The sequence below is a fragment of the Candidatus Brachybacter algidus genome, assembly GCF_016707225.1.
In the GTDB taxonomy this organism is placed as follows: Bacteria; Bacteroidota; Bacteroidia; order Chitinophagales; family Saprospiraceae; genus Parvibacillus; species Parvibacillus algidus.
Map to the genome: position 1 here is coordinate 535,001 of NZ_JADJID010000001.1, position 57,671 is coordinate 592,671.

Genomic DNA, 57,671 nt, shown 5'->3' on the forward strand with positions numbered 1-57,671 from the left:
GAGGCCCAGGCGACTGTTTAACAAAAACACAGGACTCTGCAAAATCGTAAGATGAAGTATAGGGTCTGACACCTGCCCGGTGCTGGAAGGTTAAGGAAGGGGTTAGTGCGTAAGTGCGAAGCTCTTAACTGAAGCCCCAGTAAACGGCGGCCGTAACTATAACGGTCCTAAGGTAGCGAAATTCCTTGTCGGGTAAGTTCCGACCTGCACGAATGGTGTAACGATCTGGGCGCTGTCTCAGCCACGAGCTCGGTGAAATTGAAGTATCGGTGAAGATGCCGATTACCCGCAACGGGACGGAAAGACCCCGTGAACCTTTACTACAACTTCACATTGAGCTTGAATACAGGATGTGTAGGATAGGTGGGAGGCTACGAAGCTGTGACGCTAGTCATGGTGGAGCCAACGTTGAAATACCACCCTTCCTGTATTTAGGTTCTAATCCCTAAAAGGGAAACAGTGTGTGGTGGGTAGTTTGACTGGGGTGGTCGCCTCCAAAAAAGTAACGGAGGCTCGCAAAGGTACACTCAGCATGGTCGGTAATCATGCGAAGAGCGTATTAGTATAAGTGTGCTTGACTGAGAGACCGACGGGTCGATCAGGAACGAAAGTTGGCTAAAGTGATCCGGTGTTTCCGCATGGAAGGGACATCGCTCAAAGGATAAAAGGTACTCCGGGGATAACAGGCTGATCCTACCCAAGAGCTCATATCGACGGTAGGGTTTGGCACCTCGATGTCGGCTCGTCACATCCTGGGGCTGGAGAAGGTCCCAAGGGTTGGGCTGTTCGCCCATTAAAGTGGCACGCGAGCTGGGTTCAGAACGTCGCAAGACAGTTCGGTCCCTATCTGTTGTGGGCGCAGGAATATTGAAGGGAGCTGATTCTAGTACGAGAGGACCGAATTGGACGTACCGCTAGTGTACCGGTTGTGGCGCCAGCTGCACCGCCGGGTAGCTATGTACGGCAAGGATAAGCGCTGAAAGCATCTAAGCGCGAAGCCATCCCTAAGATGAGTATTCCAGCACGTAAGTGTAAAGGACCCCAGAAGACTACTGGGTTGATAGGTTATAGGTGGAAGTGCAGTAATGTGCGTAGCCGAGTAATACTAATTGTCCGACAGCTTCCTTTTTTTAATTACTCTTTAATCATTCATATGTAAGCTCAATGAGCTCGAACAGAACGAAAAAATTACTTCCCATCTATGTCATTTAGCTTTTAGTCTTTAGCTGTTGGTCTTTGGCCAAACCAACTAAAGACCAAAGACTAAAGACCAAAGACTTTATAAAAGAACAACATCAAACGAACGCGTTTGAGATAAGAATTTCCGGTGATTATAGCGTAAGGGTTCCACCTTTTACCATTCCGAACAGAGAAGTTAAGCCTTACTGCGCCGATGGTACTGCACTTCGTGTGTGGGAGAGTAGGTCGTTGCCGGATCAACATAACTAGCCTTGTAGTCGTAAGATTGCAAGGCTTTTTTGTTTTTTACACTTAGTGGCCCTTTGAACCTTATCGTTCAGACAGCTTGCAAGCTGTCTCATTCTACAAAACAGTCATCAAATTACCGTTTAATTTTTCTTATTCCTCAACCCAATTATTTCCCCCGCTATACTCACAGCGATTTCCCTCGTAGTTTTACTGGATATATCTAATCCTATTGGGGCATTTATTTCTGCCAGAACATCATCTGAAAAATCATTTGATAAACTAGATATTAAAGTTTCGATCTTTTTTTTACTTCCTAGGACTCCTATATATCTATAACCAACACCAAGTAATTGACGTAAAACAATATCGTCTTGCCGATAACCGATAGTCATGACCACTAAATAACTATTTTGATCAGGAATTAACGGTATAATATCTTCATAAGTATCTACTATATTGACATCGTGAGCAAATATATTCGAAGTTAATGTATTGATATGCTTTCTGGTTTCGATTATCTTTACCCTAAAGTCAAGCCAGTTTAACAGCTCAGATAACGCTAGTGAACAATGACCACCACCAATAATGACTACAGTTTCCTTTTGTCCAATGACTTCGTTGAATAGGTAACTTTCCTGAGAATATTGAGTGAAGGATGTTAATTGTTGCGCTTCGTTTATAGCTTTTAGTTTCGTTTCATTTTTAGAATATTGGATAAACAATGAAACGATATTATTTTTAATAAGGGAGTCTTTTATGGTGGTGATTGCTGTGAGATATTCTGGCATTAACGGGAGAATCAAAATTGTTTGAAAACCCGAACAGATCATTCCACTTTGATTGACCGGACTATCTTTATTATGTTGCTGTCTTATCAGATGGGTTTTTAGTTTGCTGTCCTGTAAAGCTTTATATACTTTTTCTACAATTTTGACTTCCATGATGCCTCCGCCAATACTGCCTGACATTTCTTTTTTATCATTTACAGCCATCTTAAATCCTACTCTTCCGGGACTACTGCCTTCACTTTCCACAACTATAAGCAGGGCAGTTGGAACAAAATTATGGACTTGTTCTTCCAAAAACTCCCAAAACTTGAGACTGGAATTTTTCATAAGTCCTTAGATCCATATAGAGCCAGCAAAACTTTTTCAGGAGTATACGGAGCATTCATCCGACGTGGCACTGTAGGGTTAAAAGACTGAATTGCATTTTCAATTGCAAAATATGTTCCAAGTCCATACATCAATGGTGGTTCTCCGACAGCTTTGGATTGCAGAATAGCTAGATTTTCTTTATCTGTTATTAATGGAATAATATCTATTTCCTTTGGAGCAGCATAAATATCCGGGATCTTATATGTCGAAAGTGCATTGGAACGAAGTTTCCCTTTTTCATCATAAAATACATCTTCACAAGTCATCCATCCAATACCTTGGACTATACCACCTTCTATCTGACCCAAATCTATCATAGGATTCATAGATTGTCCATAGTCATGTACAACTTTTACAAAATCAATTTCATAATTTCCTCTAATACAATCGACAGTAACTTGAGTCACTGATGTCCCATATACATGGTAAGAAAATGGATGACCCTTACCTTTACTCCAATCAAAGTGTACATCCGGAGTGGCATAATGCGCATGTTCACTCAAACTGACTCTTTGTTCAAAAGCTTTTGAAATAAGTTCTTGCCATGTTATTTTAGTTTCAAGGCTATCAAGAAATACTAATCCATCTCTAATTTCAATGTCAGAATTTTGTTCTTTAGTGTCAGCAATGCTTATAACTACTTTTTTTAATCTTTCCTTAATTGCCTCACAAGCCATAAGTGTTGCTTTACCATTCAAGTCAGCCGTAGCAGAAGCAGCTGAAGGAGAGGTATTTGCAATCCGTGTCGTATTGGTGGAATAAATCCTGATTTTATCTATTGGTAAAGAAAAAATATGAGCTGCAACCTGAGCGATTTTTGTATTCACACCTTGACCCATCTCTACTGCTCCTGTAGTTATACCTACAGAACCATCCGTATAAATATGGACAAGAGATCTGGCTTGATTCATGAGTGTTTTCGTAAATGAAATGCCAAAACAAATGGGCTGCACAGCAAGTCCCTTTTTTAAATGTATATTTTCTTTATTGAATTGATCTACATCTTGCTGCATTTTTTTCAGATCAAAACGGTCTTCAAACTGTTGCCAAGAAGTTTCTGCCTCGCTTTCTGCGAGTTGCCCATATGGAAATACATCTCCTGTTGTGATGAGATTTGCTTTTTGAATATCTGATGCTTTGCAATTCAATTTGGGTGCTGCTATTGCTATAGCACATTCTATGACAAACATACCCTGAGGTCCACCAAAACCCCTAAAAGCTGTGTTGGGGGGTAGATTGGTTTTGCAACAATGAGCTATTGCGTTGACATTAGGTATAAAATAAGCATTAGTGCAGTGGAATAAAGTGCGCTCAAGTACAGCCGGTGAAAGGTCAGCCGCAGCTCCTGCATTCTGAAAAAACGTAACTTCATAGGCTAGGATCTTCAGTTTGTTGTCAAAACCTATTTTAAAATCCGCACTATATGGATGCCGCTTTCCTGTCATGTAAATATCTTCCTCACGACTTAAAGAGTATTTTACAGGTCTTCCTGTGATGTGAGTACCTAATGCGCAAAGTGCAGCCCACGCATTTGCCTGGTCTTCTTTGCCACCAAAACCACCGCCAATTCGAGTTACATCAACCTCGATACTATGCATTTCCATTCCAGTCACTTTAGCTACAGCGCGCTGGACTGCGGTGGGACCTTGAGTCGAAGAGTATACCTTTATTTTACCTCCTTCCACAGGCTGCGCGTATGCGCCCTGCGTTTCAATATAAAGATGCTCCTGACCATTGATATCTGCTTTACCTTCGAAAATATGGCTACAAGAGGACCAGGTTGATTCGGTATCGCCTAGAATAAATTTTTTAGAAGGTATGATGAGTGCTCCCTTTTCATAAGCGATGCGAGGGTCAGTAATTTCTTCAAATGCTTCTATTTTGCAATCAATAAGTTTACATGCTTTTCGTGCAATACTTTCAGAATCTGCCAATACAAGGGCGATGGGCATCCCAATGAAATCCACAATGTTCTCTGCCATCAATGGTTCATCATCGATGATACCACCTATTTGATTAATGCCGGTAATATCAGATGAGATCAATACCTTATGAACCCCTTCCAAATCGCGCGCTTTGGATATATCAAGTTTTATGATCCTTCCATGCGCAACATTTGAAGTAAAAACTCTGGCAAATAAAGTACCCTGAATCAGTGGAATATCGTCCAGATAAATGGAGCGTCCTTTAACATGATCGTGTATATCAATGCTGCGCATATTTCTTTTGGATTTCGATAAAATGAGCTTTAATAAGCTGAAAAGCTAGCAAACGTTTGTATTTTTCCGAACCTCTGATATCTGAAATGGGTTTAATCTCATCCTGCAGCACATCATTAAGCACTTTGTATTGCTCATCTCCTAAGGGCAGTACAAAACCATTGATAAATGAAGACGTGTTTCTCAGAAACATAGGTATAGGACCTACTCCTCCCATAGATAGCACAGCTTGTACAATTTTATTATTTTCAAAAGTTAAAATACAAGCAGATGTAACAGAAGCGATGTCAAGGTGAGTTCGTTTGCTTACCTTTTCGAAATTGAAGAAGGAAGATGCACTAGGTTTTCTGAAGCGAATGGATAGAAGTAGTTCGTTTTTATCTTTCCTTAAGGACTTATAGCCAAGATATAATTCACTTAAGGGCATCCAGTTTTCTCCAGCATTTTCAAGTAATATTTCAGCTTGTAGTGCAATAAAAAAAATCGTCATATCACCAATAGGTGAGGCATTTATAAAATTGCCTGCTAAGGTTGCCATATTGCGTATTGGTGTAGAAGAGACAAGTTTAATATGTTTATCCAGATCAGGAAATATAGACCTGATAATAGAATTATTTAGAAATTGACTTACAGTAGTACCCCCGTCCAATAAAATGAAATCATTCTCTTGCATTATCTCAAATGTCGAATTATCTAATCCTTTGAAATTTGCTTTTGTCTCTAATAATTCATGTCTTTCATGCACATAGAGATCAGTGCCTCCTCCTATAGTCGGAAGATTGATGTCAACATGGTCTGTTATTGCTTTTTGTGACAATTCTTCCAATCTTTGAAAGATAGAACTGAAATAAGATGGTACAACATTTAATGAATAAATAGCATTCTTTTTAGAATTATAATTCATTGAAAGAGAAGCTGATAGTTGATTGGCAGCTCTCTCTATTGATTTATAACCAGTGCATCTGCATATGTTACCATCCATACTTTTCACCGCGTTTAACAAAGATTTTTCTTCCTTTGAAATTGCAAAGCAAGTTAATGACATAATAAAACCGGGAGTGCAGAAGCCACATTGGCTTCCATTATTGTCTGCCATACAACTTTGAACAAGACTTAATTCCTGGCTTTTTTGGGAGATGCCTTCTATGGTGACAATATGTTTGTTTGTTACATTGCCCATGGGCATTAAACAGGAAGTCGCTGTAGAATATTCCATCTTTCCTGATTTTTTAGTACCCACCATGACCGTGCAAGCACCGCAATCACCTTCTCTGCAACCTATCTTGGTACCTTTTAAATGTTTTTGGTACCTGATAAAATCAAGTACTGTTTCTTCAGGCGCGCATTCCGCACTGATAAGTTCGTCATTAAGTATAAAATTAATCATATGATAAATTACGACAAGTTACATAAAATCAATTATATCAAAACGGAGAATTCTGCCTAAAAAAATTGGATTGTATTTCTTTTCGCTTGAATTAAACATTTACGGTTATGATTAGGACTGCCTGGTGATCTTTCTACTCAAAATATACTGGTTGAATCTTTTCAATCATTAAATTATTTTCTTATTATTTCACTATTCATTCCCCATTTTTTCTTTCAGTATTAATCATCTGCACCTTTAAATCCGCCCTCTTGCAAACGTAATTTTCTTTATGCCATTTATTTTTAATATACTGAATGGCATTATTTTCGTATTTTTGATGACAGCTGTATATTAATTCCATCTTAGGTGGGTAGAGAGATTAATTTTTTACCTTATAATCTAAATGAGTTAGTTATAATATTATTAAGATATCTATATGATATCTAATATGTTAAGTTTAATCTTGAAGCTACCCCAGATTTCTTCATGTAACTCAGCTATTTTTTTTTGATTATTAACACATTTACTTACTATCCTTAATTTCATTGTAATGAAACAAGTTCTACCTTTCTTTTTAAATTATTCTACCTTAAACTCTAAACGATTTGCATTAATTTTTGCAATGGTTTTGTGCTCATTTATCGGTTTATTCGCTCAAACTTCTTGGACTGGAAACGCCGGTACTTCATGGACAGATCCGGGCAACTGGAGTGCGGGTGTTCCAGACGCTATGGACACTGTTGCAATTTTTGACGTGGCAAATGACCCAACGATTAGTTCAGCAGATGCTGTAGCCAAGCTGATAACTGTTTATTCAGGGGCTGTTTTAACCATTTCTTCAGGTGCTACCTTAGCTGTTAATGGCTCTTCCACACATGGTATTCTTAATTATGGTACTGTTACTAATAGCGGTGTTGTAAACATTGGGTCCATTTCTTCTTCTGGTTTGTATGGTATTCGTAATCATGGTATTTTTAATAATAATACTGGTGGACAGATCAATATAAATCAAACAAATTTTAGGGGAATTTTAATACTTGCCGGAACATTCACCAACCAAGCTACAATAAACATAGGCTCAACTCACAATATTGGAGCTTATGGTATATATACAATGGGAACATTCAATAATAATACCGGAGGTATGATTAATATAGATAGGTCTTTTGGGTTCGGTGTATATTGCGATACAGGTGGTTCTTTTGACAACAATGCCAGTTTAATAATCGGAGCTATATCACCAATTTCAAACTTAGTATCCGGCGTTGGAATTTTTAATAATAATACAGGAGCTGTCCTAAAAGGAACAGGTTCTATTTCAGCAGCAGTTTATAATACAGCAGGAGGAACTTTAATAACTGGATTTCCGATAGGTAAATTAAATTTTGACGGTAAGGAAAACTTCAATAATGGCACACTGAATCTTGATATTAATGGTAAAAGCTTGGCTGGAGGAGACTTTGACCAGATCGCAGTTGCCGATACAACTACATATGGTGGTACTTTAGCCTTAAATATTAATTTTCCCGGGGCTACGATCGGAGATGAAATTCCTATTATTGCAACTAGTGGCTTCAAAGATACTTTTGATGTGATCACAGGGTTGACTGCCAATTGGTTTATCAATTATCGATCCAGTGGTATCGTATTGAGATATGGTGCATTGACGGAAACTGCCTGGATTGGGGATAGTAGCACAGTATGGTCTGATGTAGATAACTGGTCTGCAGGTATTCCAACTGCTCTTTCAGATGTGTATATTAATGATACTAGTGTTTATTATCCGGTTTTGACGGGTGTAGGTATTGCAAAGTCGGTACATGTAAGAGCAGGTGGCACTCTTACGATTGCTGCTACCGGAACACTGAATATTGAAGGATCAAATGATTTGGGGCTTATTAATGCTGGAACTGTAGACAATAGTGGTGTTATTAATATTGGGGCTAGTATTAGTCCTGGTTTTATTGGTATTTCGAACGGATCAACTTTTAATAATAAACCAGGAGGCCAAATCAAGATCGACCGAACTAGTTTCTTCGGATTGTATAATGAGGCGGGTACTTTTAACAATGAATCAATCATTACCATAGGAGCATTAGCGAGTCCAGGAGGCAATGGATTGTGGAATGTTGGTACTTTCAATAATATGACTGGTGGGCAGATTAATATCGATCGTTCGACAGATGGTGGATTTCTCAATGATTCACTTTCTACATTTACCAACTATGCAAATATTACCATAGGATCTAATTTTAATGTGGGTGGTTATGGATTTAGAAATAAGGGCACATTTACAAATAATAGTAGTGGCTTAATCAAAATAGATCGCTCAGCTAATTTCGGTCTTTATCATACATTCAGCACTTTTGTAAATAATGGAAGCATCCTAATCGGCTCTTTGGATTCAGTAGGTAGTTATGGAATTAATGCAATTGCTTCCTTTGATAATAATGCTGGAGCAATTATCAATATAGACAGGTGTAGGGTCTCAGGTATTTTTAATGCTAAAGGGACGTTTACTAATAAATCTTCAATAACAATTAAATGCCTTGGTCCTTTACCTAAGCTCATATCAGGTCCTACTGGAACATTTGTCAACAATACTACAGGTATTTTAAATGGTTCAGGTAGCATCGCAGCCAAAATCTTTACAAACTCAGGTGGAACACTTTCCCCGGGATATTCTCCCGGTATAATGACGTTTACATCAAGCGAAAATTTCAGCAATAGCACCATCGCTATTGAAGTTAATGCAAACGGTACGCCGGGAGTTAATTTTGATAAAATAGAAGTAGTCGATACAGCTACTCTAGGTGGTACTTTGGCCTTGACATTTCCATATGCTGGAAACCCAGGAGATCAAATAGTTATTCTTTCTGCTTCACTTATCTCTGGTACTTTTGCCACAGTGACAGGTCTTCCTGTAGGATGGACTTTGGATTATTCTCCCACTAGTGTTACCTTAACATATATCACTGCAGGTAGCACTACATGGACAGGAAGTGTAAGTGTAGGTTGGACCACACCTGGAAATTGGTCTGCCGGTGTGCCTATCTCAGGATCTGTCGTCATAATACCAGATGTCCCTAACTTTGACCCTACTATAAGTACAACAGTTTCTGTAAAATCATTAACTATTGATGCATCAGCATCACTTACTATAATACCCGGAGGTACATTGAATATAGATGGTGCCGCAGCTCAGGGCTTACTTAACAATGGAACTATTGCAAATGGCGGTACGATTAACATAGGTAGTACTCTAAATGTTGGTGCTTATGGGCTTAGAAATAATTCTATATTTAACAATAACAGTGGAGGCCAACTCAACATAAATAAGTCAACAAATACAGGACTTGAAAATACAGGTACCTTTACAAATTTGGCAACAATCAACATCGGTAATATTGCTGGTGTAGGTTTGAATGGAATTTTAAATACCTCCATTTTCAATAATAATGTCGGTGGACAAATCAATATCGATCGTTCTGCAGATGCCGGTCTTTATAATAATACTGGTGGCACCTTTACTAATCTTGCAATCTTATCAATAGGTGCAGGATTTGGCGTAGGCGAATATGGTATTTGGAATAAAGCTACCTTCAATAGTAACGGAGGTTCTCAATTGACTATCAATAGGTCTACTGACGCTGCTATTGAGAATTTAGGAACATTTACCAATCTCACAACGATCAACTTAGGCACGATTGCTAGTATTGGAACTTATGGTGTGAGAAATTATCTGACTTTCAATAATAATGCAGGAAGTGCTATTAATGTCGACCGTTCTACTGATGCAGCAATAAACAATGAAGTAGGTGGCACTTTTAATAATCTTACATCAATCGTGGTGGGTGCCAATCAAAACATTGGACAATATGGTGTTTGGAATTCTGCAATTTTTAATAATTCAGGAAGTATTACAGTGAATCGTTCTTCAGTATACGGACTGTGGAACTACCTAGGTACGTTTACAAACACTTCAGCTATTAACATAGGAAATGCTCAAACAGTAGGTCAATTCGGACTTTACAACAATGCTATTTTTAACAACAATGCAGGAGGCGCTATTACAATAGACCGCTCATCTGAGGCAGGGCTATATAATTATGGAACAGGTAATTTCATAAATCTTGCTACAGTCAATATTGGTGGAACAATAGGTGTTGGAAATTACGGAATTCGAAACCTCTCTATGTTTAATAACAATGCAGGAACAATGACTGTCAATGGTTCAGCAAATTCCGGAATATACAATGACAACGGCACATTTACAAATATAGCTGCCATTAATATTGGTTCTACATCTGGCGTAGGTTCATATGGGCTTAGAAACAGAAATGTATTTAATAATACAGGAGGTCTGATCACGATCAACAGATCGACTGTGTCAGGTATATTAATTGAAGCCGGTGATATAAGTAATACAGCAGGTGTCACAGTAGGCAATTTAGTCGCCATGACGGACCTAATCACGGGTGTCAGTGGTAATTTTGCGAATAATACAGGAGGAGTATTTAAAGGAACCGGTAAAGTACAGACAGTCTATTTCTCTTTTGGGGGTGGTACGATCGCTCCGGGATATTCTCCGGGAATCATGACCTTTACAGGAAATACAAATTTTGGTAATAATATTATGAATATCGAGGTGAATGGCAAAACTACAGCAGGTACGGATTTCGATAGGGTAGTAGTAGTTGGTACAGCCACTTTAGGAGGTACGCTTAAGGTCATCAACAATTTCCCGGGAGCCTTAGTCGGTGACCAGGTGACCATACTTACAGCAACTGCAGTATCAGGGACTTTCCCAACGATCATAGGCTTGCCTGCCAATTGGTCAATAAGCTATACTGCTACAAGTGTCATTCTTACACTTGGGCCTACACTTCCTGTGGAACTTTTGACATTCAAAGCCAGACTGCAGAATGATAAGGTATTCTTGGATTGGAAGACTGCTTCTGAGACCAATAACAAAGGATTTAATATAGAACGAAGTGCTGATGGCAAGACCTGGAACACAATAGGTTTTGTTGCAGGCAATGGCACTACCACTAAAGTTCAAACGTATGCTTTTACAGATTTGACATTGATTCAATCAGGGCTTCTGTCTATTGGAGTGGCTTATTATCGCCTCCGTCAGATTGACTTCAATGGTAAGGAGGACTTGTCTAAAGTAGAAAGTGTTGACATCACAAGTCTTAATCGACTATCCAATATGGTGCATATTTTTCCAAATCCTGTGAGTGGTAAGCTTATGAATATTGTCATGAATACTAGCTTGATAGAAGAGGTTACGATCCAGCTATATAGTCCTGCAGGAGCATTAATCGGAAGCAAGGTACTGGTGCCTGGAAAGAATGAAATGGACGTCACAGGTTTGAGCGCAGGGCTTTACATTGTAAAGATCTCCGATAAGCAAAGCAGTATTATGGAAAAGGTCATGATAGTGGATTAAGGTAGCCCATTACATCCATTCTAAATGATTAATACATAAAAAAAGGGAGGAATTGATAAATTGCTCCCTTTTTTTGTAATTTCTTAACCTAAATTAATAATTGAGTGATTAATTCCTGTAATTATGGATTTAACTAATAATTATTTGGAATAAATAAATATTAGAATTATATTTGAAATATTATTAAACACCTTTACAATTAAAAACTTTATATGGATAAACTTAAACACTTCTTCTCTTAATTATTTCATAGATATAATTATCTATTGAATCATTTACTTGACAATCCAAGTTCGGGTTAAATTATCTTAATGTGTATATTATTGAAAATGAGCACTAATGCTCTGGCAATTGCATTGCCTTTTTTAAAATTTTGAAAAATATCAATTAGAAAATTATCTCCAAAAGTTATCTCTATTATTAATTGTGTTGGGAATGTTTGCGGTTACTTAAACTTAAACACCATGAAAATTTTATTTAATTGCCTTGTTATTATTTTAAAGTCAGTATCTTTTACAATGCATATTGAACAAGAAAACGAGACCTTTAACAATCGCAGGAAGCACATTTCAATTTACCTAGATAGTAATTTTGGCGCTAATTATAGTTATTACAATTCTTCAGGAAGTTCAATTATATTTTCCCTTGCCCTTATAATCGTCCTGAAAACAACCAGGGAGAATGACAGATTTCACCAATTAAATATTCTATAATTAAAAATTAATTATATGAAAACTATATTATTATTTGTGTTACTGTTTACCTCCTTTTGGATAAAGGGGCAAATTCCAATCGCAGTTAACCCAGCACTTTCTTGTCCGGAATTTTCAATTCTTTCATTTGGTCAATTTGTTTCAAACTGCGCTCCCACAGGACAAATTGTTTTTACCGTAGATGGTGATTATGGAAGTTACATTCAATATTCTATTAACGATGGAGCTTCATGGAGCTTTGATAATCAATTTATTGGTCTTTCTCAAGGATATTATAAATGCAAAATAAAAGTTAATATTAATGGTCAGACTTGCATCAAAGATTATGCTTTGAACCCTGTAAGGGTTACCTATCTTGATTTTGAGACTCAATATTGGGACCCGATTACTCAAGAATTAATCACTGTCGGTAAAAATCTGATAGATACAGTTTTGGTAACTAATCCCTTAACGTGCGCTGCAACGGGTTCCATTCAAGTAATAAAAACAGGAAGCCCGAACGGAGGAGAATACTCATTAGATGGGGTTAATTTTCAGGTTTCCAATACATTCTCAGGGCTTTCTGTTGGTATTTACAATGTGTTTATTAGAAAACCAGGATCTACTTGTATGGTTCAGTATAGGAATCAAGTAAGTATTTGGCCCAAAGGATTTATTGATACTTATTCGGTGGTAAGTGAATACGGGTGCGAAACCGGTAAAATAACATTCGCAGCAAGTCCATCCTCTGGTCTGGAATATAGCATCAACAATGGCGCTACGTGGTCTTTTAACAATGCTATTACCGGCTTAAGTCCAGGAACTTATATACCTAAGTTTAGGAAGAGTGCCTGCATACTTGCTTTGCCGGATATTCCATTTATAATTATAGGTAATTTTAAACCTCAGATATTTGATGTGGTATTTACACCAGGACCTTGTGATGGAAATGGCAATGTCGCATTTAAAATGTTTCTTAATTCTCCTTATAAAAGTATAAATGATATCAATCAGGTAAGTGTAAGTTCTGATAATATAAATTTTACAACGATTCCAAATTCTCCGGATGTTAATTATGATGTTCCGACAAATACGTCAGCCATTTATATTAAAGTGAGATATGGCCCTATACCTTACCAATTTTGTACTTATGTATTTAGTATTCCTTCCACACACGGTTTATTACCTAATGTTTTGAATAGTTCTGAGAATCCCCAGTGCCTTATGTCTAATGGCAATATAACGTTCACTCCTCCTGATGGAAAGCCATATTTCTACAGTATCAATAATGGCAGCACCTGGCAGACCAGCCCTATCTTCAATAATGTGGGTCCAGGTAATTATAATTTAATTTACAAAAGACAGGATGTTAATTGTATTTCAGATGCTAAGAACGTAATTCTTGTAAATGAAAATATTCCTCCACAAATTGTCAATGTAATTTCAGCAAATATCTCAGACTGTGGGCTTACAAATGGCAGTATTACAATAAATAGCATTTCCGGAACAGGAGCTGTTCAATTCTCAATAAATAATGGAATTGACTGGTCTGCCAATAATTTATTTAATAATTTAAACACTGGAAATTATCAGATCGTAATTAGAAATCAGAATGCAACATGTTTGGTTACTTATCCATCTAACCCTGTTGTAATAACTGCCCCTTTACCTCCTGTCATTAATAGTGTGAATTCCTCAAATGTTACCGATTGCGGAGCCATGAATGGTTCTATAAGTATTAATGCAGCTGCCGGTTCCGGTAATATTTTATACAGCATCAATAATGGAAATACATGGCAACTTTCAAATGTTTTTCCAAATCTGAATGGCGGAAATTATCAGGTTAAAATTAAAAACGAAAACGGTACTTGTATCCAGAATTATGTAAGTAATCCGGTAATAATTACCACACCAATTCCACCAATTATTAATCAAGTTACATTTTCAAATACCACAGATTGTAATTTAAATAATGGGATTATTTCGATTGCATCCACTGCCGGAAGTTCCTCCACTCAATACAGTATTGATAATGGTATTAACTGGTCAAATTCCGGTAATTTCAGCAATTTGTCTCCAGGAAGTTATAATATTAAGCTTCGAAATATAAACCAGACTTGTATAGTTAATTATGTCAATAATCCGGTTGTGCTACCAGGTCATATCGGACCAATGATTACAACAGTTATTTCGACAGATGTTAGTGACTGTGGACTTATCAATGGACAAATTACTATCAATGCGATAGCCGGTGAATCCGCCCTCCAGTATTCAATCAATAATGGAACTAACTGGTCTTCTTCTAATATTTTCAATAATTTGAATCAAGGTAATTATCAGATTAAAGTCAGGAATAATAATGGCACATGTGCTGTAAACTATAATTTAAACCCTCTATCGATTTCAGCACCAGTATCGCCGGAACTATTGAATATTGTAAAAAATAATGTGACTGACTGTGGACTAAATAATGGCTCAATCTTAATAAGTGCAAATCCAGGTTCATCACCGCTTCAATATAGCATAGACAATGGAAATACATGGTTTGCAAGTTCTAATTTTGCTAATTTAGCATCCGGAAATTATAACGGGAGGATCAGAAACAATAATGGCACTTGTATAGTCAACTATGTCTCTAATCCAATTGTAATTACCGGACCAACAGCACCTCAGTTTACCACTGTCAATTCAACGAATGCAAGCGATTGCCAATTATCAAACGGCAGCATCAGCATTGTCGCTCAACCCGGCTCTTCTCCATTGCAATACTCCATCACCAATGGCGATCAATGGGCCAATAACGGCAGCTTCACTAATTTAACTCAAGGTAGTTACTTGGCAACTATAAGGAATAATGATGCTACTTGTGTTGTAAATTTTCCTTCAAACCCGGTCGTTATAACTGCGCCATCTGCACCATCTATAACCGGAATTAATACGATTCAGCCAACGGATTGCAGTAATCCAACCGGAAATATCAGCATTACTTTTACTTCAGGATCGGGTAGCCCTCAGTTTACCAAAGATGCTGGAAATACGTGGCAGAATAATGCTACTTTCTCCAATCTTCCTGCCGGACAATATTTTATTGGCATTAGAAACCCTGATGGATCTTGTAGTAATATAAGTTCAAGTCCAACAGTAATAAATCAATTGGCGCTTCCTCTTATTTCTCAAGTGCAGTCGGAAGGCCTAATTGGTTGTACATCCGGCTTAGCAAGTATTACCATAAATGCAAGTGGTTCGAATGGGCAAACATTACTATATTCTATAAATGGTGGCTTGAATTACCAAAATTCTAATGTTTTTATGGCGCTAGGTGCAGGATCTTATAATGTAAAAGTCAAGTACATTAATGCGAATTGCGAATTAAATTATACTCAAAATCCAGTTGTCTTAAATTTCGTTCCAGCCCCAATAATACAGGTTGTCAATATCATTCAACCTATTTCTTGCGAAAATTCAAATACAGGAAGTATTTCGATTTCTAGTTATGATATTAATAGTCTAACTTTATTGTATAGTCTTAATAATGGATCAAATTGGTCAGTACAACCTAATTTTACAAACCTAAGTGTAGGTAATTATCAAATAGCTGTAAAAAATAGCTTGGGTTGCCAGACTAATTATCCTGCTAATCCGGTTCAATTAATTGCCCCATCCCAACCTTCACTTTTAGCGGTACAAATAATAAAAACTCCGGATTGTGGCACTTCCAATGGTGAATTAATGGCCACATTTACATCTTCCCAAAGTGTGGAGTTTAGCATCAATAATGGAATTACATGGCAAGAAAGTCCAATGTTCAATGGACTTACAAGTGGAAATCATTATTTGAAGATCAGAAATGCAAATGGACAATGTGAGAATTTTTTTTTTCAAAATCCAATTGTCATTGGTTCTGTCATCGATTTTCATATCAACGATGTCAGCATCATACAACCTACATCATGTGAACTGCCAAATGGAGAATTGATCGTGAATGTCAATGAACCTCAACTGTATCAATACAGTATTAATGGTGGAATTAATTTTAGTGATAATTTTGTATTCTCAAATTTATCATCTGGAGTTTACCAAATTGTAGTAAAGAAAAAAGTCAGTAATTGCATTCTTAATTATTCTAATCCGATCACACTAATTGCGCCTGAATCACCTCAGATCGTCTCACTTGAAATTAAGCAACCAGACTGTGGCAGTAATTTTGGTTCGATCGCATGTGCTGCCAATAAACCAAATGTAGAATATTCTATTGATGGCATCAATTGGCAAGTCAACCCGGTTTTTAATAATTTGCCGGCGGGAGAATATACTTTGCGTATTCGCAATGGTGATGGGAGTTGTGAAAATATATATGATGAATTAGTTTCATTAAATTCGAGTGCCACTTTTTCTATAGCCAATGTTGAAATCATAGAAAATAGTAATTGTCAATCACCTAATGGTAGCATTGAGATCATTACAGGTACTTCAGGTTTGGAATATTCCATTGATGATGGAATGAATTTTCAAGCAGATCCTCATTTTGAAGGACTTGGTGGCGGTAGCTATAGAATTAAGGTGAAAGATCCTAATACTAATTGCATAGTTACATACCCGGTCGATGTCATAGTTGGGTCTCCTTCAGGACCAAAGATCAGCATGGTTGACTTTGTTTCAACAAGTAATTGCCAAGGTCTAGATGCCTACATTCAGATATTTGCTGAAGGCACTGGATTGGAGTTTAGTATCGATGGAGGACTTACTTGGGCTAACTCAAGTCTGTTTAAAGATCTCGGTATTGGCGATTATAAAGTTGCAATAAGAAATTCCGGATGTATAAGTTTGGGTCAGGAATACCATTTTGAAGCATACAAGAGCATTGAATTATTATCTAAATCAGTACATTCTCCAGAGAAATGTGATGTGAACGATGGCAGCATTGAGCTTAATGCAAATTATCCTGAATGGGTTCAAACCTACAGCATTGATGGGGGATTAACTACACAGTCAGTAAATATTTTTAATGATTTAAGTATTGGTACATATGAACCTTTATTGACTTCTGTAGATGGATGTAGCTTTGTTTTTAAACAAATATTCTTATATCCTTCAGCAGCATTATTACTTGATTCAGTTGTCGTGATCAATCCTGAAAGCTGTCAGGATTCTTTTGGGAATATTAAAATATTTGCAGGTCCTGAATTTAATTTTAGCATTGATGGCGGTTTAAATTGGCAGAATAACTCGGAGTTCATTGGTATACAACATGGGATTTATAACTTATTGGTAAAAGATATTGAGAACTGCACCTATGTTTGGCCAAAAGATATTGAGATCATTAGTGGAAAAATTCCAATTATTACAGAGGTTCTTTCCTCCACAGAACTTAATTGTACTAACGGATTCGGTAAAATTACTGTAATTGCATCCGGTGATAATTATGTTTATAGTATCGATAATGGTGTGACCTTTCAGAATACGCCATCATTCGATCATTTGTCAGATGGCATTTATTCTATAATAATCAAAGACACTCTTGGTAATTGCATATCTGATACTTTACAGAAAAATATAAATTTTAGCACACCACAACTACTATCCTCAGATGTTGCTATTGAAAATCTAACAAACTGTAAGCCTGCAAACGGCAAAATTATTTTTGAACTTGCTGAGGATTTACTTTTTAGTATTGATGGAGGAAAAACCTGGAGCCAACAAGCTGAATTTCATAACTTATCAGCCGGTAATTACAATGTTTTGACTAAGAACAAAATTACGAATTGCATCAGTGAACCTCTTTCAATTGTCCTGGATCTCCCTGGAAATGTTGTCACAAACATTCATCCAAATACCTTGGAAGCTATATGTGGTGACAACGGTCGGATAGATCTTGGTTTGACATCTCCCGGGTTGATGTTTTCTATTAATAGCGGATTAAATTGGCAACCGGAATTTATATTTGACAACTTGGCAAGTGGAAATTATGAAGTTCGAATAAGGAATGTTGATGGTTGTATTTTTGCACCTGGAATTCCTGTGACTATCACTCAGAATAATACTTTTGCTGCGGAAATTATTGAAGTGAAGCCCCCAACTTGTGAAGGTATGAATGATGGAATAATTAAGGTTGATTTTCCTGATAATATTGATCCTTTAGTATTAATCAAATGGCAAGACGGTTCCGGCGGAAAAACTTTTTCCGGCCCATCTGGTATTGTGAATTTAAAAGCCGTCCTTGGAACTTGTACCTTGAATCAAAATTATGAGATACTACCCAGTCCTCAAAGTAATATTGAATGGGTAAACCTTTCAGATACAGTTTTATGTGCTCCGTCTGGAGTTAATTACACATTTGATGACAATACGTTGACTTTCTTATGGAGTCAAAATGGCGAAATAATAGGAGATCAGCCACAGATCAATATTTCGGAAATCGGAGATGTTGCCCTGCAGATTTCAGATCAAAGGGGTTGTATTCTTGAAGACAATTGGACAATAAATCTTGCAGAGAAGTCCAACGATTACGATTTTATTGTTGCAGGGGAGGGAGTAATTAATATTCCAATAATCGCTGTAGATGTAACCTGGCCCATTCCTGATAGTTTGCATTGGATAATTGAATCATCTTATCTCATCCAATCACGTGAAATAGAGAATCAATTTCACATGATATTTGATACACCCGGTTCATATAACGTAGGTCTACTTGCTTATTCAGGCAATTGTGTGGTGCTGAAGGAAAAACAATTCAGGATATTTGGATCCATCGATAGTTTGTCTTTTCCGATACAAAATTTGGGATTGGAGTCATTGTTGTCAATGGACCTTAGACCGAATCCCAATAATGGAATTTTCAAAGTTAATTTCGAATATCTGCAACCAATTCCTGGGAAATTATACATATTTAATAATTCCGGAGATCAGATTTTTTATAAAGAATTAAATCCATTATTTGCACTAGATGAAATAAAAATAGAACTTCCCTCCAGGACTCCAGGTGGCATTTATTCTTTGATTTATACTAACAGAAATGGTCAATTTCTATGGCGTAATTTTGTAATAATTAATTAAGATAATGGTGGATATTTAAAATACATAAAGTTGTCAACAAAACATTATAATACATAGCTGAAGGTCGTTTAGATTATTATTAATGGTCTTATATGAATTATTTCTTTAATCCTGAACAACCAGACTCATGGTTATAGATCGAAGTATAATTCAATTTCTTAATCTTGTCAAAATGCAAACAATAAGAGATCGCCAATCTTCTACAAATAATAATTTCGAACATGCTACAATTACTATTTTGTCACCACTATTTTTTGAATGATGACAGAATTTTTGTTTGAAATTTTTACTAGATACTGTCCGTTGTACAACGTTTGTGCATCAAAATAAGCGATGGTGCTGCCTTGTAAAAGACTGGTAGTTTCAACTAATCTTCCTGTCATATCAAATAATTCTACTTTTAAATTTTCTTTATTTATGTCTATCAATTGAATTATTATCAAGTCGTTAGTAGGGCTTGGAAAAACTTTTACTTGTGTCGCCTGTAAATTGATTTTATCATTACCTGCTGTAGATGAATAGGTTGTCGTGCCACTTGGCACAGATGTAACTTTTGCTGCATTTCTGGTGCCATAAAAAGTAGGGCCTACTACATAAGGATATGTTGAATTCCAATTGGCATCCACAGTAGCGAAATAACAGTAAATTCCGGAAGGATATTCCGGCGTTACACAAAATCTTCCATTGTGTTCATCTAAATAATCCGGAGTGCCAGCAGAAGTTGCATTGTAATGATAATCTTCTCTAAAATATCCTAATGGATAGGTATTGCTTACATCAGGACCCAACGTCCTTGTATTTCCGCTATTGAGCGAGTAACTAGATTTTATTCTTACTATGGGTCCGGAGCCATCAGCATTTTGGTAACCATAGGCGCCATATATAGGAAACCCATCATAAGCATAACCTATTAATGGTGAGTGCACAGTGCTATCTATGGCATATAAACCATCTGCATTATATAGATTACAAATAGTGGAAATCACTACCAGGTCTAAATTGAATGCACTAGGATTCTGATGATGATGGTAATTGCCCATTGCCGGGTGCGCTTTTGAACAATCAAAACCTTTTTTCTCAGCCGGAATAGCATCTCTATTCCAATTTTGAGTTGCGCCCATTCCACCGGGACATGGTGAATTTCCAGGTCCTCCACATAATGATTGTGTTGTATTATTCCATGCCACACCATCCCTATAGTCAAACAAAGCAACCCCATTTATAAAAATACCAATATTACCACCTGTCGTATTTACCGGGGTTCCGGTATTTGGAACTGGGTTTAAAGGAATTCTGAAAATTGCATTTTGATTGCTCGCTATTGAAGGGTTACCGTCCAAAAATGGACCTGTAACATAACTAGGTAAACCAGTAGTTGTTACATAAACATCTGTAGTATTATACTGCACAGCTTGACAATTAACGGGCGATGAGTCATTGATGGGTGTTGAATTACCTGCCACATAATGTCTGGCTTTAATGGTAGTGTTTTGCATCCAGGAGGTTATAGCAGGATTGGTTTGTGCATTTATTACTCCAAGAATAAATACGAAGGCAATCGTAATCCAATTTTTCAAGTTATTTTTTTTTATTAGTTTTTAATAATTTCTACCTTTTTTGTAGCTATAACAATGCCATTCTCGTTGGTTGCTTTGAGAAGATATAATCCGCTATAAATGCCTTTTGTATCGAAATATGCAATCGTACTTCCTTGTAAAAGACTTGTTGTTTCAATTAATTTTCCGTTAAAGTCAAACAATTCCATTTTTAGGTTTTCCCTATTAATGTCTAATATTTGAATAACTAGTAGGTCACTCGCCGGATTTGGAAATATTTTCAAATTATAGTCTACTACAGAAGCCTCTCGAGTTAAAGATATTGTTTTTGAATAGGTAAAATTATTATCGAAATCGACTTGCTTAAGTCTGTAATAGCATTGCAGGGCTTTACTTTCGAAGTCTTTATAGTTATATGATGAAATATGGCTCGTGGTCCCTGCACCCTCAACCGTTCCAATTGTGGTGAAAGTAAACCCATCCACAGATCTTTCGATTTCAAAATATTTATTATTCAATTCACTAGCTGTCTCCCAGTGTAAATCATTGTAAGAAATCTTATTAAGGCCATCAAATCTTATTAAATTTATGCCAAGTGGAGGGCCGGGTAAATATGCAGTAGTGCCACCGGGCACAGATGTAACTTTTGCGGCATTTCTATTGCCATAAAAAGTTGGTCCTACTACGTAAGGATATGTTGAGTTCCAATTGGCATCTACAGTAGCGAAATAACAGTAAATTCCGGAAGGATATTCCGGTGTTACACAAAATCTTCCATTGTGCTCATCTAAATAATCCGGTGTGCCTGCAGAAGTTGCAGTGTAATGATAATCTTCTCGAAAATATCCTAATGGATAAGTAGTGCTTACATTTGGGCCTAATGTCCTCGTGGTGCCGCTATTGAGTGAATAACTTGATTTTATTCGAACTATTGGACCTGTGCCATTAGCATTTTGGTAACCATATGCACCGTAAATAGGAAATCCATCATATGCAAAGCCAATCAATGGTGAATGAATACTACTATTAATTGCATACAATCCATCTGCATCATAAAGTGTACAAATTGTGGACAACACTACTAAATCCAAATCAAAGGCGCTTGGGTTTTGATGATGATGATAATTGCCCATTGCAGGATGTGCTTTAGAACAATCAAAACCTCCCCTTTCAGCCAATATTGCATCTCTGTTCCAGGCTTGTGTAGCCCCCATGCCACCAGGACAAGCAGGGTTTCCGGGTCCACCACACAATGATTGAGTTGTATTATTCCACGCGACACCATCCCTGAAATCGAATAAAGCAACACCATTTATGAAAACCCCAATATTTCCACCTGTTGTACTCGTCGGAGTCCCTGTATTTTGTGCAGGGTTTAACGGAATTCTAAAAATTGCATTTTGATTGGTCGCTAATGTAGGATTCCCATCCAAAAATGGACCTGTAACGTAGCTTGGTAGGCCAGTAGTAGTCACATAAACATCAGTAGTGTTATACTGCACAGCTTGACAATTAACGAACGATGCGTCATTGATGGGTGTTGAATTACCTGCCACATAGTGTCTGGCTTTAATGGTAGTGTTTTGCATCCAGGAAGTTATAGCAGGATTGGTCTGTGCATAAACAAAAGCAGTGTTTACAAACAATACAATTACCAAAATTATTTTTGTCATTTCTCTAAATAAATTTCATAAATGAGTATTCAAATGGCTTAGACGACTGTTTTATCCGAATCCCTCAATGAATGTGAAATTTATCTTGGATATTGAAACTTTGGGTTAAAAACAAAGTCTTTATCTGAAAGTGTTAATAAGAAAGTGATCAGGTCTACCTTTTCATTTGAGGTAAGTAAAATGCCATGTTCTAACTGATTTGCTAAAGTGTTTGACTGTTGAATACCATTGGTATAATGATTCAATACTTCTGCCAATCTTTTGAATCTTCCATCGTGCATATAAGGGTAACTGTATTCTATATTGCGGAGCGTAGGTACTTTGAATTTTAATGAATCTTGAGATAGATTAGTTACTTTCATTCTTCCAATATCCCTCAGATCAGCGTCCATGGCCAGACCATTATTCTCAAAATTCCCACTGGTAAATAGTGGTTCAGTGTGACAAGATGAACAATTAATCTTGAACAATAAATATCCATTTGCTTCTTGCTCGGTAAAGCTTAGTTCTTTGCGCATTACTTTATCATATTTTGAATTGGCACTTACCAATGTTAGCATAAATTGCGAAATAGCTTTCAATGTTTTTTCACCTGTTACGAGGCTATCCTTATAAGCTTTGTAAAACAAAAGACGATATTTTGGAGAAGCATTTAATTTATCTACTACTTCTATAATACTGCTTCCCATTTCAGCAGGATGAGAGATAGGTGCCAGCGCCTGCATATCTAAATTGTTAACAGCTCCATCCCACATAAAAGATTTTTGCCAAGCCAAATTCATAAGTGCTGTCGAATTTCGCGTACCAATACTATCGTGGATCCCATGACTCAATTGATGGTCAATATGTGTAAAAGCAGAGAAAGGAGAATGACAACTTTCGCAAGAAATTGTATTGTTTTTGGATAGTAAGGGCTCGTAAAACAATGTTCTTCCTAGTAAAATTTTATTTTCAGTCAATGGGTTCTTAGAAAAGTCATATACAGGATGAGGGAAATTCTCAGGTACCACGAAAAAGTCTTCATTTATGGTAAAAGCGAACAAGAAAAAACACAACAATGCAATGACACTCTTTTTCATCTGATGCGAAAACATTTTGCAACCTGTCGTGAAAGTAAAACCGCGTCTGCACAGGGCGACATGATACTTTTTTGTCTATCTAGATTAACTGCATTAAAAAATTGACCGAGATCCAAGACGATGTTCCAATTGTTGTCGGTAGTTGTTAACTCAACAGTCTGCACAGGATTATATGGATATTGATATCCACCTAAATGAAATTCGAATTCATTTTTGAGATTATGCTTATTGGCCCATCTGCCTTCCATTTTGAAATTGATATAACCACTTTGCCATGTCCAATACATTCCTTTTGTGGGATCCAAATCTCCGCCCATTGCTCCGGATACATTGGTGACACTATCAACACCGAGACTAAATTTAATTTTATTAAAATTAATATTTTGTTGTGGAGTTAATAAAATATTTAGCGATGCCGGATCAAAGATATCTATTAGATGATAGCTATTTTGTTCAGCAAAAACCACTTTGTCGTTCTTCAATAACTGAATTTGGCTGATATAAAATTTGAGGGTTTCAAATTTTATTGAAGTACCATTGTCTGTTTGGTAAACAGAATCATCTAAAATAATATTGTCATTATTGAATACAATTTCTAAGGTAATATTTATGTTTTCGGGCTTCTGACAATAAACAAACATATAGAAAAGTAGAAACGAGAAAGATAAAAATATTTTTTTCATTGATAAGTGAATTCTCCAGAGAAGGAAGATAAATTTCCAAATAAAATAAGCACTCCGATGTAATTATGTGCTGTCATGAATATTGTTAGACGACAATTTGTTGAATATCCTTCAATTTTCCTATAACTATAGGAACCTCTATTCATAACTAACTCTTTTATCACTACGGCGTAAATGTTTTACTTAACCTTTCCTTTTTAATTCCCACTTCCACAATATACCAAGTTCCTTTCCGTCTGTCTCATCTATCTTTTCAAATCCACAACTCAACAGTACTATGACCGAAGAATTCAAATTGCCCAATGTATTTGCTTGAATTGAAAGCACAGTTTCTAAGTTAGAAGCATTTTCTATAAGTACTTTTGCAAGTTCTGTAGCAAAGCCCATATTCCTGTATTCAACTTTAATCTAATAACCAATTTCAACCTAACCTTCTTCGTTCGGCTGTCCTTTATACCCACAAAGTCCGGAGTAATTGCTTATTTGTTTCTTGGATCAGCGGCTATTTTAATGACATATTCTTTTGGAGGCACAGCATGCATTAGGTTTTGTACAAAGTAGTCCCAGCGTCTGCGCATGATATAATAACTATCCTTTCCATAACCATGTCGTGCATTTGGCAATAGTATGAAATCAAAATCTTTGTTTGCTTTGATCAAAGCATCCACTACTAAATAAGAGTTATATGGAGGCACATTATCGTCCATTCCACCATGTATCAGCAGTAATTTGCCTTTTAGATCTTTTGCAAAAATTTGATTTGCTTGTTTTTCATAGTTAGAAACACCGTTATTGTCTTTAGTTTCTAAACCAATATATCGTTCCCCCCAGTCGTCTTCGTAATTTCTGTTGTCATGATTACCAGATTCTGAAATCCCAACTTTGAAAAAATCAGGATACTTAAACATTGCTGCCGCTGTGGCAAATCCACCTCCTGAGTGTCCCCATATCCCTACGTTATCTAAATCAAGAAATTCATATTTCTCTTGTAATTGCTTTAAACCTGAAATCTGATCAGGCAACGTATTTTCCCCCATGTTGCCATAGCACGCATCATGAAATGATTTAGATCTATTTGGATTGCAACTACCTTCAATTTGAACCACTACAAAGCCTAGTTCTGCAAGTGCTTGATTATCTCCTCTGGATGCAATAAAGCTCCAAGAACCAACACTTCCACCCTGAGGCCCCGGATAGATATTAACGATCACTGGCAGCTTTTCGTCAAGCTTCATTGCCTTAGGTGTAAATAACAGGCCATATAGATCCCATTGTCCCTGGGCAGATTTAACTGTAAAAGGAGTAGGTGGCTTCCAACCTGTAGCTGTCAGCCTGGAAATATCAGTTTTCTCTAAGGTGCTGACAAGTTTGCCATTCATGTCTCTAACTTCATGGATTGGAGGTAAATCAACCTGCGAATACGAATCGATAAAATACTTTGCATTGGGTGATATAGTAATTGTGTGATCACCAATTGAGGGTGTTAACATCTTCAGGTTTTTGCCATTAAAATCTACTTTGTAGAAATAACTAAAGTATGGATTGCCTTGGCCTTCATTTTGGCTCCCTTCAAAATAAATTACACGATTTTTCTGATCAACATTTAAAATTTTACGTACCAGGTAATTGCCAGAAGTGATTTGATTTTTTACTACTCCAGTGCTTGCATCATACAAATACAAGTGACCCCAATCGCTTCTTTCAGAGTACCAGATAATCTCATTGGTTTTTGAATAGTATCTCCAATTAATTCCGCCCTGTCCGGATTCATATTGTGTATTCACTACTTCTTCAAAGATGTCCGTGACTTCACCAGTCTGAGTATTGGCTATTCTTATATTTTCTTTTTTGTGATCCCTACTCGTGGATACGAAAACAAGTTGCCCACTATCATCACTCCACGCCACATCATCAAATCCACCCTCACATGAAATATCATCACATAATGTTCCGCGTCTCGCATCAGCATTCATTTGAAGTTTGATAATTTTTGGTTCATCACTTACATTAATTATAAGCCTGTGAATGCGAATAATGTCCGAATCACCGGGAATAGGATATTTCCATTGCTTCAATTCTGGTGCGCCTACTTTTGTTTTAACTAAATACATATTGCTTACATGTCGTTGATCTTGTTGAAATGTTGCTATTTTTTTAGAATCTGGCGACCAACTAAGGATGGGAAGGTCACTTTGCTTCCAACCTGCATTATCTGTAGCATAACCAAAATCCTTTATTCCATCTGTGGTTAATGCTTTTTCATTGCCATTATGAACGTCCCTTATCCACAGATTCCAATCTCGAATAAAGGCGGAATAGTTACCATCAGGAGACAATACTTCATTTTGGGATCCTTTACTGATATCTAATTTAACTGCACCTTTCTCGAATAAATCTTTTTGAGAATTTGCTACAATTTGATTTTTTTTGGTAGGATCAAATAATTTGAATTCAGTCTGGCTTTCTTTCAACGATCTATACCAAAGTCTTCCATCCGGCAACCATTGTGGACGTATATCATTATCAATCAATTTGCTAGTATTGCCGGCTAACATTGTTGTTGCTCGATCATAGTCGGACTTTGTATAGGTTGTTGCGTTTTGTCCTTGTGTATTATTAATTGTTGAAAGAATTAATAAAATAAATAAAAGAGCAATTTTATTATTCATTACGAAGATTTTAAAAGATTGTAAAATTTTTAGTTGACAAGAGATTCTACTTAAAATATTGACACGGATATCACTCCAATACTTCTTCTCTACATGAAAAATTAATTCAGGTGGAGAAGCACAAAGTTTCATTTAACCACTGAACTGATGATTTATTGTAGCCTCTGAGTTTGCCCCGTATGGCAGACTCTTCTGTAAAAGTAGCTAATACCGTATGGAAAATGTGAATAATTCAACAAATTTTGGTCAAAAGACTATCAGCACGGCATTATAAGGTAAAATATTGATCAACTAAATATTTCCATTTCATATATCTTGTAAGTAATGTAACTTGATTGCTTTCGGATTTTTTCACATGATAGATCCGCCAGATATTGACTTAGCCGATCTTCAATACAACTAAATATATTTTCAAGAATAAGAAAGTGGGTAAGGGAAAGTATTTATAACTATGGTTAAAAAGGGAATGGACTGCATCAGTAAAAAAAATGAAATACAAAGCAAAGTATTAAGTATTAACAACTTCAATCGGGATGTCTCCATAATATACGTTAAGAAATACAGATCCATTCAACCTGGTTTTTTACGTACACGCCGGATAAGCTTTTCAAGCCAAACGAATACTTAGTTGTTGTTCATTGGTTTTTATCATTCTATTATATAGTTAAAATTGTAATGGTGGTCCTAATACTTTCATGTCGTGGTCAGCAAAAATTTTAGCTCCTTCTTCGGGGGAAGGCGGAGAAGTTAGATTGCCTAATGCTTTGAAAAAATCTTCCATTTTTCCTGATGGCTGAAAAAGAAAAAACATTTTTCCTTTGTCGGTTAGTTGTGCAAAGGCATGTGGCACTTTTCTTGGCAAAAATATAGTATCGCCTGCTTTTAAATTATGTTTGTCTTCGCCAACTTGAAAAAGGTATTCACCTTGAACGATAAAAAATATTTCGTCTTGATGTGGATGAACATGCAATGGAGGCCCACCTTTTTCATTTCCAGTATATTCAAAAACTGTCAAGTCGCCGTTTGTGTCTTTTTGGGAAACTTTAATGTCGTTTGGGTTTTTTCCACCAATTAGTGTCTTCTCGTTAAATCTGCTTTCTGTCGCTTTTATTACAAAGCCTTTTTTAGGACGGTTTGTTTTTTGTGCTTGAACATTTTGTCCAATCAAGAGAGCAGGAATGGCAGCAATTGTCGTCAGTAAAAAATTTTTTCTTTTCATTTTGCATTATTTTATTTTTACAATACAAATGTCTAGAAAATGGAAAGTAGTTAGGTGGTAAAAAAACGACATTTTAATAGGTGTCCGATTCACCAAATTTTCTCTCAGGAGAACCATTGTCAAGAAGGTGAAAGTTTGTTGGGGTTTGATTTGTAAGCTCTTTGTAGTCCTTCACCAAATGCTGATAATCATAGTACCCGCACCTAAATGCAATAGATGGCCAATCTAAATTGGGCGCTTTGTTTTTCATTCTGAAAGCATTTTCAAAACGAACGACTTTACTGAAATGTTTTGGAGAAATGCCCATGCGTTCCATAAACTTTCTTTCGTATTGCCGTAAACTTAAACATGATTCTTTAGCAAGCCATTCCACATTTAATATTTTATCTGTATTCAAGATTATTTTGCTTACTTGATCTAACCTATGGAATTCCTTTACGTTCTTATTTATTTGTTTTAATAAAAATGATTCTACCACAACAACCATTTCATTAAAATTAATACCATCGTTCAGTTTGTCATTTACCTCTTTAATATCCTTATTAAAAATAGTTTCAGCATCATAGTAGCAATTATTTAATTGATGGGAAGGAATACCCGTTAAACGAAAAAGCCCACCTGGACTAAAAACTACTTGAAATACTAAAAAGTCTTTCCCTACAAATCTATTTGTAACCTGCGTTTGCTGTCCAATCAAAACAGTATTCAAGTTTTTTATTTTTGTTCCATTGTTTACATACTCTACAGTTTCAGTATCTCGAGGATAAAAACTTAAACAATGTTCTGGTCTCGGGGGGTAGGGCTTGTAAGGGATTGTTGAAATGTCGTCAAAAACGAAATGCACCACTCTAAATACCCTAACAAATTCAGTTAAATAGGGACTTGGTATAAACTCAGATAGTACCATAGCATTTATTCGTTATTGTCTCTGTTAGAATGTGTGGGCAAAGTTACGTATAACATCTGAATGTATGGACAATTGCCAATTTATCCCACTAAACTATCAAAAAGTATAGATATTTGATTAGTTGTTTTAAGTTTTGAATTACTCAGAAGCCATCGTAACTTATATACTTTCTAGTTTGACAATTTCTTTGCTTTGAATTTTTAAATTTTGTTATATTTTTATTCATTTTTTAGTGTCAGGTAGTCTGGTACTTCGAGTGGCGAACGTGTCTCTAAACTGGAGTTAAACATGTCTGTTTGAAGTCGCCATTTGTTATCTTCTTTTCTATAAATGGCCATAAATTTACCTAAATCAAGAATTTCATTTTGTTTATTTCGCATGGCGTATTTACCCTTGGCAATGAGCAAGTTATCCGAAATTTCTAAATCTACCAAATGCAGTTGCAAAGAATGCATCCCTCTTTTGGCCACTGTACGCCAAAAAGTAGCTATTGCATTCTTACCCGTTATTGGTGGCGCACCAGGTGCATAAATAGTGCCATCATTCGTATAAATATTGGACATGTCATCCCACTTTGCATTGTTCGCCAATCGGACAAGCTCATTTTCTATTCCAATAACAGCAGCTCTAGCCCTTAGATAGGGATTCCCCTTCAAGTCATCGGGCAGAATAACTCCTGCACCAAATGCATCCATCATCGATTTATCGGGTGTTTTGCCTTGTAAGAATGTTTCAGCAGCTATGAAAAATGCAGCAGGCTCATCAGAATTCGGAGCATGTCCGGCTCCATGGAAATTAATCAACGTGCTATTGGGTAAACTTTTGTTCCAGTGCTCAAAAGAGGCAAATGGTATTGCATCATTGTCACCCACCAGCAGCAGCACTCTTGCCTTAACATTTGCAAGTTGGGTAGTAATATCCCAGTTACCTATCGATTTCATAATGTAATAACTAAATGGACTAGTCAAATTAGCCTGATTGCAGTTGCAAATGTTTCCCCAAATATTTCTACCCGATACATAGGATGCTGCATAACCGCGCATCCAAAGTGAATAGTAATCCCAACAGGCTTTGGTTGAGTCGGCCGGATTGTTTGCATATATTTTTTTGTTTTGTTTTGCGAGGAGTGTTGTAATGCTGTCATTTTTGTTCACCCAACCTTTTGTCATACTAGCTGCGGCCGGTAAAGGAGCCACTAACATCATGGATTTTATTTTGTCCGGATAATTAGTCGCATAGTAACCGCAGATTAAACCACCTGTAGAATGACCAAGAAGGTTTAATTTTCTCAAATTGAAATGTTTTCGGATGACTTCAATATCCTTGATCGTATTATTTATGGAATACCTTGTAGTATCTTTTACCACAGTGGAATAGCCAGCGCCAGCTTGATCGAAAAACACCAGGACATGATGTGCTGCCAATGGCGTGAGGTCAGGAACTAAATATGCTGAACCAAAAACCCCTCCACCATGAATCACAACAATAGTGTCCTGGCCTTGACCAAGAATTTGGTAATGGAGTTTTACATAATCTTCTGTTTGTACAAATCCTTCTACAGATTTCAATTTTATTATTTGGGCATTTCCAATAAAGTGTATTGAAAATATTAATGATAATACAATTAAAAATGATTTCATTTTTTGTTTCGTTTAGATTTGATTCGGATTAGTGTTACACAATGCCGAATGGTGGCTGGTGTTTTATCTATCTTTATTATATGTTAAAGTCAGTATTGTTTTAACACTGCTAAATTACTAAAAATTAAATCCAAAATGAAATCCAGGTTCTCCGAAGACGAATTTCGGCCATTTATCGTCTAACTGTTTAAAACCATCAGGCAATATGGTATGATAAGCACGGTGGGTAACTGCAACAGATGGTTGAATAAAAAATCTGTCCTTAAATAGTTTGATGTGATATCCAACACGGTAGGTGTTGAAAATCTGAAAACCATTATCGATTTTTTTGCCTTGGTCGTTCAGGAAAATTTGCAAAGTAGGCATTACATTAAGTTCGGCATATAGACCTTTCCACAAAAAACGTTGGTAAGATACAGATAAGCCAAACTCACGAACATAGCCCGGAAATTTTTCTTCAGACTTTCCGTATGATTTGTTTAAAAATGGATGAATACCATTTGGCCAGGCATATTTCCAGGTTTTTGGTTCTAGACTAATTACATCTTTTCCTGTAAGGCGGTAGCCTAAATTGAGTTGAGCAAAGTTGGGAGGGTTTACGGAAGATAAGTTACCCAATAAAAAGATGGTACTGCCTATGAACCACCTATTGTAGGTGGTGTCAGTTTTAGCATACTGTGCGTTAAGCTGGATTGTACTTGTCAACAATAGCACAAGACCTATCCATAAAATTTTCTTTTGCATTTCTTTTTTGATTGATGTTAAATGATGTGGCAAAAGTAAAGTGGCGTGGTGCCTGAATACGTTCACTTAAGTTAAGAAAGGAAGGTATTCTTAATTTTTTTAGTTAAAAAACTCAAGGCAGTAAACGCCGCCAGCCGACACGCTTCTAGAAGCTAGGGTTTATACACATCATTTTTGCACATTTCAAAGTAAACTTTGATGACACCCCGACGTAGGTTAACCTACGCCGAACCCCACGATCATAGTTCATCTTTAAATTATTGTATATCACTCGCCATGGAACGCTGAGCATAAGTTAGCCCATCCCGGATCGTACCTCTCAGGAATATGTGCGTTTTAGTGTCTGCAAAATTAATTTTGCTTATAATCAACCTGAAATCAAATAATTATCTTGCTATTTCAGGAAAGGCTTCATTGAAAAAATACGTATATATAAACTCTAGCTATATCAGAGGGGAAGTAATTGGATTCATTTCTCATTTAAAAATTAAACCCAAAATGAAACCCTGGTTCCCATCCAAAGTAGTTAGGCCATTTATTTTCTACTGATTTAAAGGATTCCGGTACATTGGTTTGCACAGGCCAATGAGTCAAACCAATGGATGGTTCAAAAAAGAAGCGGTTTTTAAACAATTTAAGCTGATACCCCAAGCGATAGGTCATAAATAAGGTGTATCCGTCTTTTATTTTTATATTTTCCTCATTATAATATTTTTGAAAAGCATTTAGCGCATAAACACCTGTATATAATCCTTTCCACCAAAACCGATTATATGCTATTGAGGGTACATATTGGCTTATATATCCTGGATAATTTTCTCCCTCTGCATCAAATGATGGTCCCCATGGAATGCCTAGTGGCCAGGCAAAACGCGATTTCTTAAACTCAATGCTAACAACATCTTTGGGCGTTATTCTATATCCAACATTTAATTGAAAGAACTTAGGTGGATTCGGGTCGTCAGGAATTAAATTTCCTAACATCAATAAAGTACTCCCAACAAACCATTTTTTGCAAGTACTATCATGTTTGGCATATTGGGCATTCGCATGTAAAATGCTTGTAAAAACCAAAACAAGTCCAATCCATATTATTTTCTTTTGCATTTCTCTTGTAGTTTATGTTAAATAATGCTACAAATGTAGAGTCACAGGACGCAATCACTCGTTCACTTAAGTTAAGTAATTTGAAATTTATAGAGCCTGCTTATCCAACTAGTAATGCGAAGACAAGGATTCTTTGCTTCCTTACTTTTTTTCAAGAAAAATGGTAAAAATATCCTTACGAAGAACAGTTATGCATTGGTTATGGAAGCTAAGGTTTACAGTATGACTAACTTTAAGTTGAGTGCTATCAAGGGTTTTTAGAAATATATTTACCCCGAAATATGAATCAATATTTAATTCTTACTCCTTTTATAATTCTGAAAACTATTGGCTCAAGCAAACCTTTTCTAATAATCTTTTTTAAAAATCCCGAATTTGCAATTATTGATGCAAAAAACGGTGAAACAAAATAATACACATCAACTAAGGCTTTGCCCCAAATAGTTTTAAGTAGAATTCCATCCCGAAATTTTCTTAAAATTAAAATATCCGGTGCATCATTATTACCATAACACACGGTGGCGATAAAACAAGCTTTATTGCTTTCAGGGATCATTATACCGTACTTAGATATTAATCCATCTACATAATCTTTACTTTCTTTCAAAGCTGCCCCTGTTAACTCTTTATGTAGTTTGATAGCTTCAGCTACTTTTCCATCCCTGCAGAGTTGAAGTATTTTGTTGTCATGGGGGTCCTGTGTAAAACTCATGAGATTTTTTAATGATTATGGCTCAATAAACATTTCGGAGCAAATAATTTTTTATCGAGACTATTTAATCACTCAAATAAAGATAGAAGTTAGAATGAAACTTCGATGATTGTGTCTGGCAATTAATAAAACTCAGAAATAAATAAAATCTTATAAAATTAAAATAAATATTTGATATTCAGCATTATTGAAGACGCTATTTATAAATTTAATAATATTTATTTCGTTGATTACTAATATAAATAACAACTCTGAAACTTTAATAAAGTAATGATTCTTAAATTTTATTTTTCTCTAAAATTCGTGCTCTTAACCTACTCAATGATTGAGGTTTAATTCCTAAAAAACTTGCTAATTGATGCTGTGGTACACGTTGAATAAGGTCTGGTCTTTTTAGTTGCAAATTCAAGTATCGTTGTTCAGGTGATGAGGTCTTAAACTCGTCAAAATTTAGTTGTTGTCCTGCCAATAGTTCTTCTGACAATTTTCTACACATTAATTCAAATTTAGGAAATTTAGTAAATAATTCAACTTCCATTCCCGGGTTTGCAACAGTTAAAATGCAATTCTCAACACAACTTATAAAATATTCAGACGGGGCATTATTTTTAACGCAATGGGGCGTTAATCCTTCCATTTCTGTAAAAAAGGCTGTAGTTCGCTCTTCACCATCTATGATGTAATATTTTCGGATGCATCCTTTCAGAATAAAATATTCATCCTGTGATTTCTGCCCTTCATTAAGTAAAATGGTCCCTTTCCTAACAGATCGGAATATGTCTAAAGAAAGTAATGCGTTCTTCTCCTCTTCTGTCAAAGAAATGTATTTTGATATAAAGTCAAATAGTATGTCTTGCATTATTTTTTATATGGTTTTATGTTATTGTTTTCCGTGTTACACAAATGATTAGCTAAAAATTGTATTCATCGTACAGGATGGCTATGAATTATTTTTATCGATTGCTGTGTGCAGTCATTATTTATTATTTTCAACTTTATTAAAAAATCTACTAACGGCTTCATAAACTTTCTCCGGTTGATCGATCATTGTCTTGTGACCGGCATTTTCTATAATTTCAACACTTGCATTCCTTGATAATTTTTGATATCTATACATCGTTTCCGGTCTAGCTTCATCAAATTCACCTGCCATGAAAAGTATTGGTTCTGTGATCTTATCTAAATCTACTGACCGATCAAAATCCTTAAGGGTACCGGTAATATTGAACTCCGTTGGTCCCCACATATATTCATAAATTTGATCGTTGAAACCTGGTACATTTTCGCATTCTACGTTTGGATGAATAGGCCAATGCTTTCGGGATAGGTGCCTGGCATAAAAAGAATCAGTTGCAACCAGGTATTCAGGAGCGGTGTAGTTTTTTAAGGCTTCATATTTAGAAATTGTGTCTTGAATACTCATGGGGAGTTGAGAAAGTAAAATTTTGGCATCTGCCATCCAATCAGGACTGCTGATATGTGGACTTGAGAAGATTACAGATTTAACTCCTTTGGGTTGCTTAGTAATCATGTATTCAATTAAAAAAGTACTGCCACAAGAATGACCCATTATGTGAACGTTGTCAAGTTTCAAGGCTTTTCTTAAAAAATCTATTTCGTTTACAAATCTTTCCGTTTTCCAAAGGATCGTGTCAGTAGGCCTATCGGAATTTCCAGAACCAAGTTGGTCATAGAATATTACTGGACGGTTTTCAGCCAGTAATGATAACCCGGGAATCATTGAACAACTCCTTGAGCCAGGTCCTCCATGAAGAATTAATAAAGGAATTCCATCACCTTCTCCCACGATTTTGTACCATATTTTACCACCTTCCACATTTACATAACCTTCACTTTCAATGACTTTTTTACAGGAGGAATTTATCAAAAGGGAACAAAGACACAGTGCAGCAATTACTACTTTCATGATTGATTATTTTAAAATTGTTTGTTTGTCATTTTTTTTATTTTAATCAAATGGCTTTGCCTTGCGACGGTTTTTGGCAATATCCAAAACTTGCGTTAAAGCACTGGTTGTCATATCTTATTTAATTTCAATTTTCTAATTTGAATCTTTAAAAATTTTAGATATGTTTAATTCAAAAATTTTCTGCTCTTTATTTGCAATTCCATAAAAACTGATCAATTCATTTTTAACTTTAAATAACACTCTACTAATATAATTTGTGCCTAATAATGGAATTATATTTATGCCATGGGGATTTTCTAGAATATTAATATCCATCAAGTGTATCTTCGTAGATTCTTCACTATTCTCAGAAAACAATAATACTTCTTTGGTCAAGTTTTGGTCTATCCATTCCACTTTCTTGACTTGAATCGTAAATTAACGGCCTTAATGCACATATGCCATCAAATTTCACAAATCGCTTATCAATACTATTTTTATTATCATAAAGTTTAATTGCAACCACATCACTATTATCCAAAAATGTTACACAATTCGTGGAATCCACTAAAGTTTTAAAATTAAATTGAATTTTCAAAGGGTTACATTCACCATATTCCATTGAATACTCTGCCAGAAAGTCCTTTTCCTTTTTCCTAAAAAAATGTGAAACTGAAACTAGTTCATCAATAAAGTCCAAATTATTTATACTGGTGGGACTTGTATTTTCTTTAGTAAAGGTACTTAAAGACGAAATTAGAATTATTTGGCCTAAATAAGGTTCTTTAGACGTGACCAATATCCCTTGACTTTTAGCAATTGAAGATTCAATTAAAATAACGGGACTTGCGAGATTATTTAAATAATACTGCGCGAAAAGATTGGTTTGAAACAATAAAGAGAAGATAATAAAAGTAATCTTTCTTAAATATATCATTTAAAGTTTGTTATAGTTGATTTTAATATGAGATAACGTTTATGAATGTGTTGTTGGGGGATTTTGAAAAACCAAATTGTCCCATGCAACAAAATGTTGTTTAAAAACGACCTTACAAAGTTAAACTGCACCCTACAAAGTACAAATACATTTCGTGCGCGCAACGTATTGGCAAACTCCTCTGTAAAAGTAACTAAAAGCAGAGATAGTGGGGATGTCTGAGAGGACATTTATTTACGAATGAGTGAACGTCTCCTGTATGAGGAATAACGACCTGAAGCACTAGCAAGAGGCTGGCGTATAGCGCGAAGCCCATACTCGGTACTGCAGTGACCGTTAATCGTTTCAAGTCTCGTGGGTATATCTGCATGCTTGAATACTATCAACAAATTCGGTCAAGTTAATGAAGGTTGTGTATGTCCACGAGGTATAATAGCTTTGATAAACCTATTTTCGAAGGGGATGAGCACAACTCGCTTACGCAGGTTGGTGTGAGCCGAGCAGGCATCAGGATAATCTGGTGAGCCTTCTACTCGATTATAGGGCGCTTTTCTTTTCATCGAGTCATTTGTCGAGTTTTGAAAGTGTCAACTCCTGCGAACCATATTTCCAAATACTATTCCCTAGATCAAACAATTTTTGTTTGTCGGTATCAACCACTTTCGCAAATATATTACAAGCGTCTAACCCTTTTCCTTCACCGTAATAAATACCAAAACAATTTGCTGTCTTTGTCCTGCTTGGTTTTGTTGGTCCGAATACAACTTCTCCAGGTTCTGCAAATACTGAAGCATTCTCTTGAATAATGTCTAGTTTTGGAACATTGTCTATCCAAATTTCTTGTCCAGAAACTCTTGCGTGGTTAAATGTTCTTGAAAATGGTAAAATATTTTGAAAAGCTATAGATGTAACTGGTGCAGTGTCGACATAAAATTCAAATTTTATTTCCTGTCCATCTTGAGTTGTTATTTTAAATCCATTCATATTATTTTCTCTTGTCGTTAATGTTTGTTTCGTCAGCTAAAATGCTCTATATCGTTTTGAAGCTAATCAAAGGAGGGGAATTTTGCCACAAATGTTAATACGGAAAATTGAAAATTCGGTTTGCACAATTGTGTCTGCGAAGCATGAACCCCGCTTTTGAGGTAGCTGCTGTGTGTACCAGCAATGGCAAACTCCTCTGTAAAAGTAGCTAAATTCAGAGAGAGAAAGGATGTTTGAAATGGCATTTATTTACTAGGAAGTGAACGTCACCTGTGTGCGGGGTAAGGACACGAAGCACTAGCAAGTGGCTAGCGCCTACCACGAAGCCCCATACTCTGCAATGCCGTGACCCTTAATCGTTTCAAGTCTCGTGGGTATATCTCCATGCTTGATTACAATCAACAAGATCGGTCAAGTTAATGAAGGTTGTGTATGTCCTCGAAGTATAATAGCTTTGGTAAACTTATTTTCGAATATGATGAGCTTAACTCGCTTAATCATGCTGGTGCGAGCCGCGCAGACATCAGAGTAATCAGTGATGGCGTCTACTCGATTATCGGTAGTAGTTCTTTTATTTCGTCTGGTCGGCGTTTTTCCAATAAATTACTGTCGCAATATATCCTGCGATACAAGTTAGAATTAAAATTAAATAGCTGTATTTGTCTAGCAAGTTTTTGAATGCACCACCAGCTCCGCTATAAAGTCCTGGGATTGACCAAGGAAAATAGGATCCATATCCTATGGCTGCAATAACCTGTGCTAGCACTAAAGTCAACGCAACAAAGCCTAAAGGTGCGAGATAACCCTTGCCTAAAAGAGCAAAGAAAGGAATTGGAACACCAATTAAAATTGTGAGAATTGTAGTAATAAAATAGTCAGTTAGGAGTGGGTAAAGAACATTAATTTTAGTTGACGGCAGTTGCAAAATTATTCCGATGAGCAGTCCAATTATAAGGTTAGAAACCACAAGTGCTAAACACCAAATTATATAAATAATAAATTTTGCGTTCAAGATTCTTGTTCGAGAAGTAGGTAGCGAAAGTAAGTCCTTTACAGTTCCGTCTGAATATTCACGTCCGAAAAGCCAACTTGCTACAAATCCAAAAGCCAAAACACCACTAACCCCGACGGTTTGTGTCAATAAATCTAAATAGGATTTCCAATTAGCTTCCATGTTCATAGCTTTAGCTTTGGCTGCAAGTCCACCTCCTTGGGCAACAGCATCTGGGTCTTGAATAATCATAATAAATGCGCCTCCCATAATTGGAGCTAAAGCAAAAGCAATAAATGTCCACCAAAGCGTATTGGCATATTTCACTTTCATTAATTCAGACTGAAATGCTAGTAGCTGTTGTTTCATTTATACTTTGTTTCTGATAGTTCTTAAAAAATACATTTCTAAATCTTCAGTAAACAAATACAACTGTTTCGGTGGAAGATTTTTTTCAACTAATAACTTTGAAATATTTTCAGGATTTGCAATCGCCTCACTATTGGTAATTTCTATTTCATTATTTTCTGTCAATACTGCTTTATAATTGGAACTTATCAACTGTTGAACAGCTTTTCTATTGTCAACGGTCGTCACTATAATTTTTTTGATTAATTGGTCTGTCAATTCGTTTGTGGTCAATTCTTTTACCAATTTTCCTTCATGAATAATGCCTATACGATTGGCAATTTTAGAGATTTCACCAAGTATATGGCTTGAAAGAAAAACTGTTGAGCCATTATTTGAAAAGTCTTTGAGCAATTCCCTTACTTCTACAATTCCTTCGGGGTCTAAGCCGTTAATTGGCTCGTCAAGTATTAAAAGTTTTGGTTTGTGCATCAGTGCTTTTGCTAAACCTAGCCTTTGTTGATTGCCAAGTGATAAAACATTCGCTTTTTTGTCTTTATAGTTAGTTAGTTTTAATTTTTCTATGATGTCGTCAATTAATTTAAGATTGGTTAGTTGTCGCAGTTTAAAATAAACCTTTAAATTCTCGATTACTGAAAGGTTGGGATAAGAGTAGGGTGTTTCCACCAAGTAACCGATGTCATTCCATTGGTTAAATCGCGGCGTAAGTTGCTTGCCGAATAAACTAATGTTGCCTTTGTCCGGTTTAATCATACCAAGAAGCATACGTATTAAAGTCGTTTTACCAGCACCATTTAGTCCAAGAAATCCATAGATCTCACCTTCTCTAACATGAATAGAAATGTCGTCAGAAGCAGGAGTTGTCCCGAAGAATTTTGATAAAGTATCTGTCTTTATTATGTCCATTTGATATTTTGTGGCAGTCGTTTTACAATTACATCTAATGTTTTTTAGCTTGGCGAAGTGGTGGAAATCGAAGAACTAAACTTTCAGTTTTGCATTCAAGTTCAAATGAAAAATTGAACTTGAATCTAGCACTGAACTCGTTTTTTGCCAAACGCCTGTGTGTGCCACGAATGGCAAACGCCTCTGTAAAAGTAGCTAAAATGAGAGAAAGTAGGGATGTATGTGAGGACATTTGTTAACTGAGGATTGAAAGTCTCCTGTATGCGGGGTAACGACCCGAAGCAATAGCAAGTCCCAAGGGTGTGAGCCGAGAGGTTCGGTCTGAAGTAAGGGGGACTGCCCAGATGAGCGCTAAAGAGGCTGAATCTCATGCGGTTGGGAGTAAATCCAAGTCATGCTTATGCATGGGGTAAGACGAGGAAGGGTGGCTGGCGCATAGCTCAAAGCCCCATACTCGGCACTGCAGTGACCGTAAATCGCCTGAAGTCGCGTGGGTATATCTCCATGCTTGAATATTATCAACAAATTCGGTCAAGTTAATGAAGGCCCTGTATGTCCCCTTCGAAAAATAGATTTGGGAAATCTATTTTTCGAAGAGGAGGAGCGCAGCTCGCGCACGAAGGGTGGCCTGAGAGGCGCAGACATCAGAGAAATCTGGTGAAGCCGTCTATTCTATTCTAAACAGGCCTTTTTTACTGCTTCAAAAATTTCAAAGTTAGAACACCACCTTCTCCTATCACTTTTATGAAGTAAAATCCATTATTGAGCTCCGTACATGTTATAGTTTGGTATTTTAGATTGTTGGAAGAGAAATTAGGATCTAATACTCCTGTTTTTACAACTTGACCGGATAAGTTTATAATTTGATAATTGCTACCTTTATCAAACCCTAATATGAAATTTCCTGTATTTGGATTAGGGTATAATCTTAATTGATTATCCACTAACGGAGTAACGAAAATATTACTGGTCAAATCTTTATATTTTTTGACACTAATTCTACCATTTTGATCCCCATCCCGATAAGCAACATAGGGCACACTTTCAGTATCCACTGCTAGTGATTGGTTATCTGCGATAGTGGTAAAACCTGGTAACCCCATGTATTTCCAATTGATCCCATCATATTTCATAACACTAGTTTTGCCACTATTGCTTTCGTCCCGGAAAGCAACGATAAGGTTGCCATTGGCATCTGATTCGAGGTTACAAGATGCTGTAGCTCCTCCGGCCAGGTTTTCTTTGATTAATTCCCATTCGCCGTTAGTGAATTTGTAGATATTCAATAATTGAACGCCAACTCCAATAGTTAGTGCTGCAAACACGTCTCCATTTGAAGTGACAGCAACATCATGATCATAATAGGTTTGACTACTTGGTTCAACGTAACCTCCTAATTGGTTCCATTGACTACCATCCCAACGAGTTACTTCAGAGTAAGTAATATTCTGACCGTCCGTTCCATAAATCAAAATGGGGTTACCAGATTCATCTAAATTAAACCGATTCCATACGGCATAATTGTCTGAGGCCTCTCCTAGAGACTTCCAATCCGTCCCATCAAATTGATGAATAATTGTAGAAGCAGGAGGAGCAAAATGCACAGTAAACAATGTTCCGTCACTTGCTTCTATTACATCGGTCATTAGAAAAACATCACCTGGAAGTTTACTTCCTAATTGATCCCATTTACTTCCATTCCATTTTGAAATTACCCCTTCAGAGAAAACAATAGGCATTCCATCCAATCCGACAGCCATTGAAACATCAAAAGCACTGGCCGGCAAACCATTTCCCAATTGCATCCAGGTGTCATTTAAGAATTCATAAACGAAAGCCTGATTTTTATCCAGGTCGGCACCAATTACAAAAGGTATTCCTTCAGGGCTGATTTTTATACCAATTGAATAAGCTTTAAAATCATTAAAACCTTCTTTACCAACCTGAATCCAATCCTCTTGTGGTTCACCTATGGTTATTTGAAAGCTTTGTTCTACATCCCATGTTCCATCATTAACATTAAGCGTAACATCGAATGTACCTAGTTGGGTAGGGGTGCCGGTTAATGAAGCAAAACCATCTCCCAAGTCATTCAAAGAAAGTCCCGCAGGTAAACTTGTCAATGCGGAAATCGTCAAATTACCATGCTCGGGGTCATGTGTTACAATTGCATATTGATAATTCAAACCAAGAAACCCTTGCTCTTGTGGTGAAGAGTGGAAGAAAGGTTTCGCATTAGCGTAGCCAGGCAAGTAATCACTTTTACCTGCATTAAGAACAACACCGGAACTAGCATCTACTAATATTCCAGCCACATGAACATATTCCTCATTATATTCATTTGGCAAAGTATAAGTATAGGTATAACTATGGGTCTCACCGCTAATAATAGAGTTGGGCAAGCTGCTTGGGGCACCTAGAAGTCCACCTGGTAAATACCGACCAACATGGTTATACACCATAATAGAGGCAGATACAGGATTGGGTAAATCCTCATAACCTCCCATTGTCCCTGCATTGCCACCTGAGTAAGAATTAGATTGATCGTAAGCCGGGGCTGGTCCAGTTACACCATCTTCTATTACGATAGCAGCCAAGCGATAATCACCATTCAGGTCTGCTTCAAAATTGGCACTTACTGTCATGGTTAATAAACGAGTAGAGGCTTCCCAAGTGGTGGAAACAGAAATTCCAGCAGGGGGTATCAATGCCAATTGCTTTGCCATGTCTTGTGGTAAATCTGTAAAAGGATCCAGATCACTTATAGATGTTCGATCTAGCCATCCATTGGGTATCCCTATAAAAGGCATACTATTAGAATAGTCCTCATCATCCATTGGATCTCCTTGGTGAACAGCAACAAATACAAATTGTCCAGGGTAGTTGGCCTGAAGTTCTTTTCCATACACATCTCCCCTGGGGCACCACTGGCACCAAGTACCTGTTCCTTCTTCAATAAGTACTACTTTTTGAGCTTGAGCGAAACTTGCAACTGAAATAATGGTAGATAAGATAATTGTAATTAGTTTTTTCATGCCTTTTAGATTTAATATTTTGATTAGTTAACTATTATTGATATAAAGTATTCATTTATTCAAATACATTTCAAATATCTAACCAAGGCTTGGATTCTCCCAAAATAGGACACCTATGGTTAAAGCTAAAGGTATAAAATATTATTATCAACATATTTTTTTGACACTTTTTTTCTTTTTAGTTTCCACATTTTTAGTTGAAAACTATGCAGCCGATCTATGCAATTCACAAGGTCGTTTATTATCAATTTTGAAATTGAATTGATGGTAATTCTGCTTGGATTATAGCCGTTTTCCGATTCCATGTAACCAAAACCAAATTAATACCCACTAGAGTAATTTTCTTTGAACGTTTGTTGAGACCGCTGTGTGTGCCACGAATAGCAAACTCCTCTGTAAAAGTAGCACAATTCAGAGAGAGTAGGGACGTCTGAAAGGACATTAATTAACCAGGGAGTGGAAGTCTCCTGTGTACGGGGTAACGACCCGAAGCACTAGCAAGCCCCAAGGGTGTGAGCCGTGAGGTTCGATCTGAAGTAAGGGTGAACGAAGAGAAGTTTCTGAAGGAAACCAAAGACATATTGATGTCTTTGTCGGAGAGAACAGCGAAGCGGTAGCAAAGTCGGGTACTGAGGAACACGAACCTGATAAAAATGGGAGTAGATCCGGCTCATGCGTATGCATGGATTAGGACGAAGGAGGGAGCGCAGCACGCCCACTCAGGGTGGTGTGAGAGGTGTAGACATCAGAGTAATCTGGTGAGGCCGTCTACTTGATTAGGCAAAGTTATTTAACTACTCGTTTTTAAAAATATTTAGATAATAAAGATTAAAGTCATCGGAATTAGCAATTGCAATATCTATCCAGCCGTCAGAATTAATATCTCCTATTGTCACACTATAGGTTCCTGAAGATCTTTCCGTTAAATTGATTTCCTCAAAAGTATTTCCATTTTGGTTTATGAAAACAGTATTTGGTTTATGGTAATTACCAGTAACAATATCCATAAAACCATCTTTATTAAAATCAGCCAATGCAATACTATAGGTGTCTATGTCCTTGCCACCAAATGCGAGAGTGTCTTTGAAGGTGAATTTTGTACTTCCAAAGTATATAATATTGGCAGCATTAATATTCCCCGTAACAATATCCAGAATGCCATCATTGTTCATATCTGCCACTCCAACAGCACGGGTTTCAAAAGTTCCTGTACCAAAATCTAGTTTTTTTTCAAATTCCCGATTGCCATGGTTAATGAAAATTTCATTCGGAACATTATCTCTGTTGGCAAGTACAAGATCAAGCAGGCTATCACCGTTTAAATCACATATGGCAATATCAATTGTAGAGTTTTGCTTGGTTTGTAATTTTACACAATCAAATTTCAGTTTTCCATTGTTATAGCAAATCATATTTTGTCCACCTCTGTTGGTAATAATAAAATCGATGAACCCATTATTGTCCAAGTCCCCCAACGCGATATTCCTGGCATTAGAAACTGCCCCAACTTCTGAGTGAAATGTAAACCTTCCAGAACCATTGTTTAGATAAATTCTATGAGGTGCATTGTCGTTTATTTCAACAATGTCTAAATCTCCGTCGTTATCCAAGTCAACCAATTCTGCTGCATAGCTAGTTGAGCTCAAATCATCTAATGGACGCATTACATTAAAACCCTTACCGGAATTGTAGAAAATATAATTTGTTTCAGACCAATGTCGTCCATTAGCAATTATTGCATCAATCTTTCCATCATTATTAATGTCCCCCAAGCTAATTGATGCACTTCGATGTTTAGTAGTGCCAAAACTGAACATAGGTTCGTTAACGTTCATATCGTTTACCGAATAAAACCCCCGGTTTTGAGCTAATGCTGACATGGGAATTAGAAGAAAAGAGAAATAAATAAGTTTTTTCATATAATTGTGCCTAAAGTTTCGCGCATAAACTCAGTTGCGGAAATGTAATCTGATTCCGCTCGGAGTAAAGCAAATATACTTGAATTTCGTGAACATTATTCTACTCAAAAGCAGCAATTTATTTTATGCGTTGTGTGTGCCACGAATGGCAAACTCCTCCGTAAAAGTAGCTAAATTCAGAGAGAGTAGGGATGTCTGAAAGGACATTTATTAACTATGAAGTGAGAGTCTCCTGTGTGCGGGGTGAGGAACCGAAGTAATAGCAAGTCCCAAGTGTGTGAGCTGTGAGTTTTGAAATGAAGTAAGGGGGATTGCAATGGTTGGTACAGAAGAAGACGAATCTTACACGAATGAGAGTAAATCCGGATCATGCGTATGCATGGAGTAGGAGGCAAAAAGGTTGCTGACGCTCAGAGCAAAGCCCTAGACTCGGTACTTCAGTAGCGTAAATCAATTGATGTCTCGTGAGTATATATCTATACATGAATATTATCAACAAATTCGTTCAGATTAATGAGGGTCATGTATGTCCTTGAGAAATAATAGCATTGGGAATCGTATTATCCTAAGAGGAAGAGCTCAGGTCTCGGACGTTGGGTGGTGTGAGAGGCCTAGGCATTGAATTAATCTAACTAATCATCTGCATCACCCGACTCTCTCACCGAAGATGTATCGTTTAAAGTTTACATTAATTTTATTGATTCAAAAACACACGAATAGTTTTTAGATAAAGTTCAGGTTGCTCCACTGAAATGGAATGTCCCGCATTGGGAATTATTTTCAACTGATGATTTTTAAACAGTTCTAAATACTCATTGGTAAATCCCCACGGTTGATTGTCACATTGACCTTTCATTATTAAAATTGGAATTTTACTGTCTTTTAATTTAGGTCGTGTGTCTTGAATTGAATTGAAACTTTGGGCTGTCATTATTTGCGCATAAAATCCTCCGCCTCCTTCTGCTTTTAATGCTAGCGAGGTATCGCACACTGTCGCTTTGTTCAATTCACCATTAAGATAAGTTTGAAAATCGTCTACCTCTTTATCAGATGCTAATTTCCTGCCGAATTTTTTTGCCCAAAATGTAATTGCTTTAGATCTTAAGCTTTGGCATTTTTCATTTGCCTCTCTATTAGAGTATGATGGCTTTTTCAAATTTAAACTGTCAGGTGGATATGCGTGCAATTGTTCCTCACGCATTGGTTGAATAGAACCTGGTCCAATGAGAATAATTCTTTCAACTTTGTCGGGATTGTTGGCAACGAATAAAGTAGCAAGAATTGCTCCCCATGATTGTCCAATTAAAATTACTTTTTCAGCAGCTATTTTCTTTATTATTTCTTCCAAATCTTTTTTGTGTCTGTCCGCAGTATATTCATTGATGTTTGTTAATCTTTCAGATTGTCCGCTACCAATCTGGTCGTATAAATAAACATCATAGCCGTCTTCTGACAATTGAGACAGGTTTTTAATATTCCTATTGGAAATAAAACCACCTGGTCCTCCATGCAAATAAATAATTGGAAAAGGTTTCTTCGCACTTTTTGAGGGTATGAGCGTATAGCCAATCTTTGAACCCGTAACCAAGTCCCAATATTGCGTGCCTTGTATCGTTTGTGATTGTGGAACATCGTATGTTCTCGGAATGAATGCTACTAGTAGATATATTGTTATGATTAACGGCAAAGCATACTTGATAAATTTGAAAAACTTTTTTTTCATAATAATCTTTGTCAAAATTAATTTCTTACAGTCAATTTAATGTTAGAAGTGTCCTCCGTATGACCCGCAAAGGTTTGGCGCTTGGCGAAGGTAGAGATATTCACCACAAATGGGTCTGTGGAGCACTAAGCCGGCAATTATTTTTGTAGGTACTGAACGGCAAACTTCTTTGTAAAAGTAGCTAAAATCGGAGAGAGAAAGCATGTCTGAGAGGACATTTATTAAGATGGTAGTGAAAGACTTCTGTACATGGGTTAATGACCCGAAGCACTAGTAAGCCCCATACTCGGTGCTTCAGAAAGCGTAAATTACTTGAAGTTTCGCAGTTACATCTCCATGCTTGAATGCTATCAATTAAATCGATCAGGTTTATGAAGGCCTTGTGTGTCCTCGAAACAAAATAGATTGGGGGGATCTATTTTTCGAAGGTGAGGAGCGAAGATCGGGCACTCAGGATGCTGTGAGCCGCGCAGACATGGAAGCAATCCGGTGAGGCCGTCTACTCGATTATCGCTATTATTTCTTTCATTTCGTCTGGTCAGCGTTTTTCCAATAAATTACTGTCGCAATATAGCCTGCGATACAAGTTAGAATTAAAATTAAATAGCTGTATTTGTCTAGCAAGTTTTTAAATGCACCGCCAGCTCCGCTATAAAGTCCTGGGATTGACCAAGGAAAATAGGATCCATATCCTATGGCTGCAATAACCTGTGCTAATACTAAAGTCAACGCAACAAAGCCTAAAGGTGCGAGATAACCCTTGCCTAAAAGAGCAAAGAAAGGAATTGGAACACCAATTAAAATTGTGAGAATTGTAGTAATAAAATAGTCAGTTAGGAGTGGGTAAAGAACATTAATTTTAGTTGATGGCAGTTGCAAAATTGTTCCGATGAGCAGTCCAATTATAAGGTTAGAAACCACAAGTGCTAAACACCAAATTATATAAATAATAAATTTTGCGTTCAAGATTCTTGTTCGAGAAGTAGGTAGCGAAAGTAAGTCCTTTACAGTTCCGTCTGAATATTCACGTCCGAAAAGCCAACTTGCTACAAACCCAAAAGCCAAAACACCACCAACCCCAACGGTTTGTTTCAATAAATCTAAATAGGATTTCCAATTAGCTTCCATGTTCATAGCTTTAGCTTTGGCTGCAAGTCCACCCCCTTGGGTAACAGCATCTGGGTCTTGAATAATCATAATAAATGCGCCTCCCATAATTGGAGCTAAAGCAAAAGCAATAAATGTCCACCAAAGTGTATTGGCATATTTCACTTTCATTAATTCAGACTGAAATGCTAGTACCTGTTGCTTCATTTATACTTTGTTTCTGATAGTTCTTAAAAAATACATTTCTAAATCTTCAGTAAACAAATACACTTGTTTTGGTGGAAGATTATTTTCAACTAACAACTTTGAAATATTTTCAGGATTTGCAATCGCCTCACTATTGGTAACTTCTATTTCATTATTTTCTGTCAATACTGCTTTGTAATTTGAACTTATCAACTGTTGAACAGCTTTCCTATTGTCAACGGTCGTCACTATAATTTTTTTGATTAGTTGGTCTGTCAATTCGTTTGTGGTCAATTCTTTTACCAATTTTCCTTCATGAATAATGCCTATGCGATTGGCAACTTTAGAGATTTCACCAAGTATATGGCTTGAAAGAAAAACTGTTGACCCATTATTTGAAAAGTCTTTGAGCAATTCCCTTACTTCTACAATTCCTTCGGGGTCTAAGCCATTAATTGGTTCATCAAGTATTAAAAGTTTTGGTTTGTGCATCAGTGCTTTTGCCTTTTTTGTCTTTATAGTTAGTTAGTTTTAATTTTTCTATGATGTCGTCAATTAATTTAAGATTGGTTAATTGTCGCAGTTTAAAATAAACCTTTAAATTCTCGATTACTGAAAGGTTGGGATAAGAGTAGGGTGTTTCCACCAAGTACCCGATGTCATTCCATTGGTTAAATTGCGGCGTAAGTTGCTTGCCGAATAAACTAATGTTGCCTTTGTCCGGTTTAATCATACCAAGAAGCATACGTATTAAAGTCGTTTTACCAGCACCATTTAGTCCAAGAAATCCATAGATCTCACCTTCTCTAACATGAATAGAAATGTCGTCAGATGCAGGAGTTGTCCCAAAGAATTTTGATAATGTATCTGTCTTTATTATGTCCATCTGATATATTGTGGCGGTTGTTTTACGATTACATCTAATGCTTTTTAGCTTGACGAAGTGGTGGAAATCGAAGCATTAAACTTTCAGTTTTGCATTCAAGTTCAATTGAAAAATTGAACTTGAATCTAGCACTGAACTCTGGTGAGGCCTTATACTCGATTGTACATCGTTTATTCCGTTTCAAATTTTTCCTAATTATTTGATAACGCTGGTTGTTGCATACTTATACAATGAATTCCGCCACCTCCCAAATTCACAGCTAGGGCATCAATCATAATTACTTTTCGGTTGGGGAAAACAGATTGTAAAATTTGGGCAGCCTTTTCATCTTTTGATTTTAACTCTAGGGGCATTCCTTCTCTCCAACACCTCTGACCAATAATTACTTTGTTGGTAATGATAAAGTTGAGATAGCTTAACGCAGCCATAACTTTTACACTTTCCCCATCAGGGAACTTAATTCCATTTCCATAATCAAGCGTTTTAATGTATTCATATACATAATCTCCAGGATTCAATGTATTGTAAATCGTTCCGGGTAGTGGCATTCTAATGATAGTAAATGGTTGACCATCATGGTCAGTTGCTTTGGATAATATTTCATAATTTTCCTCAATTCGTTTGTTGTTTTCAAAAGCGATTGGGTCATCCAATTCCTTGCTATCTATTTGTGCCAAAAGGATTGTGGAATCATTTACAAAACGAACAAATTCATCTACGTGACCATTTGTAGTAACAACCGTATAAGCTTTTGTTCCATCTGCTGTTGTAATAGGGCCGAGGAAGGTGTGGTCATCTTCAACCAAGCCTTGTTTTAACCAGATTACTTTCTTTGTTCCTAGCAACCGTTTGTATTCGGCTTCCATTTGCAATTTGCTCATATTGGGATTTCTGCCTTTTTCGACAGCTTCTGAAGTTATCAAAGTACCTTTTCCATTGACCTCTCTATTTCCACCTTCACTAATCATTGAACTCGAAATTACGGGCAATTTAAAATGTTTTGCAACCCGAACATCATACATTTCTTCCGTTTTGGTGTCAACATCCAAAGTGTCCGCATATCCCCAAGAATTAAAATTAAAGTCTGCAATAGCAAATGTCTTTTGATTGGTTTCTACAAATATGGGTCCCATATCTCTTGTCCAGATTTCAAAAGAAGGTATTTCCAAAAGCTTCAGTCGTTTCTGTTCTCCAAAACGGTTTTTTAAAGTTTCACTAGCTTTGTTAAGAAGTTCTTTGTTTTTGCAGGTTACTACGATGTCTATATCGTCAATTAAAGCTTCTATAATCGAAAGGGTGACTTTTTCAACAGATTCACTTTCTTTATGATTGGTAGCTGGCCATATCAACCAAATTGCTTCTTGAGTTTCAAACTCGGCTGGTTGATTTATAACCACTAAATCTCTATTTTTCTTTGGCGAAGCACAAGAAATTATTAATAAAAATATAAAACTGGTTAAAATTGATTTCATAATGTGTGTTTTAATGATGTACAACGTTTATGTATATGAGCTGTGGTGTGTCTTAGCACGAACCTCTCCAAATAAAAACTGGTTTTGGGAAATCTATAGATTTTCCAAATGTGCAGAGACCAAGCCATAGTTTATTCACGGTGTGTGTGCCACGAATGGCAAACTCCTCTGTAAAAGTAGCTAAATTCAGAGAGAGAAAGGATGTCCGAAAGGACATTTATTAACTAGGGAGTTAAAGTCTCCTGTATGCGGGGTAAGGACCCGAAGCACTAGCAAGGCCCAAGGGTGTGAGCCGTGAGGTTCGATCTGAAGTAAGGGGGGCTGGCGCATAGCGCAAAGCCCCATACTCGGCACTGCTGTGACCGTAAATCGGTGTACATCTCCAATCTTCAATACTATCAACAAATTCTGTCAAGTTAATGAAGGCCCTGTATGTCCCCGAGACAAAAAAGATTTGGGAAATCTATTTTTCGAAGGGGAGGAGCGCAGCTCGCGCACGCAGGGTGGTGTGAGCCGCGCAGACATCGGAGTACCCCCGTGAGTCCGTCTACTCGATTATAAGATGGCCCGAAGCTAATGCTCACATTTTTTTACGAAATGCAAATTTCTATTTTGAGTTAATATCGAATATGGCTTCGTAAATCGTCGTGTCCAAATCCGTAAAAAATATTCTCCTATTATCTTTCTCTTGTAGCTCGAATTGTCCATTCACCGTAAATTTGACTTCTGTAAATTTGTATCCGGTAACTAATGAAAAAACTACAGTGTATAGACTGTCTTTAACTGCTGGTTTTAATTCCATATCATAATCCCAACTCAAAGGTTTGTCCTCTCCTCGAATTCCAACAGTTTGAACACTATCTAATGATCCAACATCTAATTTTACGATAATTGTCTTCTGACTTGATTTTTGAACGCAACTTGACAGTGCCAAAATGATTGACGTCAAAATAGCAAATGATAAGTTGACCAATCGATTATCTCTCATCTGTCAAATTTTTTAAATAATAAGTAATCGAGTCCAAAACGACCAGACCCGATTGTCAAACTGTAGATACTAACCCATAAAAAACCAAGAGCAGGCAGCGTATTCCACATTCCTTGTTGAATTTGCTGCAAAAAAATTGCACCCATCATAGTCGTAAGAATCAATAGTGCTGAGATTCGAGTTTGAAATCCAAGCATAAAAAGAAATCCGCCAACTGCCTCACTGAAACCTGCCATCCAAGCAAAAAACACAGGGAATTTGGCAAAAATTCCACCATAATTAGAGACGTCTTCCGGAAACCAGAATACAATTTCGAACAAACCTAAATTTCTATCTGCTGGAGACCAAGGTAAACCAAATTTGTCCGCCCCAAAACTTGATGTTAAAAGATAACCGCAAACAACACGTGGTATGGCAAGCAAAAGATCTTGCCACCAAAAAGGAAGTAAAACAGGTTTTGTAATTCTGCGCATTAATAATTCTTATCTTCTTTTGTTTATGAGAACTTAATTTCTGAAAAGGTAACCAGAAATCTACAATTAACCTAAAAAGATTCAATGGTACCGGAATTAGGGCTTTCTTGTAACGGTTAGTTTAACAGCTGTAGCGGAATAAAATGCACCCATTTTTCGGCAAGTAATATACTTAAATAAAAGCAAAAACGGTTCGAGTTTGCACCCAAACCGCTATTGCTTTTATAAATTATTAGCTTTTGTTATTTATCAATTTGATGTTCCCAATAAGCACCACTTATGTCTGTAATTTTAAGCGTATACGTGCCTTTGGGCAAGCCTAATAAAACTTCATTATCTAAGTTTAGCGTTGCTTTTGCACCTAATGGCACTATTAAACTATGCTTTCCCGGTTTAATTTTGGCAACATAATAGTTTGAGATACTATTGTTGTTCAAGGCTGCTAAATCTTCCTGAGTATATTTTAGAATGTTGCTTTTGTTGTTGTCAAACAATTCAATGCTAATAACCCAAGAGCCATAAACATCAACACCTTCCGTCCTGAAAACATCAAAGCTCAATCTATTCTCAGTGATTTTTCCATCTGTAATTTCCAGTTTTGGCTTTACGGATTTATTATGAAGTGTTCCCCAAACACCACCATGAAATATTTGGTTTGTCATTAAGGTCATTCCTAAAATAAATAGAGAACCTATTAAAACAACTCTTGGAAAAACACTTTCTTTTATCGGCAATATTCCTGAACCCAACCAGGCAAACCATTTCTTTTTGGTGATTGTAAAATTATTTTTCATTAAATAATTGTCTAAAGAGTATTTTCCACTTCCCGTCAGAAATAAGACAAAGCCTGTAGCGATTCCTAGAATTCCTATTTGCCATTCGTCAAGACAAGTTGTGCCAATCCAACCGGAACCTAAAAGGATTCCCATTGCTAATCCAAAAACACCTATGCTCATTATTCGAGTAAACAAACCGAACATAATAGCCAAGCCAACAATTCCTTCAACAATCGTGAAAATCACCATATTAATCCAAAGTGCATCTGGATTTTCTACCAAGTATTTAATGATTGGTTTTATTCCCAAGGCGTTGGGTAAAAAGGCATTAAATTTTTCGCCTATATAACCCGCTGTTTCCGGATCAAGTTTATTTTCTAACGCTACTCTTCTCCAAAAGGCTGAGAAATAGGTCCAGCCTATCGGTTTGGGGCTTTGCGTTCGGGCGGGTTTCTGGGGGCAAAGTTTCAGTTTATAACTAATATTCATAGAAGCACAATGATCCAAGTATGCACATCAACCCGCCTGACGCAAAACCCATGTTAGTGGGTGCCTCGTCCTATCAAAGAGCCAATTTTTTGTTATTAATTTCTACATTGAAATTTACCTTTGCACCTAAAGCTTCAAAGACTTTCAAAATAGTTTCAAACCTTGCATTTTTTACGCTATTTTCAATCTTAGATATTTGTGCTTTTTGAACACCTACAAGTTCACCTAATTGTTCTTGTGTCAGATTTTGTTCTTGCCTTGCTTGTTTTATGGCTTGCCCTAACAAGTCAATACGTAATTCGTTCTCAAAAGCCTCACGTCTTTCTGAGCCTCGAATTCCAATATGCTTGTCTATCATAGTGTCAAGCGTAACGGTTCTGAATTTATTTTCCATGACTATAATATTTTGTCTTGTTGTCTAAATATTGTTTTCTGATATATTCGGCATTTTTAATTTCTTTTGATGGAGTTTTCTGTGTCTTTTTCATTATTCCATGTGTTGCTACAACTAATGTTTCTTTATTATCCGATCTATCCCAGAAAGAAAATAACCTATATGCTTTGCCTTCATAAGAAGTTCTGAATTCCCAAATAAGCTTGTTGAGTTTTTTGAAAAGTTCGTTGTCATTAACAAGTTGAGATTTTTTGATATTATAGTAAATTTTTTCTCTTGTTTTGTAGTCAAGATTCTCCAAAAATTCAACAGCATCAGGTAATAACACAACGTCAAATTTTGGCTTCATTCCAAATATTTTTTCAAAAGTATATATTTCCTCATTGGGAAACAAGTATTTTAAATAAAATGTTGTAGAAGTTGTGAATAGAGGTTGCCACTAACGTTTCGCGGCTTTGCGAAGGTGGCGATTTTCACCACTAAACTTCAATCGAAGCACTAAATTTTGATTAACCACTTCACTGTCATACGAAGCACTGCACCGCCACTTTTGCAAAACCGCTGTTGTGTGCTGGCGTTCTGTCGTCCGTCCTTGTAAACCATTGTCGCTGTTGAGTTTCCGTGTCTTTGTCGTGTTGGTCTGCGTGTCGGGTGTTTTAATTTTTTTTGAAGGGCAGGAAAAAATATTTTGAATTTTCTCTTGCGTTGGGGCAGGCATACTCTTTGGCAAGCTTTGGTCTGTGCGTTGGCTTGTGCGGCTTGCCAATGTGTATGACTGCTGTGCGTTGGCTGTATGTGTTTGTTGTCCTGTCATTACGCTGCTTTCTGTTTGTAAAGATGTTCTTGAAATTCTATAAACAGTCTGCTGATGTTTGCCACGTCTCCCAAAATTTCTTTTGCATCTTCCAATGATTGATACTTGTTCGTCAGCAAGATTGGTAGTTTCTCTTGGTCGAGTTCGTCAACTCCTGTTTCAATGTATTTACTTAGAACAAAAGTGATAAACTCTTTTTGCTTGTCGTTGAGTAAAGCAAAAATTGTCGCTTCTGCTGCTTTGGCTCTGGCTTCTCTTGTCATTGCTATATAGTCGCCATTAAAAACGTATTCCAACACATCATACAGGTCACTGTTTTCCATATCTACTAACTTTTGTAAAGTCAATAAATCGTCTTTTGGAAAACCTGCTGCATTTAAATTCTCTAACAATGTTTTTCGGGTAATTGGATTACTCCAAAGTTTCCGCAATTCTTCTTCGTCTTTGAAAAGTTTAGGTAACTCACCAAACAAGCTGCTCAAAAATTCTTCTGCTGAAATGGGGTTACCATCAGCACTCCAAAACGAAGTAGAAACCATGTGTTTGATTTCTCTTTCTTTTCCGTTTCGCAGTTTGATTTTGATTTTCTGTTTGCGTTCGGTTTCTGTTGTCTCTTTGGGTTCTCTTGGTTTGTATTCTCCTTTTGGTTCTTTTACTCCGCTTGGTTCTTCTTCTAAAGGTTCTCCGTCCCATTCGGGGTCTGAAAAATGTTTGTAAGCATCTACAAAGTCGTAAATGGTAAAAAACTCTTTACCGTCAAACAAACGTGTGCCACGACCTACTATTTGTTTAAATTCAATCATTGAATTGACAGGTCGCATCAAAACTATGTTGCGAATATTTCTTGCATCAACTCCTGTGGAGAGTTTTTGCGAAGTAGTCAGAATGGTTGGAATTGTTTTTTCGTTGTCCTGAAATTCTCTCAACAGTCTTTCGCCTTCTTCTCCGTCATTGGCTGTAACACGAACACAATAAAAAGGGTCTTTGCTTTTGGCATTTTGATTTATCAAATCTCTTATCAAAGCTGCGTGTGCTTGATTAGCACAGAAAATAATTGCCTTTTCGTTTTGGTTGGCTTCATCTAAAAAAATATTTACTCGCTTTGCTTCTCGTTCTACAATTTCAATCGTGCGGTTAAAGTCTTTTTCTTCATACAATTTGCCTTCTTCAATTTCTCCTTCCACAATGGTATCGTCCGAGGTGTAGCGGTAATCGTCCAAAGTGGTTTTGATACGTTTTACTTTGAAAGGCGTTAAGAAACCATCATTGATACCTTCTTTCAGCGAATAGATGTAAACAGGTTCGCCAAAATATTTGTAAGTATCTATATTGTCTTTTCGTTTAGGTGTAGCTGTTAAACCCAACTGAACGGCTGGAGCAAAATATTCTAAAATACCCCGCCAATTGCTTTCGTCATTTGCTCCGCCACGGTGGCATTCGTCAATGATGATGAAATCAAAATAGTCGACTGGATATTCGCCAAAGTAAGGGGCTGGTTTTCCTTCTGCGTCCGTGCCACTCATAAAAGTTTGAAAAATGGTAAAAAATATACTGCCATTGGTCGGCACTTTTCCGCTTTTCTTTATCTCATTGGGTTTTATCCGCACCAAAGCATCTTCGGGAAATGCCGAAAATGAATTGTAGGCTTGGTCGGCTAATATGTTTCTATCTGCTAAAAATAAAATTCGTGGTCTGCGGCTGCCATCACGTTTTAAGTTCCAACGGGTTTGAAACAGTTTCCATGCAATTTGAAAAGCAATAAATGTTTTTCCTGTGCCTGTAGCTAATGTCAACAAAATGCGATTAGATTTATTTGCAACCGCTTCTAAAGTATTGTTTACTGCTATTTCCTGATAATATCTTGCTCCTTTTGTTCCGCCAATATCTTCAAACGGAATGGCGGAAAATTTTTCTCTCCAATCGTTTTGATCCGCAAAAGTTTTACTCCAAAGTTGTTCGGGACTTAGAAAATCCGTTACCAAACCTTCTTCGCCTGTTTTCATACAGATGCTATAAATCTCTTTTCCGTTGGTACTGTAAGTGGTTTCTAATTGTAGTTTCTTCGCATATTGTTTGGCTTGCCTTACGCCTTCACCCACTTCTAACTCATCACTTTTGGCTTCAACAACTGCCAATTTAATGCCTTTGTAAACTAATACATAATCCGCTTTTTCTTTTTTGCCACGCCCACCTCCTGTTTGTATTTTACCATCGGTAATATAGTGCTCACGTAAAACCTTAGAGCCTTCTACAACGCCCCAACCACAAGCTTTTAACTTGGGGTCTATGAGTTCTGCTCTTGTTTCTGATTCGTTCATAATTTTACTTTTATCAAATAACCATCAAATAAAAAACAATTGATAATCAGTTGTTTAGTTTTCTTATTAACAGCGGATATCAAATAACCATCAAATAAGATTTTAAGCCCAAAATGGTACATAACTTCTGTGTTTACGTGATTTATTTTCAGGGTCATCTTCTTTTATCATTCCTGCTTCAAAAGTGTCTTTAATAATTCGGGATGCGATTGCGGCATTTTGGTCTTCAATTTGAAATCGTTCTCTTAAACTTTGATTGGACATTTTTTCATTAGACACCCATTTTAAACAGGCGTGCTGATAACAGGCTCGTATTTTTTCTTTTTTATCTAAATCATTCAATTTTTTGTAACCGTATAAAGTAACTCTTGTACGATTTTCATCTGTAATCACATTAATAGGAGGAAGTTGATACAACTCGTTGTAAAAAATCACTTTATCTAACCCACTGCCTTTTTCTTCACAAAATCCCATTCTTCTCATTAAATCAGCCAATTTTTCGTTTCTTGAAATGTATGAATCAATAAATCGGTCGGGAGTAATTAAAGGATTTCCTGGATTGGATATTTCTATTCTATCACTAAAGATTTCAACCATTGGAAACCCTTTAATGGATAAATCCTGATGAATTAATGCATTTGCTACTAATTCTCTAATTGCTATTTCTGGATACATACGGGATTCTTTTCGTAAAACCTTACCTATTTCTTCATTAGCAGGAAGTTGACTATTTATCCAATCCACTAAACCGAAAAAACCAAGTGAATAACCTTTTGAACCCATTTGCTCTCTTATTGTTTCAACCTTATTTTTACCCTTATAAACAATAACTCTTACAGACTTACGCTGAACTGATTCAAATTCGGGAAGGCTCTTAGCAAATAAAATGGCACCTAGATTAGTTATGGCGTAACTTTGAGATTTTACAACCAGATTATCATCTATAAATTTTTCAATTACTCCATTTTGGTTGGATGGATAAGGCAGTTTCATCAAATCAAAATAAGTTTCTGTACTCAATAATCGAATTACATCAGAAGCAGAAAGGTTATCTTTAGCTATTTCAAGTTCGTAAGGTTTACCTGATTTACGCCAAATTTTGCGTTCTTTATCTGGAAAGTCCGACAATTTTCTGGTGATACTGCCAATACGAATATAAGCCTGATGAAAGAAATCTACAGGCTTGTTTTGAGCACAGGGTATAACAAAAACAGATAAGTTTCGTGTATCGTCATAAGCAAATTCATAAATTCTAAAGTCAATTCGAGGGTCTAATCGTTGAGCCAACCAATGTTCTAGTTCTTCATTACCCTTTTTATGATGTTTTGGTTTAAATGCGGTGCCCTTGATAATATGAGTTTCATCTTCTACTCCAAAAAACAAATAACCATAATCCTGATTATGAATAGCTGCTCCGTTTGCCAAAGCAGAAATGCGTTCGCCAATTTCCTGTTCCGAATGAAAATTCAATTTGAACTCCACCCATTCACTTTCCTTTGGTTGTTTCACCAAATTGTTTAGCAATTCTATGAGTTGTTGTTCTTTCATACTGCAACCGCTTTTTCAGTTTTCAATTCTCCTGCAAATGCTTTTTGCAAGATGGATTTTTTCAGTTCTTCCAAATCATCAAGTT

At 36.6% G+C, this 57,671-nt stretch carries 40 protein-coding genes and 2 rRNA genes (2 of these 42 running past the window's edge); 5 read left to right on the forward strand and 37 right to left on the reverse strand.

Annotated elements, in window-relative coordinates; all coding sequences use genetic code 11:
- A 23S ribosomal RNA gene (locus tag IPI15_RS02180) occupies nucleotides 1–1,129 on the forward strand (it extends 1,778 nt beyond the left edge of the window).
- A gap of 194 nt (nucleotides 1,130–1,323) precedes the next feature.
- A 5S ribosomal RNA gene (rrf, locus tag IPI15_RS02185) occupies nucleotides 1,324–1,437 on the forward strand.
- Nucleotides 1,438–1,568: 131 nt separating this feature from the next.
- Here the strand turns inward: rrf and IPI15_RS02190 are convergent.
- The 3 genes from IPI15_RS02190 to IPI15_RS02200 are packed head-to-tail and all read right to left on the reverse strand — an operon-like array spanning nucleotide 1,569 to nucleotide 6,191.
- Nucleotides 1,569–2,543 carry an XdhC family protein gene (locus tag IPI15_RS02190; protein ID WP_287402975.1) on the reverse strand — a complete coding sequence of 325 codons (975 nt, stop codon included), beginning with the start codon at nucleotides 2,541–2,543 and terminating at the stop codon, nucleotides 1,569–1,571.
- Nucleotides 2,540–4,804, reverse strand: a complete 2,265-nt coding sequence (locus tag IPI15_RS02195) for a xanthine dehydrogenase molybdopterin binding subunit (protein WP_287419056.1) — start codon at nucleotides 4,802–4,804, stop codon at nucleotides 2,540–2,542. Before IPI15_RS02195 ends, IPI15_RS02190 begins: the two co-directional genes overlap by 4 nt.
- Nucleotides 4,791–6,191, reverse strand: coding sequence for a 2Fe-2S iron-sulfur cluster-binding protein (locus IPI15_RS02200; protein ID WP_287419058.1), 1,401 nt, complete (start codon nucleotides 6,189–6,191; stop codon nucleotides 4,791–4,793). The genes IPI15_RS02195 and IPI15_RS02200 overlap by 14 nt, the downstream gene beginning before the upstream one ends.
- Nucleotides 6,192–6,723: 532 nt before the next feature.
- On the opposite strand from IPI15_RS02200, the gene IPI15_RS02205 reads away from it, so the two are divergent.
- Together IPI15_RS02205 and IPI15_RS02210 are read left to right on the forward strand one after the other, a co-directional pair.
- Complete coding sequence (locus IPI15_RS02205; protein WP_287419059.1) at nucleotides 6,724–11,628, forward strand: T9SS type A sorting domain-containing protein; 4,905 nt, start codon at nucleotides 6,724–6,726, stop codon at nucleotides 11,626–11,628.
- A gap of 728 nt (nucleotides 11,629–12,356) precedes the next feature.
- Entirely contained in the window at nucleotides 12,357–19,373 is a 7,017-nt protein-coding gene (locus tag IPI15_RS02210; protein WP_287419060.1) for a hypothetical protein, read from the forward strand.
- 233 nt (nucleotides 19,374–19,606) lie between these two features.
- On the opposite strand, the gene IPI15_RS02215 is transcribed toward IPI15_RS02210, so the two are convergent.
- The 18 genes from IPI15_RS02215 to IPI15_RS02300 all read right to left on the reverse strand — a co-directional run bounded on the left by IPI15_RS02215 (nucleotide 19,607) and on the right by IPI15_RS02300 (nucleotide 39,458).
- Nucleotides 19,607–20,950: a T9SS type A sorting domain-containing protein gene (locus IPI15_RS02215; RefSeq protein WP_287419062.1), complete on the reverse strand. Its 1,344-nt coding sequence runs from the start codon at nucleotides 20,948–20,950 to the stop codon at nucleotides 19,607–19,609.
- 14 nt (nucleotides 20,951–20,964) lie between these two features.
- The gene (locus tag IPI15_RS02220; protein WP_287402985.1) at nucleotides 20,965–22,602 is read right to left on the reverse strand and encodes a T9SS type A sorting domain-containing protein; all 1,638 of its coding nucleotides are present in this window, start codon (nucleotides 22,600–22,602) and stop codon (nucleotides 20,965–20,967) included.
- A gap of 80 nt (nucleotides 22,603–22,682) precedes the next feature.
- On the reverse strand, nucleotides 22,683–23,681 hold the full coding sequence (locus tag IPI15_RS02225) for a cytochrome-c peroxidase (protein ID WP_287419063.1): 999 nt from the start codon (nucleotides 23,679–23,681) through the stop codon (nucleotides 22,683–22,685).
- Nucleotides 23,678–24,364, reverse strand: coding sequence for an MbnP family protein (locus IPI15_RS02230; protein WP_287419064.1), 687 nt, complete (start codon nucleotides 24,362–24,364; stop codon nucleotides 23,678–23,680). The genes IPI15_RS02225 and IPI15_RS02230 overlap by 4 nt, the downstream gene beginning before the upstream one ends.
- Before the next feature lie 183 nt (nucleotides 24,365–24,547).
- On the reverse strand, nucleotides 24,548–24,751 hold the full coding sequence (locus IPI15_RS02235) for a hypothetical protein (RefSeq protein WP_287402989.1): 204 nt from the start codon (nucleotides 24,749–24,751) through the stop codon (nucleotides 24,548–24,550).
- A 92-nt stretch (nucleotides 24,752–24,843) separates the two neighbouring features.
- Nucleotides 24,844–27,033, reverse strand: coding sequence for a S9 family peptidase (locus tag IPI15_RS02240; RefSeq protein ID WP_287402990.1), 2,190 nt, complete (start codon nucleotides 27,031–27,033; stop codon nucleotides 24,844–24,846).
- A gap of 664 nt (nucleotides 27,034–27,697) precedes the next feature.
- A complete protein-coding gene (locus IPI15_RS02245) occupies nucleotides 27,698–28,252 on the reverse strand; it encodes a cupin domain-containing protein (RefSeq protein ID WP_287402992.1) in 555 nt (184 codons plus the stop codon).
- A 73-nt stretch (nucleotides 28,253–28,325) separates the two neighbouring features.
- Nucleotides 28,326–29,159, reverse strand: coding sequence for a helix-turn-helix domain-containing protein (locus IPI15_RS02250; RefSeq protein WP_287402994.1), 834 nt, complete (start codon nucleotides 29,157–29,159; stop codon nucleotides 28,326–28,328).
- Nucleotides 29,160–29,377: 218 nt separating this feature from the next.
- Complete coding sequence (locus IPI15_RS02255; RefSeq protein WP_287402996.1) at nucleotides 29,378–30,799, reverse strand: alpha/beta fold hydrolase; 1,422 nt, start codon at nucleotides 30,797–30,799, stop codon at nucleotides 29,378–29,380.
- A gap of 117 nt (nucleotides 30,800–30,916) precedes the next feature.
- Entirely contained in the window at nucleotides 30,917–31,543 is a 627-nt protein-coding gene (locus IPI15_RS02260; RefSeq protein ID WP_287419066.1) for a hypothetical protein, read from the reverse strand.
- A gap of 480 nt (nucleotides 31,544–32,023) precedes the next feature.
- On the reverse strand, nucleotides 32,024–32,650 hold the full coding sequence (locus tag IPI15_RS02265) for a hypothetical protein (RefSeq protein ID WP_287403000.1): 627 nt from the start codon (nucleotides 32,648–32,650) through the stop codon (nucleotides 32,024–32,026).
- A 286-nt stretch (nucleotides 32,651–32,936) separates the two neighbouring features.
- On the reverse strand, nucleotides 32,937–33,362 hold the full coding sequence (locus IPI15_RS02270; protein WP_287403004.1) for a CFI-box-CTERM domain-containing protein: 426 nt from the start codon (nucleotides 33,360–33,362) through the stop codon (nucleotides 32,937–32,939).
- 277 nt (nucleotides 33,363–33,639) lie between these two features.
- Nucleotides 33,640–34,221 carry a Crp/Fnr family transcriptional regulator gene (locus tag IPI15_RS02275; RefSeq protein WP_287403005.1) on the reverse strand — a complete coding sequence of 194 codons (582 nt, stop codon included), beginning with the start codon at nucleotides 34,219–34,221 and terminating at the stop codon, nucleotides 33,640–33,642.
- A 117-nt stretch (nucleotides 34,222–34,338) separates the two neighbouring features.
- Nucleotides 34,339–35,289: a proline iminopeptidase-family hydrolase gene (locus IPI15_RS02280; protein ID WP_287403006.1), complete on the reverse strand. Its 951-nt coding sequence runs from the start codon at nucleotides 35,287–35,289 to the stop codon at nucleotides 34,339–34,341.
- Nucleotides 35,290–35,638: 349 nt separating this feature from the next.
- Nucleotides 35,639–36,208: a hypothetical protein gene (locus IPI15_RS02285; protein ID WP_287403008.1), complete on the reverse strand. Its 570-nt coding sequence runs from the start codon at nucleotides 36,206–36,208 to the stop codon at nucleotides 35,639–35,641.
- Between the two features lie 564 nt (nucleotides 36,209–36,772).
- A complete protein-coding gene (locus tag IPI15_RS02290) occupies nucleotides 36,773–37,192 on the reverse strand; it encodes a DUF3830 family protein (RefSeq protein WP_287403011.1) in 420 nt (139 codons plus the stop codon).
- 571 nt (nucleotides 37,193–37,763) lie between these two features.
- Nucleotides 37,764–38,552, reverse strand: coding sequence for an ABC transporter permease (locus tag IPI15_RS02295; protein ID WP_287403013.1), 789 nt, complete (start codon nucleotides 38,550–38,552; stop codon nucleotides 37,764–37,766).
- Nucleotides 38,553–39,458: an ABC transporter ATP-binding protein gene (locus IPI15_RS02300; protein WP_287403015.1), complete on the reverse strand. Its 906-nt coding sequence runs from the start codon at nucleotides 39,456–39,458 to the stop codon at nucleotides 38,553–38,555.
- A 369-nt stretch (nucleotides 39,459–39,827) separates the two neighbouring features.
- Here IPI15_RS02300 and IPI15_RS02305 point away from each other — a divergent pair, with 369 nt between their 5' ends.
- On the forward strand, nucleotides 39,828–39,998 hold the full coding sequence (locus IPI15_RS02305) for a hypothetical protein (RefSeq protein WP_287403016.1): 171 nt from the start codon (nucleotides 39,828–39,830) through the stop codon (nucleotides 39,996–39,998).
- A 152-nt stretch (nucleotides 39,999–40,150) separates the two neighbouring features.
- On the opposite strand, the gene IPI15_RS02310 is transcribed toward IPI15_RS02305, so the two are convergent.
- From IPI15_RS02310 to IPI15_RS02385, 16 genes are all read right to left on the reverse strand, one after another.
- Nucleotides 40,151–42,493, reverse strand: coding sequence for a T9SS type A sorting domain-containing protein (locus IPI15_RS02310; protein ID WP_287403017.1), 2,343 nt, complete (start codon nucleotides 42,491–42,493; stop codon nucleotides 40,151–40,153).
- Nucleotides 42,494–43,287: 794 nt separating this feature from the next.
- Nucleotides 43,288–44,328: an FG-GAP repeat domain-containing protein gene (locus tag IPI15_RS02315; RefSeq protein WP_287403019.1), complete on the reverse strand. Its 1,041-nt coding sequence runs from the start codon at nucleotides 44,326–44,328 to the stop codon at nucleotides 43,288–43,290.
- A 778-nt stretch (nucleotides 44,329–45,106) separates the two neighbouring features.
- The gene (locus IPI15_RS02320; RefSeq protein WP_287403021.1) at nucleotides 45,107–46,135 is read right to left on the reverse strand and encodes an alpha/beta hydrolase; all 1,029 of its coding nucleotides are present in this window, start codon (nucleotides 46,133–46,135) and stop codon (nucleotides 45,107–45,109) included.
- A gap of 525 nt (nucleotides 46,136–46,660) precedes the next feature.
- Nucleotides 46,661–47,449 carry an ABC transporter permease gene (locus IPI15_RS02325; RefSeq protein ID WP_287403023.1) on the reverse strand — a complete coding sequence of 263 codons (789 nt, stop codon included), beginning with the start codon at nucleotides 47,447–47,449 and terminating at the stop codon, nucleotides 46,661–46,663.
- Nucleotides 47,450–47,920 carry an AAA family ATPase gene (locus tag IPI15_RS20105; RefSeq protein WP_287419067.1) on the reverse strand — a complete coding sequence of 157 codons (471 nt, stop codon included), beginning with the start codon at nucleotides 47,918–47,920 and terminating at the stop codon, nucleotides 47,450–47,452.
- On the reverse strand, nucleotides 47,892–48,314 hold the full coding sequence (locus tag IPI15_RS20110; protein ID WP_287419068.1) for an ATP-binding cassette domain-containing protein: 423 nt from the start codon (nucleotides 48,312–48,314) through the stop codon (nucleotides 47,892–47,894). The genes IPI15_RS20105 and IPI15_RS20110 overlap by 29 nt, the downstream gene beginning before the upstream one ends.
- 191 nt (nucleotides 48,315–48,505) lie before the next feature.
- The gene (locus tag IPI15_RS02340) at nucleotides 48,506–49,786 is read right to left on the reverse strand and encodes an agmatine deiminase family protein (RefSeq protein ID WP_287403027.1); all 1,281 of its coding nucleotides are present in this window, start codon (nucleotides 49,784–49,786) and stop codon (nucleotides 48,506–48,508) included.
- Between the two features lie 607 nt (nucleotides 49,787–50,393).
- Nucleotides 50,394–50,774 (reverse strand): hypothetical protein, encoded by a 381-nt coding sequence (locus tag IPI15_RS02345; RefSeq protein WP_287403029.1) that lies wholly within the window; start codon nucleotides 50,772–50,774, stop codon nucleotides 50,394–50,396.
- Nucleotides 50,771–51,247, reverse strand: coding sequence for a DoxX family protein (locus IPI15_RS02350; RefSeq protein ID WP_287403031.1), 477 nt, complete (start codon nucleotides 51,245–51,247; stop codon nucleotides 50,771–50,773). Before IPI15_RS02350 ends, IPI15_RS02345 begins: the two co-directional genes overlap by 4 nt.
- Before the next feature lie 242 nt (nucleotides 51,248–51,489).
- Nucleotides 51,490–52,512, reverse strand: a complete 1,023-nt coding sequence (locus tag IPI15_RS02355; protein WP_287403032.1) for a TQO small subunit DoxA domain-containing protein — start codon at nucleotides 52,510–52,512, stop codon at nucleotides 51,490–51,492.
- A 73-nt stretch (nucleotides 52,513–52,585) separates the two neighbouring features.
- The gene (locus IPI15_RS02360; protein ID WP_287403034.1) at nucleotides 52,586–52,906 is read right to left on the reverse strand and encodes a helix-turn-helix domain-containing protein; all 321 of its coding nucleotides are present in this window, start codon (nucleotides 52,904–52,906) and stop codon (nucleotides 52,586–52,588) included.
- Nucleotides 52,896–53,255 (reverse strand): type II toxin-antitoxin system RelE/ParE family toxin, encoded by a 360-nt coding sequence (locus tag IPI15_RS02365; protein ID WP_287403035.1) that lies wholly within the window; start codon nucleotides 53,253–53,255, stop codon nucleotides 52,896–52,898. Before IPI15_RS02365 ends, IPI15_RS02360 begins: the two co-directional genes overlap by 11 nt.
- 90 nt (nucleotides 53,256–53,345) lie before the next feature.
- Complete coding sequence (locus IPI15_RS02370) at nucleotides 53,346–53,720, reverse strand: hypothetical protein (RefSeq protein ID WP_287419069.1); 375 nt, start codon at nucleotides 53,718–53,720, stop codon at nucleotides 53,346–53,348.
- The gene (gene hsdR, locus IPI15_RS02375; RefSeq protein ID WP_287403037.1) at nucleotides 53,720–56,038 is read right to left on the reverse strand and encodes an EcoAI/FtnUII family type I restriction enzme subunit R; all 2,319 of its coding nucleotides are present in this window, start codon (nucleotides 56,036–56,038) and stop codon (nucleotides 53,720–53,722) included. The genes IPI15_RS02370 and hsdR overlap by 1 nt, the downstream gene beginning before the upstream one ends.
- A gap of 102 nt (nucleotides 56,039–56,140) precedes the next feature.
- Nucleotides 56,141–57,586 carry an ATP-binding protein gene (locus IPI15_RS02380; RefSeq protein ID WP_287403038.1) on the reverse strand — a complete coding sequence of 482 codons (1,446 nt, stop codon included), beginning with the start codon at nucleotides 57,584–57,586 and terminating at the stop codon, nucleotides 56,141–56,143.
- Nucleotides 57,583–57,671 carry the final stretch of a restriction endonuclease subunit S gene (locus IPI15_RS02385; protein ID WP_287419071.1) on the reverse strand. It continues 1,060 nt past the right edge of the window, so only the last 89 of its 1,149 coding nucleotides appear in the window; its start codon lies off the right edge, out of view; it ends in the stop codon at nucleotides 57,583–57,585. Before IPI15_RS02385 ends, IPI15_RS02380 begins: the two co-directional genes overlap by 4 nt.

Excerpts from the sequence above, each read along its gene's own strand:
- IPI15_RS02350 (WP_287403031.1), bottom strand. The coding sequence starts at position 51,247 with ATGCGCAGAATTACAAAACCTGTTTTACTTCCTTTTTGGTGGCAAGAT.
- IPI15_RS02230 (WP_287419064.1), bottom strand. The coding sequence starts at position 24,364 with ATGAAAAAAATATTTTTATCTTTCTCGTTTCTACTTTTCTATATGTTT.
- IPI15_RS02355 (WP_287403032.1), bottom strand. The coding sequence starts at position 52,512 with ATGAATATTAGTTATAAACTGAAACTTTGCCCCCAGAAACCCGCCCGA.
- IPI15_RS02270 (WP_287403004.1), bottom strand. The coding sequence starts at position 33,362 with ATGAGTTTTACACAGGACCCCCATGACAACAAAATACTTCAACTCTGC.
- IPI15_RS02300 (WP_287403015.1), bottom strand. The coding sequence starts at position 39,458 with ATGGACATAATAAAGACAGATACTTTATCAAAATTCTTCGGGACAACT.
- IPI15_RS02190 (WP_287402975.1), bottom strand. The coding sequence starts at position 2,543 with ATGAAAAATTCCAGTCTCAAGTTTTGGGAGTTTTTGGAAGAACAAGTC.
- IPI15_RS02315 (WP_287403019.1), bottom strand. The coding sequence starts at position 44,328 with ATGAACGTTAACGAACCTATGTTCAGTTTTGGCACTACTAAACATCGA.
- IPI15_RS02285 (WP_287403008.1), bottom strand. The coding sequence starts at position 36,208 with ATGATATATTTAAGAAAGATTACTTTTATTATCTTCTCTTTATTGTTT.
- hsdR (WP_287403037.1), bottom strand. The coding sequence starts at position 56,038 with ATGAACGAATCAGAAACAAGAGCAGAACTCATAGACCCCAAGTTAAAA.
- IPI15_RS20105 (WP_287419067.1), bottom strand. The coding sequence starts at position 47,920 with ATGCACAAACCAAAACTTTTAATACTTGATGAACCAATTAATGGCTTA.
- IPI15_RS02290 (WP_287403011.1), bottom strand. The coding sequence starts at position 37,192 with ATGAATGGATTTAAAATAACAACTCAAGATGGACAGGAAATAAAATTT.
- IPI15_RS02295 (WP_287403013.1), bottom strand. The coding sequence starts at position 38,552 with ATGAAACAACAGCTACTAGCATTTCAGTCTGAATTAATGAAAGTGAAA.
- IPI15_RS02360 (WP_287403034.1), bottom strand. The coding sequence starts at position 52,906 with ATGGAAAATAAATTCAGAACCGTTACGCTTGACACTATGATAGACAAG.
- IPI15_RS02310 (WP_287403017.1), bottom strand. The coding sequence starts at position 42,493 with ATGAAAAAACTAATTACAATTATCTTATCTACCATTATTTCAGTTGCA.
- IPI15_RS02260 (WP_287419066.1), bottom strand. The coding sequence starts at position 31,543 with ATGCAAAAGAAAATTTTATGGATAGGTCTTGTGCTATTGTTGACAAGT.
- IPI15_RS02240 (WP_287402990.1), bottom strand. The coding sequence starts at position 27,033 with ATGAATAATAAAATTGCTCTTTTATTTATTTTATTAATTCTTTCAACA.
- IPI15_RS02325 (WP_287403023.1), bottom strand. The coding sequence starts at position 47,449 with ATGAAGCAACAGGTACTAGCATTTCAGTCTGAATTAATGAAAGTGAAA.
- IPI15_RS02305 (WP_287403016.1), top strand. The coding sequence starts at position 39,828 with ATGCGGTTGGGAGTAAATCCAAGTCATGCTTATGCATGGGGTAAGACG.
- IPI15_RS02255 (WP_287402996.1), bottom strand. The coding sequence starts at position 30,799 with ATGAAATCATTTTTAATTGTATTATCATTAATATTTTCAATACACTTT.
- IPI15_RS02220 (WP_287402985.1), bottom strand. The coding sequence starts at position 22,602 with ATGACAAAAATAATTTTGGTAATTGTATTGTTTGTAAACACTGCTTTT.
- IPI15_RS02265 (WP_287403000.1), bottom strand. The coding sequence starts at position 32,650 with ATGCAAAAGAAAATAATATGGATTGGACTTGTTTTGGTTTTTACAAGC.
- IPI15_RS02345 (WP_287403029.1), bottom strand. The coding sequence starts at position 50,774 with ATGAGAGATAATCGATTGGTCAACTTATCATTTGCTATTTTGACGTCA.
- IPI15_RS02205 (WP_287419059.1), top strand. The coding sequence starts at position 6,724 with ATGAAACAAGTTCTACCTTTCTTTTTAAATTATTCTACCTTAAACTCT.
- IPI15_RS02280 (WP_287403006.1), bottom strand. The coding sequence starts at position 35,289 with ATGAAAGTAGTAATTGCTGCACTGTGTCTTTGTTCCCTTTTGATAAAT.
- IPI15_RS02200 (WP_287419058.1), bottom strand. The coding sequence starts at position 6,191 with ATGATTAATTTTATACTTAATGACGAACTTATCAGTGCGGAATGCGCG.
- IPI15_RS02380 (WP_287403038.1), bottom strand. The coding sequence starts at position 57,586 with ATGAAAGAACAACAACTCATAGAATTGCTAAACAATTTGGTGAAACAA.
- IPI15_RS02320 (WP_287403021.1), bottom strand. The coding sequence starts at position 46,135 with ATGAAAAAAAAGTTTTTCAAATTTATCAAGTATGCTTTGCCGTTAATC.
- IPI15_RS02245 (WP_287402992.1), bottom strand. The coding sequence starts at position 28,252 with ATGAAAAGAAAAAATTTTTTACTGACGACAATTGCTGCCATTCCTGCT.
- IPI15_RS02235 (WP_287402989.1), bottom strand. The coding sequence starts at position 24,751 with ATGGGCTTTGCTACAGAACTTGCAAAAGTACTTATAGAAAATGCTTCT.
- IPI15_RS02225 (WP_287419063.1), bottom strand. The coding sequence starts at position 23,681 with ATGAAAAAGAGTGTCATTGCATTGTTGTGTTTTTTCTTGTTCGCTTTT.
- IPI15_RS02370 (WP_287419069.1), bottom strand. The coding sequence starts at position 53,720 with ATGACAGGACAACAAACACATACAGCCAACGCACAGCAGTCATACACA.
- IPI15_RS02210 (WP_287419060.1), top strand. The coding sequence starts at position 12,357 with ATGAAAACTATATTATTATTTGTGTTACTGTTTACCTCCTTTTGGATA.
- IPI15_RS02250 (WP_287402994.1), bottom strand. The coding sequence starts at position 29,159 with ATGGTACTATCTGAGTTTATACCAAGTCCCTATTTAACTGAATTTGTT.
- IPI15_RS02365 (WP_287403035.1), bottom strand. The coding sequence starts at position 53,255 with ATGAAGCCAAAATTTGACGTTGTGTTATTACCTGATGCTGTTGAATTT.
- IPI15_RS02195 (WP_287419056.1), bottom strand. The coding sequence starts at position 4,804 with ATGCGCAGCATTGATATACACGATCATGTTAAAGGACGCTCCATTTAT.
- IPI15_RS02340 (WP_287403027.1), bottom strand. The coding sequence starts at position 49,786 with ATGAAATCAATTTTAACCAGTTTTATATTTTTATTAATAATTTCTTGT.
- IPI15_RS20110 (WP_287419068.1), bottom strand. The coding sequence starts at position 48,314 with ATGGACATAATAAAGACAGATACATTATCAAAATTCTTTGGGACAACT.
- IPI15_RS02275 (WP_287403005.1), bottom strand. The coding sequence starts at position 34,221 with ATGCAAGACATACTATTTGACTTTATATCAAAATACATTTCTTTGACA.